Origin of the sequence: Arthrobacter alkaliphilus, from assembly GCF_021483235.1 — a bacterium.
In the GTDB taxonomy this organism is placed as follows: domain Bacteria; phylum Actinomycetota; class Actinomycetes; order Actinomycetales; family Micrococcaceae; genus Arthrobacter; species Arthrobacter alkaliphilus.
In genome coordinates this window covers 1-50,850 of record NZ_JAKEEC010000030.1, presented here as the reverse complement: position 1 = coordinate 50,850, position 50,850 = coordinate 1, and the positions used below count along the sequence as shown (strand labels likewise).

Sequence of the window (50,850 nt, the reverse complement as noted above, 5' to 3'; positions counted from 1 at the left end):
CTAAATGCCAATCCCGAAACCACCGTTAAACGGACAGTCCCATGGCGGGGACTATCTCGTTAACGGTGTATCCGGCGGTTTGTTTTAGAAGTTTTCAGCTGCCGGGAATCGGTCGCTGAAAGTGATGGCGAAGGCGTTCAAAGCGGGCTTCCAGCGCATTGTCCATCGGGTCCTGCCGGCACCGGTCGGATCGAGGGATCGGGTGACCAGATACAGGCACTTTAGCGCAGCCTGCTCGGTCGGGAAGTGACCACGCGCCTTCACTGCGCGCCGGTACCTGGCGTTCAATGATTCGATGGCGTTAGTCGAGCAGATCACGCGCCGGATTTCCACGTCGTAGTCCAGGAAGGGGATGAACTCCTCCCAGGCGTTCTCCCACAGGCGCACGATCGCCCCGTATTTCCTACCCCAGCGCTCCGTGAGCTCCTCGAACGCCGCTCGCGCGGCCGCAGCGTTGACAGCGGTGTAGATCGGCTTCACGTCGCGTTTGAGGGCGTCCCAGTCCTGCTTCGAGGCCAGCCGGAAGGTGTTCCGAATCAAGTGAATAATGCACGTCTGCACCGTGGTCAGTGGCCACACGTTCCCCACGACCTCGGGCAGGCCCTTGAGCCCGTCGCAGACCAGGAAGAAGCTGTCCCTCACGCCGCGGTTCTTGATGTCGGTGAGCACGCTCATCCAGAACTTGGCGCCTTCCCCGCCAGTCCCGGCCCAGAGGCCCAGGATGTCCTTCTCGCCCGCGAGGGTGACCCCGACGGCGGCGTAGACGGGCCGGTTGGCGACCTGCCCGTCCCTGACCTTGACCACGATCGCGTCGATGAAGATCGCGGCGTAGACCTCGTCCAGCGGCCGGTTCTGCCACGCCGCCATCTCCTCAAGCACCCTGTCGGTAATCCTCGAGACCGTCTCCTTTGAGACCGAGGCACCGTAGATCTCCGCGAAATGCGCGCTGATCTCACCGGTCGTCAGGCCCTTCGCGTAGAGCGAGAGAACCATCTCGTCCACGCCAGTCAGCCGCCGCTGGCGCTTGGCGACGATCTTCGGTTCGAACGTGCCGTCCCGGTCACGCGGAACGTCAATCTCCACCGGGCCTGTCGTCTCCGTCAGCACTGTCTTGGGCCGCGTGCCGTTGCGCGAGTTGGCGGTGTCCTTGGCCGCCGTGTCATGCCTTTCGTAGCCCAGATGCTCGGTCAACTCCTCGTCCAGGGCCGTCTCAATGACGGTCTTGGTCAGCATCTTCAGCAGCCCGTCAGGCCCGGTCAGGGACAGGCCCTGCTCTTTGGCCATCCTCACCAGTTCGCGGGCGGCCTCGACCTCGGATTTTTCTGTCAGTTTTTCAACGGTCTTGGTACTCGGCACAGCCTCAAGTGTCGCGGCCATATCGGGCTCCTCCCCGCCAGGCTCACCGCCCGGCGTGTCGAGCCAGATACACCCTTAATTCCACAGTCCCCGCAGACCTTGGAATGTAGAACGGATTTAATTCGTCAGAGGGACGGTGCGTGGCCTGAGCCGACCGATGCTGGTTATGCGTTGGATTCTGAGCTTCAGGAGATCCTTGCAGTGAACCGTGAGTTGATCTGCGGGGTGAGTTCGGCGGCAAGAACGTGCCGGGAGTTTCAGTCAGAAGTCGGTCCTGCTGACATTGGCGTTGTTGACGTTACAGGGGATGTGACTCTTGCTGAGTGCAAGCGTGCCTCTAATCGTCAGATCCGTCGCGAGGTGGTGGCACTGATGGTCGACTACGCGGCCCGGCTCTGGGGCATGGATGCTGAGGATTTCGATGCCCGCTGGCGTGCTCGGACGTCTGAGGTGTTGTTCGATCAGGGCGATGACGGCTTTTAGCTGAACACGATGCCAGGTCCGGGTACGTCCGTGATCGCTGTGGAGTAAGCGCAGCTGAGGGGGAGTGCTCGCTATTCAAGTCCCACCAGAGCGAACCGGGTGGTACCAATTATTTAGTAATCATGCTTACTATTGACCGTCGCTAGGCACGTTTAAGGGGACACCGCTCACTGGGGGCAGTGGAACCGTGCCGGAAACTGGAGCCAATCGTGAGTATTGAATCTGCCGACAACGGGCTGTCCAACGAGGAACTGATGGCGGAAGGGGCAACCCCGCTGCCGGACAAGGAAGTCGCTTCCGTCCTGGACCTGAACGCCGACCTCAACCTCGGCATTAGTGCCGCTGCCCCGATTGACCTCGGCGTCGCAGCCAACGCCAACGTCGCGGCCCCAATCAACGCCGCCGCTTCTGCCAACGTGCTGTCCTTCGGATCCGGATCCGAAGCGCTTGCCAACCAGGGCACTCTGATCCACCAGGGCATCACCGGAGACGCCACCGCCCACACCGTGCAGGACAGCGGCATCGACCAGGGCAGCGCTGCGCCCGCAGGCGGCAGTGGCACCGCTCCCGCCGCCGGCCCGACGACAACGGACCCGGCCACCGCGGGAGCAACGGCGGGCGCGACCCTTCCCGCGGGTACCACCAGCGGGGCCCTCCCCGGCGGGGTGCTCCCGGCAGGAAGCACCCCGGATCTGGGCACGACAACGGCAGGGGCTGCAGGTGCCCTGAACGGCAACCTGCTCAACGTTGACGTCAACCTCGATGCAAATGCCGGCATTGCCGCCCCCATTAACGGCGCAGTCGCCGCCAACGCCAACGTTGCCGCCCCGATCGACGCCGCAGTCGGCGCCAACATCGGCTCGATCGATAGCAATGCGATCGCGGGCGCCCATCAGGATGCCATCATCAACCAGGACATCAACGGCAACGCCACAGCCGGGGCCCAACAGCAGTCCACCATGAAGCAGTAGCCAGTCAATGACCAGCATTCAAGGCGGGCCGTCCCTCCCGGACGGCCCGTCCGCCCCTGCCCCGGAATCCGCAACATCAGCCACCCTGCCGGCGCCCGCGCTGGCCGACGGCGTCCAGCTGATCGGCGAGACCAAGGGTTCCGGCTACAGGCAAGCCCCGTCACTGGTTCGGCGCGCCGACGGCCAGACCATCCAGCTGACCCGGCTGCTGTACCTGATCCTTGAGGCCGTGGACGGCAACCGCGGTCTGGAAGAGATCGCGCAGCAGGCCGGGAGCGCCTTCGGCAAGCAGGTCAGTGCCGCCAACGTGCGGACCCTGATCGACACCCAGCTGCTCCCTTTGGGACTGCTCCGGCTGGCCGATGGCTCTCAGCCCCAGGTCCGCAAGGCCAACCCGCTGCTGGGCATGCGGTTCCGCTACTCCGTCACGGACCCCGAACGCACCCGAAAGATCACGGCACCGTTCGCCGCACTGTTCAACCCGCTGATCGTCATCGCTGTGACCGCCGCGTTCCTCGTCATCTGCTGGTGGGTGCTGATGGTCAAGGGGCTTGCGTCCGCCACGCACGAGGCCTTCGCCAACCCGGGCTTGGTCCTGCTGATCTTCCTGGTCACCATACTCTCTGCGGGTTTCCACGAATTCGGCCACGCGGCGGCCGCCCGACGCGGCGGTGCGACCCCCGGTGCAATGGGCACCGGCCTGTACCTGATGTGGCCGGCGTTCTACACAGACGTCACCGACTCCTACCGGCTGGGCCGGGCCGGCCGGATCCGCACGGATTTGGGCGGCCTGTACTTCAACGCGATCGTCGCAGTGGCCATCATGGGACTGTGGTGGGCTACCGGTTTTGACGCACTTCTGTTGGTAGTGGTGACACAGATTCTGCAAATGGTCCGGCAGCTGATGCCGATGGTCCGCTTCGACGGCTACCACATCCTCGCCGACGCCACCGGCGTGCCCGACCTTTTCCAACGGATCAAGCCGACGCTGTTGTCACTGATCCCTTGGCGCAAACCGGACCCACAGGCACAACTGCTCAAGCCCTGGGCCCGCGCCGTCGTCACTGTCTGGGTCCTGGTCACAGTGCCCTTGCTGGTCTTCAGCCTGGCCACCATGGTCCTCACCCTGCCCCGCGTCGTCGGAACGGCCTGGGACAACGGCGGGAAACAACAGGCCGCGCTGGCTCACAGCCTGACCTCCGGGGACCTGGCGGACGCCGCTGTGCGCGTGCTCTCGCTGGTCTGCATCGCCCTGCCGGTGGCGGGCATCTTCTACATCCTGGTTCGACTGGGCCGCCAAGTCATTACCGGCCTGTGGCAAAAGACCCGGGGCAAGGCCTGGCAGCGCGCCGCTGCCATGGTCGCCACCGCAGCCGTCACGGCCTGCCTGGCATGGGCTTGGTGGCCCGGCGCCGAAACCTACCGCCCGGTCCAGCCCTACGAGCGCGGCACACTTGCCGACGCCACCACCACGATTTTCCCGATGACTGCCGGCCATGACCTAAGGCAGGGCCAGGCCGGACGGACCGTGGCCCTCTGGCCGCAAGGTGCCCGCAAACCCACCCGGGACGAGCCGCAGCTGAGCATGGTTCTGGTCCCGCATACCTCTTCGGCGACACCCACGGCCTCCGGCGCAACCACCGCGGCCCCGTCCTGGGTGTTTCCCTTCGACAAGCCCGCGGCGCCCGAAGACGGCGGCAACCAGGCCCTCGCCGTCAACACCAAAGACGGATCCGTCGTCTACGACGTCGCCTTCGCCCTGGTCTGGGCCGAAGACGGTGAGGACGTGCGCAACACCAACGAGGCCTACGCTTTCGCCAACTGCAAAGACTGCGCTGCCGTGGCGGTGGGTTTCCAAGTGGTCCTGATCGTAGGACAGGCCAACGTAGTGGTTCCCGAGAATCTATCCGCCGCCGCCAACTACAACTGTGTCCGGTGCCTCACCTACGCCCTCGCTAACCAGCTGGTCCTGACCCTTGACGGGCCACTGAGTGCCGAGGGCATGGCCAAGCTGAATGCGCTCTGGCAGCAGATCGCCGAGTACGGCAGGAACCTGCAGAACGTGCCGCTGTCTGAAATCCAGGGGAAGCTGGAGGGCTTCAAGAAACAGATCATGGAGATCATCCAAGCCGATCCCAGCGCCAACCCACGCGGGGCCGGGACCACTGCACCAACATCGCCGGCCTCCCCGGGGCCAACGCAATCCGCGGGCCAGTTCTCGACCCCAACTCCAGGGACAACGGCACCTGCGTCCGGGGGCGAAACGGCGCCGCCCGCACCTGCGGCTCCGGCGCCGGCTCCAAATCCAACGGCAGCCACCGGCTCAGGTCAGACGACCGGCGTTCCCACTGCCCCGGCACCCGGGCCGGCCTCGCCCGGCCCGGGCCTGCAAACGGGAGCACCGGCACCCACTGGAACCACGGCACCCACACCGTAGCCACAACCTTCGGTTCCCAACAGACCCCAAAAGCAAGCCGTTTAGGACCTTGGCGGAGATCATCTTCGACCTCGGTCGGGCGAACGGCCGGAAGCCGGGAGCCTCGTGCCTCTCGCCTTGGATGGCGTCGTTAGGTTCGGGCTTGGTCGATATCCGGAAAGGCTCCGGCCGGAGTGCGATCGTGAATCAGTAAACCTGCATGTAGTCCCAGCGATCCCGGCATTCATTGGAGCAGAAACGGGACTTTGATCTGCCCGGAAGGGGCTCCTGGCAGAATCTGCAGACACGGGCGGGCATGGGGAACCATAACAGGCGTGCAAGCGCTTTGCCCTCGACGTCAGAAGGGACGGGAGCACCGCCACCCGGGCATGATGGGGGTCCCAAGTGGCGATGCACTCCAAAGCTACCAAGCACTCTCGGCTTTTTCGCCGGATATTTACGAAATCTTTATGATCAATACCCAGCTTTCATGCCACCGACGGAAGTCCCAGTGTTCGCTGGTCCATCGCTATCGCCACGGAACGTAGTGCGGCCCAGCGATCCTCTTCCCTGGTTTGAAAGGCTTGGGGCCAGCTCTTCTCGGGAAGGCGGCGGCTCCTCGAACACGGACGTAATGCACCCTCGAAGTACTCAACGGCTGCCAGTGCCACCGCCGAGGTAACGCCGCTGGGACCGTTCGGCCAGATCGCCTGAGCTTCTCCCGATACATGAAGCCCACCGGCTCTAATCCCGATGTCGCAGGCTTGTTCAGCATTCAGGGTCAGCGCTAATACTGCGAGGTCTGGTTCACCCAGACGCCACAACTCCCGGGCTATGGACACCGAAGGAATGGTGATCACGAATGTTCCCATGGGCCTTTCACCCTTGACCGAGGACCATGGGCGTGCGTGGCGCCGACGATTACGACGGCATCATTGAAACGGTAGCGGTATTGTCCGACGCGAAACTCGTCAAGGATTTTGGCAAGGGGCTGTGGAAACTGCGCTCTCTCGTCATGGACGATTTCGTCCAGCTCCTGGAGGGCTGCTCGTGGGCCGGTATCGGGACTGCCTATTCTCAGACAACTCTTCGTCGGGGCCATTTCGCTAAGGAGCGTGCCCGCGTCTATGGTGAGCTCGTGCGGCTGATAGATGCACGGTTGTCCGCGGCGGGGGAGCTGGGCATTTTGGTCATGGACGGGGACGGCAGCGATGATTCCTATGTCTCGGCGCACCGGAGTCAGTCCTTGGCCACTCGGTCCTTGATCGAAGACCCGGTCTTCCAGCATTCCCATCGCAGCCAGTGGGTGCAACTTGCCGACATCACGGCCTATGCCGGTTACCAGCATCTCTTGCAGCATGAAGGCAAGGAGTTCTCTTGGCCTTGGTATCCGCGGCTGATGGGACGCGACGTTCTTGGTGGTCCGCGGGCGGTCTGATATCAGCGCTAAAGAAGCTAGACCCGTTGACGTGTGTTCACAGGGCGGCTCTGCAGCTAAAAGTATTCAGACGATGTCATCTTGCCCACCCTCCGTATCAAGGGTGCTGGTCACTCCGGCGGGCGTCATGGTGCAAATCCCTTCCATGGAGGCGGGGCTGCGGAGCAAAGATTGCCGGCTCCCGTGATTCATAGTCCGTCTGATTCCTTGGTCGGGAAATCTTTTTCGGCGCCGGTCATGGGGTGTTTCGAGGCCGTGTCGATGAATGCTCGAAGAAGGAGATCCTTTGATGACGCTGTTTTCAGACCGTCAAGTCGGCCGGTTATGCGCATGGTCCATGAAATTGAACGAAGGTGACCGGCCTGCGCATGGAGTGGCGTTTGAGCGTCGTCCGCGGCGGCGAAAAGGGGGTGTGCACAATGTGCACACCCTTGCCGTCGGACTGGGCCGTACCGGTGCCGGACTGGGCCGTACTCGGCATGTTTTCTGGAGTTCCCAGTGTTTCCGGGGCGTGGAAGCCGGTTCGAGTCCCACCTCGGGCACAGTGTTACCTGTTCAGAGGCTTGTTTGCCTCTGAGTGTGCACAAATGTTCACGGATGGGCCCCTTCGGGGGCCTCTTTCATTGGTGGCCGGTGGTGTGGCCGGTTGCCTCCTTACTTGGTTTGCTGATCGACTGGCTGGCGTTCTCCACCTGTTCATGGTTGCTGTCGGCGTTGACGGCATGACGCTGTTGATTTTCATCGGACTGTCCTGCGCTGGGGCAACTGCCGCCTGGGCCGTCTTTCATGCCTGTTCATTGCACGGCTGATGCGTAACGACATGACCGAACGATGAGACGCCAAAGCACCCGTGGCGGATAAGGGCCCATACGCGAGGACCGTAGAGAATTTGCTACGGCCGCCACGGAGTCTTTTGGTGAACAGGGCTAGCTCTTCCGTGCCCGCAGCTTCCGGCTCAGGTGAGCGGCGGATGAGCGTTGCGTCCATCTCCCGCGTAAACGGTGCCGGTTCGTCTTCGGCGACGGAACCTGATCGAAGGCCAAAAGTTCACCGGCTGGATCCTGACAGGGCGGCCCGATTACCTCCTCCCGGACCTCGCACTCAAGGACGGGTGACATGTCACCTTCCTGGACGCGTTGCCCCTGTACTCGGATGAGGCCAGGTTCGCGACCAAAACCGGCCGAGGAGCTTCTACGAATGTGGAAGGAATGGGAGGTGCAATCCTGCGATCTGGATCGAGAGCTGCATCCCAGCCTGCGCAGAAACAAAAGATGATCCTGGCTGCGGTCAGCCCTGACGGGCCGACGAAGGCTCCGATCCGTTTCGGACTGTCCGCCCTACCTGCTTCGTTCCGGTGACACCGCGGTTTCGCCGGCCAACACGAAATCATTCCTTTACCGCTGACGGACGACCCGGACCAAAATTCCAGTAGTCACCCTGTTTGAGGAGTCTGCCATGGTTGCTCTGAGAGGATTTTCTGCACCTCACAGGGGCGGGTGAGGAGCGCGGCGAGGCCCATGAATTTGTATAGCCAGGCCAAATCCACCTCGTCGCCATCTACGGGCCGAGGCCGCTGCAGAGACCGCAGGAAGTTGTCTCGGGCAGCTGGTGACAGCCCGCCCAGATATTCGTCGGCCGCAAAGCCCGCCATCTCCAAAAGCGCATCGTAGGCCTCTATTGGTTCAATGGGCGGCGACCCGCCTGGCAGTTCGGAAGTCCGCAAACGCAGTGTTTCCAGGAAGCTCGGCGGTTTACTGACTTGGGCGGCTCGAATGTCGAGCACTCGCTTCCTGAAGGCGCGTACTTGATCCACGACACGACTCCTTAACTGGTCGATGAGTTCAGGAATGGGCACGGAGATTCTCTGGGTCGACTCGATGGCTTCGCGGATCACGGCAAGCGAGAGGCTGCCGATCGCCTCGTGTGCGTTCAGATACCGGACGCCATCTATGTAGTCGTTCGTCAGGTCGAACTTGGTGATCTTGGCGGCTATGGCGCTGTTCTCGTTGCGCCACCCACTTTCAATCTTGACGTCGGGACGCAGCCGGACCCTGTGCAGGTAGAAGGACTTCTGGTGTTCATTTTCGTCTCGGATCCGTCGGAGCATCGAATCGATGGCGGCCTCATAGGTACCCAAATGGATCGCCTGGTTCTCGTGACGCCGACGGTATCTCTCGATCTGTTCCTCCGGCCAATGGGCTCGTTCGCGAAGGTGCCAGATCAGACTGTCTTCCAGCGGCCTTGACGTCCGAGGCCATTCAGGATCCGTGGTCGTATGGTACCAAGCGAGGTCTGGCAGGGCAGCGTCACTCAATGCAGGGTCCTCGGGGTCCGTCAGATCGACAACCGCTGGACCGAAGTTGAAGTCTTTCCTGCAGCCGTCGCAGGTCATTATGGCGTCAGGGATTCGGAAATAGTCCTCGCTGGAGAGCCAGTTGCTTGCGTTGCACTTCTCACACCGCATGCGGAACTCATTGGCGAATTCGACCGGACGCTCAATCAGCATTAGCCACCTCACCAACGAATGGCGCGGAAATGTCCTTTGGAGTCAGTTGCCGGTGCTTGATCTCGCCCTGAAGAAACCTGGCGCCCAGCATTCTCGCGCCGCCGGGGACCCTATTGAGCAGGAGGTCGGACGGGAAGGTGCTGACCAGTCGCGGCTCCAGGTCATCGCCTCGGGTGGTCTTTGCCGCGAATATCCTGGTGGTGTCCAAGGCACGGAACGAATCTATCGGCAGGATGGAGGTCGCGTTGTCCGGGAATATCAGCCGATCGAACTGCTGGGTGCCGCTCCAGTGCCGTTTGATCCGCTTCCGGATGTCCCATGCCTGGCCGATATATGCCTGCCTGTACCCGTCGAGCACCATGACGTAAACACCTATCTGCCCGTCAACAACGGTTAGGTTCTCGACCGGCCGCAGGCCTTTGTGTTTGCGCAGCATCTCGTTGAGCGCCTCTTCGAAGCTCATCATGGACAGCTGTGCGAAGAACGTCATGTTCAGGTCGAAGTTCTCCAGCGCAGCCTCGCGCTGGCGCGTGCAGTAGTCGTCGGCGAGCCGGGTGTGCTCCTGATCTTCGTAGGCCCACGCGAGGGATTCCCACTGCTCGTCTGTGTACCACTCCCGTGGGAGCTGGGTTGACGACGTCTTGTTTACCAGGGCGTACATCTCGCGGGTCAGCCGGTGTCCGTACCTTCCTGGCCGCGCTAGCTCACCAAAGTGCTCGACCGGAGGTGCAGACTTCGAACCTGTTCTTGCCATGCCGTCCCCCAGTCTTTGTCCTGCACGTAATCGTAGGGCCAGATTGCCCACCGGAATGCTCAGTGCGTGGGATGGCTGACCAGGTTCGCCTTCTGAGTGCTGTGCTTGACGGTGCAGTGCTGGCGAGGAGGGCAACCTTCTTTCATCCCGGGGCAGACGGCAGCGCCCGGCCTGACGATTCTTCAGAACGGGGTACAGCATGGATAACGGCTCCGCCGTGTTTCCCGGTTTTGTAGGTCTCCTGACTGAGATGCTTATGGTGTGACTTCTCTGTACAAGCTTTCGGACCTGGATGATTACTATTCATCCCTTTTCCAGGTCGGCGCAGGTCCTGCGTTGCCGACCGCCGCGAATCTGAAATCCCTAAGGACCGCCATGTGGATACGGAGTTTGGGGCGTAAATCGTGACTAGGCTTCTGAAGGCGATTGACGACCGCAAAACCTCGTGGGTTTACCTTGTGCCCGTCGGACTAATACTTGCTGTGTTCTTCGGCGTACTCCAGGGACCAAACGGCGACGCCAAGCTGCAAGCTGCGCTCTTGTTGGGGCTTGCAGCCCTAGCTATGGGTATCTGCTGGATGTGGGCCAGCACGTTGTCCAAGTCGGCGTTATCCCGGGTCGACTACATCAAAGGGACCACGACGTCCAGGACAATGCTTTGGTACTGGATGGTTTTTGGCACTGCTTCCTTGGTTGCCGAAGTTCTTGACATCGGATCCCGAATGTTTGCACCCCTGTGGGAGTCCTCGCTTCTGACGTTTGGGGGAGTTGGATCAATCCTGCTAACGGCAGGGCCCGCATATAAGGAATTTCGGGAGGCTCAAGCTGCAGTGATAGCTCCAAGCGAAGGGTGAAATCTTCTCGTCCGGGTTTTGGTTACGTCTACCGCGCTGATACAACCTGGCCGCGCTGCCAAGAGCAGCTTCGACTCACAGATCCGGTTTGCTTTCACTCCATGGATGTACGCGACACAGCCTCGCGCGGGGATGTCCCCAAGTTGGAAAATATGTTCGCAACGACAACCGGAGGGGAGTCCCGGTGCGTAGTACGCATGCGCGTGGCGTGGCTCCGCGGCGCGTAAACCGAGACTCACTCACTTCGGCGGTCGGTGTCCGGCCGAGACGTGGGGGCAATCATGCGAACGTTCTTCACCCCGCAGACAGACTGTTTCGATGTCGCCTCGGTGTTGTTCGAACCGCTCCCGGACAATTTCGGGACTCGAGGCGGTCGGCGTCGGAGGGGAACATCGTTTCGAATAGGGGGGTCGGCGAGTTCGGGCTCGTCGGGAATCAGTATGGCTGGTCGCGGGCACCGGGCACCGGGCGGTAAGCGCGGAGTGCTGTTTCTCTCGATGCGGGGCATGGTGACTTCGGCCGGACCGTGCCTCCGCGTTCAAACAGACCACAGTGAATTCTATTGCTTTGAAATAAGAACCACTGATCTGGCCACTAAACAGGGAAGAGGCTGGGGGAAGGGGGGGTGCAAGGGGCTCGACCTGGCCGATTTAGCGGTCTCAGCGGTCCGCTTACTGCGGCTGGCGGCACGCCCAACTTTACAGGGGAAGTTGGTGCCGTCTAGGAGCGTCGAACTGTTAGTCTGTGAAAAAATTCATGGGGGATTTATGGGAACCAGGCGACTAACAATTTATCTACTGCGGAACGTCTCGCAACCAGACGACGCGATCGCGCCAGATAAGAGCCCGCAGTCTCAAACGCTTGACGCTTCCTCCGGCCTTGAGGGGAAGTTCTATTTTTCGTCCCGCCGGGCCGACCCGCCAGCGTGGGTTTCGTTCGTTGAGCCGATTCTTTCCTCACCGCTGCAATCAGTGAAGACGTCATCTGCCTCTGGTCTCCTGATCATCACGGCCAATGACAGGCATTTCGCTCTTACCTTCGGGTACGGACGTGGCTTCATAGATCCTTCCAAGGTAGAGCACCAGTTTGGGCTTCGAGTCGCTCTCAATCGTATTGATCCGCGTCATATCCGTAGCCTCGACACCAAAACGTTTGAAGACATGGTGGTAACCAAGAACACACAATCGAGCAAAAGCTCCGACTTGCCCACATTCGGTGTTGACGTATCTCGAGACATGCTTCGCGCTGTTACTGGCGAGCCCCGAGATAAAACCTTAGCGAAGCGTCTTTCCGGTTCAGATGCCTTGGTCCTCAACGTAGAAATCCTCCCCTCTGATTTACCAAAGCTCTGCGAGGAGCTTTATGAAGCCTTCCAAGATGATGCATACAAAGCGAACTTCGAGTGGATCGATCACCTAGCGCTAGTCACTGATGCAGAGTCTGTATCTAAACTCAACAGTCTTCTTGAAAAGCAACTTGTTGCTGGCGATACCTCCAACACGCACATGGCGATGCCTGAAGCAATCGACTGGGAGGATGTCGACGCGTTCAGGATTGGGGGAACTCGAAAGGAGGAGTACGAGGACCTGGACTTGGATGATTATCTCGGCCGCTTGGGCGAAGAAAAATCTGAAATCACGATTGAGCGACTGCGCTCCCGCCATGTGTCTGTACGCTTCAGCCGTTCCAGTGAGTTTGACTCTCGGTGGAACGTTTATCAGTGCCTAGTGACAGAGCAGCGACTTGGAGCTCAACTGCACGTATTGATTGAAGGTCGCTGGTTCGTCGTGAGTGATTCATTAGTGGCAAAGGTCGATGAATTCGCCTCCTCCTTGCCGGGACCTACAACGGCGCTGATCGAATCCAAGGCTGGAGAGATAGAGGCAAAATACAACGCACGTTTAGCCGATTCAGCGCCGTCGCACCTCCTCCTGCTTGACGCGCGCATCAAGAGGCCAGGAGGAGCATCCAGCGGGATCGAGCTCTGCGATGTCCTTTCGGCCAGCGGAGAATTCATACATGTCAAAAGGAAGACGCGGTCTGCCACCCTGAGTCATCTTTTTGCCCAAGGCGCAGTGTCGGCAACGACATTTGTTGCTGATGGCACCTTCCGTGATGAGCTCCGGAAAGTTGTTGAAGCTGAAACAGAAGAACCTCAGAGGACGATCTGGCTCGAGATGATTCCGGACGGAAAATCCTTCGTGGATCGGTCTAAGTACTCCGTTTCCTACGCTGTGATTGCCAATTCCAGCCGCTCAGGAACCGACTGGTTGCCCTTCTTCAGCAAGCTAAATCTGATGCAGAATGGCCAGCAATTGCTGAATCTCGGCTTCCGGGTCTCAGTTTCTAGAGTCGCAATCACCGCATGATCGCTCACAGGGACGAGAACGTGCCGATCACGGCCTTACCGAGCCGTCCGAATACGCCAGCGCAGATGCACTTTCAGCTCTCCCTTTACCATGCAACTGAGAGCGGAAAGTGAGTAAACGCTCAGCCCGGAAGGAACCCGTCGTTGCGGACTTGGCATAGAGAGCGCGGAGCTGCTCATGTTGTGTAGCTGTCGACCGACCGGCGAGTCCGACGGAGCGCATACCGAAGGGACGCTGTCCGCCAGCGAGAATGGTCTCCATGAAGAATGGGGACACCGTACACGCGAAGTCGCTGCCTAGGAATAGCGCCGGCGGCGGGGTTGCAGACAGGCTGGGCAACACGTATGAGTTGTCCTGGGCCGTTCACTGCGCTTTGCGGTGCATCCAGGACGAGCGGCGCCATCACCCTAGAGGATCTTGATCCCGACCTGGCCGACGGTTCTGAGTTCACCTTCGTTGATGAATCGGGCACCGTTGCCGTCACTCAGGTAAAGCGTCAGCACAGCATCAACGATCATTGGACTGTCGCAGCCCTGCGGAGGCGCGGTATTTTCGCGTCTGAGTATCCAAATATGCCCGAAGGCGGAGCGCGAGGATTTGCGATAGAAATGGGTAATGATCACGCACCTGTCCGACTGGCGTCAGACCTTCCGCGAAGCGGATGCCCTTCCTTCAACTGCCCCGCCAAAGGCGAAGGCGGACCGCGGCCGTATGCTGGAGCGCATCCTTTCTGCCATGTTCGACGAGGCGGGGCTTGCGCCACGGCTCAACTATAGACCGAAGGGCGAGGAGATCGATGGATCGATCTGGTTCCATGGCCGAACCATTCTCGTTGAGGCCAAATGGACGGGCGATCCGCATCCTGCGTCGAGCCTGTATCAGTTCAAGGGGAAGGTCGACGGCAAACTGGTCGGCACGCTTGGGCTCTTCACCAGTGTCGGTGGATTCAGCACGGATGCCGTCGACGCGCTCGTGGCGGGAAAGGAACTGAACCTGATCCTTGCCGATGGCGACGACATGAGGTCGATCGTTCAGAACGAGATCTCCGTCGCGGAGGCACTTGAGCGGAAACTCAGAGCCGCAGGCGACGCAGGGACACCGTTCCTGCCGTTGGCTGCTCCGGTCGATGCACCTTCAACAGTAGAAGGCCACTACTTGGTAGTTGTCGAGGGAAGGTCCGATGTCCAGCTTTTCGAATCTGTACGTCGGGTATGCGGCGCAACTGCCCCGGTGGTGTTCGTTCCTGCTTCTGGCCCAATGAACATGGTCCCGGTAATCCGTCTCATGCTCGAAGTCTCCAGTTCTGTTGCAGGTCTAGCCGTCATAGTGGACGGAGACCTAGAGGGGCGGATGCTGGAGAAGCTGCGCGATGACATCGAGATAGTGGCATCTGACTTCGGGCTAGAGCCGAACAGCGTCAACGTAATTGCGCTCCATCCGGACGCCGAGGCGGCCTTGGGGCTGGCCGATCCTGACATACCGTGGGCCAAGCGACATCAAATAGGCAAGCTGTCAGACAGTGCGCGGGACGAACGCGTTACTGCGGCTGACGTTCTTGGCCGCGCGGCCAAGAACCCAAGTCTTGCCAAGGTGTTGGATGTAATTGGAGTCGGACCGTCGATCTGACTTGGGGGGGGAGACCTGTATCACCTGGACGAACAACATGCCGGACAACTTTCTCGGCGGCGTCCAGGGTGGCTGCTCAAGGGGTACGCCATGTGCCGCGAGTGTCCTATTTCCTATCCGGCATGACGGCGGACTGATAGAACTGCCAAGGTCATCTTGTAGACGAAGTAGTCGCGTTCGGTAAGCGGAGAGACGAAGATCTCGACGGAGATTCCGATCCGGCTGGCTTCGCCAAGTATCAATACTGGTTGCGTGCAGTTTCGAAGAAGTCCGAGTGAGTCTGCGAACGACGGAACGGTGAGAAGGAATTCAATACCGCCAAGGCTCTTCTTCTGCTTCCTGGATCGTGAGATGGTGCGGGGCATTTCTGGCCAGACAGGCAGCGCGAGGGGCATCGAAAGCCCCATGATGTGTGGTGGGCTCTCGCGATGTCATCCGAGGTCACTCCTCCACGCGAATTTGCGGATTGACTTCGGTTGCCTCCTCGCTTTCGCTTGCTGATCATTCCGTGGAACAGGGTCTAGTGACGGCTCATGGGTACCTGGGCGCGGACATTCAGCTGGACGTTTCCGATACCATCCAAACGTGACCCGTCGAAACTCTGATCGTTCAAATGCTGAAGCGCGCCGACGGCGCGAGGCCCAACAGCGCTTCGGCGACCAAGTTCGATCGCGGTCTGCGGAGTCCGCGTTGCCAGACTCTCCGACCGAACCGCAGGCCGATTTGTGGGCGGCTTCAAGGTCTGGCGCCCGTGCCGGGCGCGGGTTCCGTTATCAGGATCTCGTCACGGCCCTTATTGTGCTGAGTCTGTGGAGCGAGGGCGAGGCGACCGCGCTGGTGACCCCGGAGGGGTACGACGACATTTCCGTGCAGTCCCGCGGCGGGTCGCATTTCATTCAGGTCAAGTCGCGCCGCGAGACCGCGGGCGAGTTCCCGGCGACGGAGCTGCGCAAACATCTTCGCTCCGTCGCCACCGCTTGGGTGAAGCGCCAGGATGCGGGGCTTCCACCCGCGACGATCCTGCTGCTTGAGCGTCCCGTCGTCGGCATCCAGATACCAAGGTGGGACAGCGCTCGGCGGGCAGGCTCAACCGCCGGGCCGGAGTTGTCCTGCGAGTTGGATGCGGTCTTCCTTGGAGACGACCAAGCGAGGGCAGCATTTGCGGCCTCGATTTCTGTCGCGTTGTGTCCGGACCCCCAGGCTCGAGCGATCGATATTGTCGCCACGGCCCGTGGCATTCCAGAGTCGCTCGCCGAGATCATCGTGGCTGCGGTTTGTACGCAGATCGGAGAGACCAGCAACGCAAACGCAGATCGCCTTGCGGCAAACCGTGCAGTCGTTGACATCGCCGGAATCGATGCCCTCGTCGACCACGTCCTCGCGACTGTCGATCTGGAACTGCTTGACGAAGCAAGGTCGCTCGGGGTCTGTGAGGCCATTGATTGGGGGAGGCCAGGCGACGGTTCGGACCTACGGCAGGGTGCGCACGTGGGAGCTTCGCATGTCGCTGCCGGAATGCTCGTGGGCCGCCCCGACCTCATACGGCAGGTGATCGAAGTGGCCGAGGCGCGCCGCCTAGTGGTCATCAGCGGGCCGAGCGGCAGCGGCAAGAGCGCGCTCGCCTACACCGCCGTTCACGAGACTCGCACCTTGTATCGCTGGCAGCAAATTCACTCGCTGACACCCTCGGGGCGCACCGGTCGTGATGCTGTTGCTCTGCTCGTTGCGCGCATTGAGTCCCTGCGACCCAGCGTCTATGCCCCAGTTGGGGTTGTGATTGACGACGCTGGGCGCCATGAGCCTAACTTACTCGACCGGCTGCTGCGGCGGCTCGCGGATCTGCCGAACGTGGTCACCCTTGTTTCGATCCGCGAGGAAGACCGCTTCCCGGTCCCGCTGCTGTCGTCTATCGCCACGATAACGCCCATGCTGGACGACGCCTTCGCAGAGGAGCTCTGGCGTGACTACCGGGCCCACGATCTCACCGCTTGGCCCGGCTGGAGGGAGCCAGCCGAACGCGCAGGCGGGCTCCTTCTGGAATACGTCACTCTGCTCACCGAAGGCGAGAACCTCGATGCCGTAGTCGGTGCGCAAATCCGGGCGCGCGAAGCCGACGAGAGTCGGTACCTCGAGCTTGAGATTCTCCGCCTTGCATCTTGCGCTAACCAATATGGGGTCGCCGTCCCCGCATATGCGATCCAATTGGCCTTAGATGCCGATCCTGGCGCATTCACCGCCGCCAGCCGTCGCCTAATCGACGAGCACTTAGTCATCGAGGACTCGAGCAATCTTTTACGACCCCTGCACGAAATTCGCTCTTCAGCGCTCGCCCGGGCAGCCCACCCGTTCGGACAGCGGGAGAGCCTTCGACGCGCCGTCGCACTTGTACCCACCTCCGAACTCGCACGATTCCTCCGACGCGCGCTCGAATCCGGAACCGACCCCGTAGTTGTGATCCAAGCCGCAACCGAGCGCGTCACACGCGATCACGAACTGCAAACGCTCATAGCGGTCGCGTCGGCCTTCCGCGCCGACGGGTTGCGACGGCGGGCCGACGATTGGAGGCGCATCCTCGACGAATGTGGCGTTGATGCAGGTGACGCTGTTACTGCGTTCAGGTTGTCCCGCACGCAGCCGCGCCCCGACACTGACCAGCTCTTCAAGCCTGAGATTGTCGCTGCCGTCGAGCGGCTCCGGCGCGTCCCGACCGATCCGGATGTCCAATCCCTGTGGAGAACGATCGACGCGAAGCTTGTCGAAGAACTCGTGACCACTGCGGTCTCCGATGACGATACAATTCATCTCCTATTGCAGGCCATCACCGTACTTCGTGGTTTTGACCCCACAGCCCTAGAGGCCGCCGCGGACGCAATCGGCACCCGACTAACGGTATGGGCGCTGCACGACGCGGCCGACATCACGGAAGCGTTACGCCGCGCCGCACCCGAACTCGCGGAACGCGCTGTCACGGCCGCTGGCGGCGAACAACTTCTTTTGCGGAGGATCGCAACAGAAACGCCGTGGCTAGACGCGCTGGACCGCGCGGATGACGGCGTTGCCGGCAGCTGGATCTTCATCGACGAGGAGCTACAGCCGGATCCGAACGAGTCGGTCGTCAAAGTTTGCCGGCTCGCCCTCGCCCTGGCCCCCACGGCGATGATTGCGAAAGTTAGTGCAGTCGATGCCCTCGGACGTTTGGTCAAGCTCGGCGACTACCCTCTCGTCGACAAAACAATCCCACGGGAGAATCTGCCACACAGCCTCGAAGTCTCCGAGAATAGAGCCCAGGCTCGAGCCTTAGCCCGAAAATACGGCGCGGGCACCGTGACATCCAAGCTCGCGGCTGAGGCCACAGCGCTAGGGGACATAACCGATCTGCTCCCAGAGATCACGATCGCCCACCTGGGCGATCGAGCCATGCCACAAGCAACTGTTCGCAGGTTCCAGGCGGCAACGGCACTGCTTCCGGAGATGAATGCTCCGGCAGACGAAGGTTACACGGACGAGGTTCCTGGTACTCTCGGCGACTATCCCGTTGAAAGTACCGCCGTCACCGTCGTACGGTCGCTGCTCCAGCATGTCATTCCCAACCTTGCACGGGCAGTCGTCGCCGAGCGACGCCCCATCCTGGCAGCCGGAATACTTGACGACCTCATCCGCAAGGTCGGCACATTGATCGAACTCGACAGATACCGCTACCTCCCCGATCCGCCCGACTGCGCTCGGCTGCTCGACTCTCTCCGCGGCTTGCGCATGATCGCGTCCGCCAGCGCACGAGCGGACACCTCGGTCCGCGCATCCATGCGAGCCGCGGCTGGCCGGCACACAGGAAGTGCAAGGATTCTGGCTGCGGCCGCCGTTGCGACCGAACGCTCTTCCGTCGCTCTCCAGAAAGAGGCCGCGCGAATGCGAATCGCGCTCGCCGGCTCGGGGTACGCCGTAGCCGTCGTCCCGAGCTGGTCCGACCACACGATGTTGAGTTGGCCTCCCGGAGACCTAGCGATCGTCGTGGAAGGGGAAAGTGTCCTCGCTCATTTGCATTCCGTTGCGACCCTCGCGGATGCTGCGCGGAATGCTCGTGACCAGCCGGACCGCTGTCTATGGATTGGGCTTAGCTCGCCCGAGGGGTTCCCGCGTGCCTCGATCTTCCAGGTCGCACATGAAGGGGTTCTCCCACTTGGCAATCGCGAAGCGCCCTCCGCGTTCGCAAGTTCACTAGGCGCGACACCGATTTCCGGTCCGTATGGGAATTATCTGCGGCTGGCTCGTCGTCTCTCGTCGATCGCGGCGATTATTGCGATCCGCGGAAGTTCTATGATCCCCGACGACGAAGGCCGGGTTCTCGAAGAATCGTCGGAGGGTCTCGTCAGCGTCAAAGCGCAGCTCGATGAGCTCACGTCCGCTCACGTTGGAACCGAATACGCTTCGGCACTCCACGAGATGTTGACGATCATCGGCACGGCGGTCATGGAGGACCTGTCAACCGCCAAGGACTTAGCGGAAGAAGGCCGATCGGGCTGGGACGAGATCGCGAGCTTGCAAAGCCTGCTGCTCCTTGACGCGGACAAAGCGGCAATAGCGGGCACCGATGCCTCGGTCGTCTACGGCACGGCAGCCGTCATCGCGGACATCGAGGACGATTTTGAGGGCGCAGATGACCGCATTGCTCATATGCATGAGCACGCTTCAAATGCCTAGACGAGCGCTCCATTCGCAATAACCTGGTGGCGATTCGGCAGATGACGGGGTCGGGCTCGAGGATTGGCGTCGAGGTTCGGAGTCTGGGTCGTACGCTAAACAGCGTGCTCGCGTTCTTCGGCTGGCCCCGAGAAACGATCAACCCACGCGGGATCGTTGCTCGAACCGGAGGATTCAGACCCCTCATGCAACCTCGATTTCGAGGAGCCAGATAGTATCTCGATGTGACATCAGTAGTGGCCGGGGAACGTCAGGTGGGACAGCTTTCGGAAATGGTTGTCGCTAGCGACAGCCGTCTTGGCGGAGGTAAGCGCCGGGACGCCTGCGCGAAGATAAGCTGACGTGAATGCCCCTGTGCCAAGCGCGACGCAGTTTGCTTTGCCGCCAAGGCTGAAAAGCCCCTTGGTTTGTCTCCGAGGATGGCTCCTACGGGGGCACGGTTGGCGCAGACGGGGCGGGCTCCCTCCTGCTGAACAGCAACGACGATACGAACAACAGTGATGGCCGTCGCTGGACCATCGTGCGGAATTGAATCGTGTGAACGCTGGCATCTAAATTCAGAGTGCTGGGTCGAGGGTATAGCTCTTGAGTTGTAGAACCTGTGGGTTGTAGCATGGGTCGGTGTGGAATGTTGACGCAGAGTTGGTGGAGTCGTGGCTGCTCGCGCTCGATCAGGACTCGTACGAGCAGGTGATCGCCGCGTTGGAGCTACTTGCTGAGCGTGGGCCGCAGCTTGGCCGTCCGCTGGTCGATACGGTGGTTCGTTCGCGGCATAGGAACATGAAGGAACTTCGTCCGGGGTCGAGTGGCCGGTCGGAGTTGCGGATCTTGTTCGCCTTTGACCCTGAACGGCATGCGATCCTGCTTGTCGCAGGTGACAAGGCCGGCAACTGGAGCAAGTGGTACAAGACGAACATCCCGATTGCGGATGACCTGTTCGATGATCATCTGAGAATTCTGAAAGGAGGATCGTGATGGCAAAGACTATCGAAGAGATGCTGGCCAAGCGGCCTGTTGACCGGGTTGCTGTGGACGCCCGCAAGAAGCATCTGCTCGATGAGGTCCGGGCTTACCGGCTTCGGGAGCTCCGCGAGGCCTCGGAGTTGACGCAGGTCGAGTTGGCTGCACGGCTGCACGTCAGCCAGAACCGGGTGTCTCGCATTGAGCACGGCGACATCGACCGCGCGCAGGTCGACACGCTGCGGAAATACGTCGAAGCGGTCGGTGGCCGGCTTCGTGTCGAGGTTGAACTCGGCGACGAACGGATCCAGATCGCCTGACCCGGCAACGCGTTCCTGGACGTTTGAACAACTTGGTCATGGCTGGGAAGCGGGTTCAAAAGCCGAAAAATGGGGTGTGCACAATGTGCACACCCTGGCTGTCGGACTCGGCCGTACCGGTGCCGGATCGGGCCGTAATCGGCATGTTTTCGGAACTTCCCTGTGTTTCCGGGGTCTGGAACCCGGTTCGAGTCCCACCTCGGGCACGTATTTTAACTGTTCAGAGGCTTATTTGCCTCTGAGTGTGCACAAATGTTCACGGATGGCCCCTTCGGGGGCCTTTCTTGTGCCCGGGTGCCTCGCCTTCCTTCTTCGTTGAGTGGCAGATTCTGTGGTCTTGCTTCTTCATGGTATTCCCGAGGCGGAACGACATGACCGGGCTACATCCAAGTCACGCCTCCAATGTGGCTGGTTGAGGCCGCCGCTACAGAAGCCTTTGGCGTCCGTAGGGTCACAAGAGGACTACCAACAGACAGTTGCCAGAAACCGAATCACGGCCTCGTCGTGACCACTTGGACCACGGAAGAGGACTACAAGAACTGGCCCAACGGCCAAACCGGCGAACACCACAGCGGTGACCGTAAACCCGTGGTCAGCGTCGCAGACCTCCTGGAATTCGAAACCATCGAATTCTGACCATGCGCTCCACTCACCGCTGCCCCCTCCGGTACAAATGGCCGCCATCCTGGCTGGTGACACTGTCTTGTATGGCTAGTGAATCGAGGCATTTGGGTTGTGAGACACTCGCCTCGGTTCGGAGAAGGGGTCAACTGTCCGTAAGCGTGGTCCTTCGCCGGTTGTTTTTTCGTCTCGAAAGCCATTTTGGCGGTATCCATGAGGAAAGAAATTTCCCTACCGATGTCCGGCGAGGCAGGAACCATTGCTGCCAAGGGCCATCATCCTCACAGCCCGTATCCACCTGACGACGTCCTGGGCCCGGGTCTTCACGGAAGACCCACCACTCCGGGGCGCTGGGGCCATCAGGCGAGGCCGTGGCATAGTTTTTGATAACTCCATCTCAAGGACGTGGGTGGACTCAGTCGCGGGGCCCGCCTCCCGGAGAGGAATCGAGCCCGAAAGGAAACGGCATGGACATCACAGAGGTCATCCTGAACGATCATCACGAGCAGCGACGCATGTTCGCTCTCCTGGACGAAATGCACGAGGCCTCCCCGGCTGACCTGAATGCGGTGTGGTCTCGGCTGCGTGTCCTCCTTGAGGTCCATGCGAAGGCCGAGGAGTTGCTGTTCTATCCGGAACTACTCACCTTGGGCAAAGGCGGTGATGACGCCGCCTCACCGGAGGAGGAGACAAGCGACGCGATCCACGACCATAACGAAATCCGTGACGCGATCGCCGCCGTCAGTAAGCATGCCACCGGATCCGACGCCTGGTGGGACACCGTGGGGCAAGTGAACGAAGTCAACGGAGACCACATGGCTGAGGAAGAACGCGAAGGACTCAGCGACTTCCGCCGGCACGCCAGCTTGGAACTACGACACTCCATCGCGCTGGCGTTCAGCGTTTTCGAAGCAGCCCACGCCAACGGCATCACCGGCCAGGACGTAGATCCCGACACCTACGTCCAACAGCACCAATAACGGCCAAACGATCGACAACCTGCGGTCACAGCAAGATGAGGCCAGCGACGAAGCGGGCCGAGGGAAGAAAGACGCTGCCGCGCCAACCCAAGCTAGGCGCTGTCCCGAGGAACATACAGAACCTCCTGCCCAGAGTGCGCAAAACCCGTCCAACGCGGCGTGCGGGGATACGGCCCGGCACCTCTTTGCACTCCACGAACACCCTTGGGTGGGTTGTGGTAGGTAGACGCCATGGAGGTCTCTGTAGAGTTCCCGCTTGACTCGGACGGGTTCATCTGGCGCGAGTGTCCCAATTGTCAAGAAGAGTTCAAGTGGCATCATGGTCCAACGGCCGATGCGCCGTTCTCACCATTCGCCGTCCTGGCGTCGTCTTTAGCGAAGGTATCTTCGGGTCGAAACATCCCTGCAAGCCAGGTTCCAATAAGGGCCGGTTCATACGCCACAGTGAAAAAATGACTAGGGCCTTCCAAGAGCTCTACGACAAAAAATATGGCAATAAGCGCGGTCAGCACGGACAAGGTAACGAGGAGCCAACCGACTGGTGCGAATATCAGCTGAGAGCCTTTGACGTGCCCCCGCAGAAGAAACACCGCACAACAGCCGGCCCCAGCAACAACCAAGAGCAAACCGACCCACCCCAAAACATCCCGGGTTCCGTCTTGATCTCCGACACCCCCCAGCGTCAAGGAAGTCAGTGCCAGAAGAATCACGGCGCATACACCCGTTGTGCGCTGCCGTGGTCAAGTCCCGTGGAGTGGTGTAACGGTTGATCCTTCGCTTAGGCGCTGAGGGCCATGATCGTGTCGGTGTCTGCCTCGTTTCCGGTGTCAGCGATGGGGCGCATGCGGGAGCGGGCGAGGATGTCGAGGCCGAGATAGCGGCGTCCCTCGGCCCATTCTTCGGTTTGCTCGGCGAGGACGCCACCAACGAGGCGGATGATCGCGTCCCGGTTGGGGAAGATGCCGACACTGTCGGTTCGGCGGCGGATCTCTCTGTTCAGCCGCTCGTTGGGGTTGTTTGACCAGATCTGTTGCCAGAGGTCCTTGGGGAACGAGGTGAACGCGAGGATGTCTGCCCGGGCCGCGTCCAGGTGCGAGGCGACGGCGGGAAGTTTCTCGCTCACGTAGTCCAGGGTCCGGTCGAACTGCGCGGTCACCGCGGCGGCGTCGGGTTGGTCATAGACACTGTGCAGCATCGCTTTCACGGCCGGCCACATGCTCTTGGGTGTCACGGACATCAGGTTCGCTGCGTAATGGGTGCGGCAGCGTTGCCAGGCTGACCCGGGCAGGTTCGCGGCAATCGCGTCTTTGAGCCCAGCGTGCGCGTCGGAGGTGACCAGCTGCACCCCGGCAAGGCCGCGGGCGCAGAGATCGGCAAAGAACGCGTTCCATGCCGGACCGGTCTCCGCCGTGGCGACCTGGAGGCCGAGGACCTCACGCCGGCCGTCGCCGTTGACCCCCGTCGCGATCAGGACCACGGTGTTCACGACCCGGCCGCCCTCCCGGACCTTCATCGTCAAACGCGTCCGCGGCAACGAAGGTGAACGGGCCGGCCTCGGAGAGATTGCGGTGCCGGAACTCGTCCACGTGCTCGTCGAGATCGGCCGCCATTCTGGACACCTGCGATTTCGACAGGGAGTGGATACCGAGCTGCTTCACCAATTTGTCCATCCGGCGGGTCGAGACGCCGGCGAGGTAGCAGTCCGCGATCACGGTGATGAGTGCGGCCTCGGACCGTTTCCGGCGTTCGAGGAGCCATTCCGGGAAGTAACTGCCCTGCCGCAGCTTCGGGACGGCGACATCGATCGTCCCGGCACGGGTATCGAGGTTCCGATGCCGGTAGCCGTTGCGGTGGGTGGTGCGCTCGGGGCTGCGTTCGCCCCATTCCGCCCCGACAACGGCATCGGCGTCAGCCGAGAGCAAAGCGTTAATCATGGTCTGCAGCAGGTGCCGCATCAAATCCGGGGACGCGTCGGTCAGGGCTTCGCCGAGCACGGTCGCGGGTCGACAATATGAGGAGCGGTCATCGTGTTGATGCCTTTCGAGAGGGATGTGAGAGTTTCCTCGAAGGATCACACGGTGACCGCCTTCACGTCAGCAACGACGCAGACAACCACCGTGGCATTACACCACTATGCGGGACTCCACTGCTGCGCAGGTGCCGTGACTAGAAGACTGCGCAGTTGGACGATCGTTCTCGTGCGGGAACGAACCGCGGATTCCCGGGCCAAGCGCAGCACACGGATCGACTCGACAACACCCGTGGTGACCTTCGGGATCGCGGTGGCCTGCCCCGAGAGCGCTTTGCGCGCTGCTGCTTCAGCGTCGATCGAATCGTCTTTGCCGCGGCGCGCTCTCAGGTGCGGGTGCGGCTGGTTGACTTCCACGACATCGACACCTGATTCGAGGAGGAACCGTGTGATGCCGGCCGCATACGAACCGGTGGATTCGACGCCGATCTTGTCAATTAACCCGAACTTTGCCAACCAGTCCAGTGCGTCACGATATCCGCGTGATGAAGCGGGAAAAGGGTGGTCGCCGAGTATCTTCCCGGTCGTATCGAGCGCGACGACATGATGAGTGTCGGCGTGCGCGTCGATGCCTCCGATGACGATCACTGCTTGCGTCGTCTGAGCGTTGTTGCTCATGCTGGTGGGGTCTCCCTTCGATGAGGGATGCCCTCGCCAGGCCGGGCGGACATAACAATGACGAGTCATTGATCGAGCAAGGTCCTATGAAGTCACGTCCCGCCCGGTCCGGCCACCCGAAACGAGCGCGACCCCGGTACGCGCCGACCCGTCGGTGTCAGGACAATGCCCGAGAGCACGTCAGTTAATCAGCAAGTCAGACCCGCCCGTAGCCGCAACTCCATCTACATTGTTTATCGGACAGTCCGGACAGGCCTGGTGGCGTCTTGTAAAGCTGTTGTATTCCAAGACGCGTCAGGACTTTTTGGCTGTAGTGGGTTTCGGTCGGGTTTCCGGTTCGCGGTTCAAGATTTGTCGTTGCCAGTGGGAGCGGTGTGGGGTGATGATGCCTTTATGAGTCTTGTTCTGGATGGTTTTCAGGGTGCGGTTCTAGCGCCGGAGGATCCCGATTATGGGGAAGCGCGGCGGATTTGGAACGGTGCGATTGACCGGCGCCCTGCCCTGATCACGCGCTGCCGCGGTGTGGAGGACGCGGCCGTGGCATTGGCATACGCGCGCCGGGAGAGCCTGCCGCTGGCTGTCAGGGGAGGCGGCCACAATGTCTCGGGTTCGGCTTTGTGTGAGGGCGGGGTGGTAATCGATTTCTCCGTGCTGCGCGGTGTCCAGGTCGATCCGGGTGCCCGTGTAGCGCGGGTCCAGCCCGGAGCGCTGTGGGGTGATGTTGACGCTGGGACGCAGGCGCATGGTCTGGTTACGCCTGGCGGGATCGTGACGCATACGGGAGTTGCCGGGCTGACCGTCGGTGGAGGGTTCGGCTGGCTCAGCCGCCGGTGGGGCCTGACCTCGGATAATCTGCTCTCTGCCCGTATGCTGCTGGCAGACGGGGATCGGGTCCGGGCGGCTGCGGACGAGAACGCGGATCTTTTCTGGGCGGTCCGGGGCGGGGGCGGGAACTTCGGGATCGTGACCGAGTTCGAGTTCGGACTCCACAAGCTGGGCCCGACTGTGCTGGCCGGTCCAATCCTGTTCAGGCCGAACAGGCGCGAGGTGCTTTCCTTTTATCGTGAGTTTATTGCCGGTGCCCCGGACGAGCTCGCGGTGTACCTGAACCTGCGGACCGCGCCGGCGCTGGAGTGGGTCCCGGAGGACCTCCGCGGAACAGATGTGCTTTTGGTGATTCCTTGTTATTCCGGTGACCTTGATGATGGGGAAGCGTTGCTGCGGCCGCTCCGGGAATTCGGGCCTCCCGCGGCGGACCTGGTCAGGCGTAAACCGTATGTCGAGCATCAGTCGATGTTCGATGCAAGTGTGCCGCACCACTGGGGTTATTACTGGAAGTCCCACTACCTTCCGCCGCTGACCGAGGACGCCATTGACGTTCTGGTGGAGCGCTCATGGGCCAAGAACTCGCCCGCGTCCTACACGCTGCTCTTTCATATGGGCGGTGCCATGATCGACGGACCTGTGGGCGGCTCTGCAGCGTCGGGCAGGGACGCGGCGCACGCAATGAACATCAACGCCGCGTGGCCGGCAGGGGGCCAGGATCATGTCGACATAGGCTGGTGCAGGGAGTACTTCGCCGCGATGGAACCGCACGCCACCGGCGGAGAGTATGTGAACTTCCTCCACAACGACGAGGGGGAGGCCCGGATCCGGGCTTCCTACGGCAACGGCTACCAGCGATTGGCGCAGATCAAGGCCATATACGACCCTGAAAACATTTTCAGCTCCAATCAGAACATCAAACCCTCCGCCGGTCAGCCAGCTCCGTCCTGACCGGTCCCGGGTCTAGCTTGTTGCACGCGTCTGAGCGGTGCGGAAATCGATGATCGCCCTCTTGACGCGTGCGTGGTTTTCCTCGTGCATGAGGTGGGAGGCATGGGGTATGCGGACTGTCCACGTGTTCGGCGGCAGGTCGTTGAGCCGACCGGTCAGACGGTGCAGGAAAGCCGGACTTTGATTCCCGGTGAGCTCCTCGGACGAGCCCTAGGACGCTAGTAACTATGGGGCGGCCATGCGTGCTTTGTAGTTCAGGGCCAAGCCATTGTGCTGGACGTTTCCAACCGGGCGGCCGTGCTCCGTTAATTCCCCGCAACCTTGCGTCCATGCGGTGGGCGGAGGATGGTCGCGATGGGGAATCGACCTATGACACTGAGGAATTGGGCCATGGACATCAGACTTTCCCGCAAGCCCTTCCTGCTCGGCGCTGCGCTCTCCGCAGCAGCCCTCCTGAGCTGCACGGCCGTCCCGGCCGTCGCCGCCCCGGTGTAGCCCTATACGGTCAAGACGTTCGCTGCCGTGGGCGGCGAGCGTAAGCCGGATGACATCACACGCCTTGGCAACAACATTTACGTGGCGTTCCAGAACGAGCACGATCGAGCAATACTCCCTGGACGGAATGCCGGGCGCGTCCCTTGACGATCAAGGGCAAGATCGACGGGCTGCACGCTGACGACGCCGGCCAGCGGCTGCTGGTGACGACGAACGAGGACGGGAACTCCTCCTTCCACACCGTGACACCGGCCGCCGGCAGCACCGCGGTGAAGAACTTCGCCTACACCGGGATGACGCAGGGCGGCGGGATGGCCACCGCCGCGATCTACCATGGCAAAATCTTCATCACCGCCTCGAATCCGGCCGACACCACCGGGCCTGCCGTGTACGAGGCGGCCTTGAGCGGTTCGACAGCCGCACTGGCCCCGGTCTTCGCGGACAACGCCACAGCATCCGTCGCGAACACCGGCGCGACCGGGACCACGGCCCTGGCTCTGACCGATCCTGACTGCGCGAAGGTGGTTCCCGCCGACAGCATCCGCTTCAGAAACGAGTTCGTACTCGCCTCGCAGGGCCACACTTCGCTGCTGTACTTCAAGCAGTACCAGGACGCGAAAACCGGGAAGCCCGTTGTATGAGAAGGCACGGACCGGCACGAACGCGAAGGCCGGTGATGATCTGTTCCGGATCCTCAGGGAGGAAGTTGCTGGGGGCAAGCTTCCGCACGTGTCCTACATAGTGGCCCCGGAGGCCTACACGGAGCACTCGAACTGGCCGCCGAAGTTCGGCGCCTGGTACGCGGCGAGCGTCCTGGACATCCTTACCTCCAACGCTGAGGTGTGGAGCAAGACAGCGGTGCTCTTCACGTATGACGAGAATGACGGGTTCTTCGACCACATCGTCTCGCCGCAGCCGAACACCCCGCAGATCCCGGGTGCGTCCACGGTCTCGACCGCGGGGGAGTGATACGACGGCAGCCCGACCTATTACGGGAACAAGGATGTCCCGGGGCACTTCGGCCTTGGTGTGCGCGTAACGATGATTGTGGCCTCGCCGTGGAGCATGGGTGGCTGGCCACCGGTGTCATCTTTAATGAGCACGGTTCATACATGGCACCCGAAACGGCGAGGCGACCGGAGGTTCGAAGACTTACACCCATGCGTTGATTTCTTGGAATGAATAGAATTTCGATGGGATATATGAGCTGAAAAATCAGTGCCGGATTACTGCAATTCAGGGCAAGTCGGTGGGCAAGATGTTCGGGTTCTCGACCAGCAACGGGCCTTGTGAAACCGCCGGAAATGCTGACACTGGAAGCATCAAGGGAAGGAGTGGGCATGCCGAGGGTGGAAATGGACGTGGATACCCGTGTGGGGCCGGAACGAGTACGGGCAGCATTGCTGGACTTCAGCCCTCGCCGGCCTGAGATCTGGCCCGGGATTTACCCGCCGATGTACGAGGTCTACCAGGTGGGAGAGACTTCCGCGGATATCAGGGAGGGCAGCAAAGCCCCCGGTGGGCCGATCTGGGCAAAGGAACACTACGACTGGTCAACTCCCGATGCCGTCACCTGGACGGTGCAAGACAGCAACTTCTGCGCACCGGGCAGTTACGTCACCGCACGGATCAAACCAAGCGATGGCGGCGGGTCACGGATCCACGTTATATGGAACCGGCAGCCCACAAGTATTGCCGGGCGCATTGCCACGTTCATGATCGTAGTAACCCGGGGCGCGCCCGTGGCAGCCTCTCTGCGCAAAGGCCTCAAGCGGCTCGAAGACCGGCCTGCCGCCTAGTCAGGCGGCAAGGAGCCAGGCTCAAGCTCAGGTCCAGAACTCGTCTACCATGGCACTGTCGTCGAAGTACTCCCGCACTGCCGGCGCCATACCGAATCTCATCCTCGGCAAAATATCGGAAAGCGTGGCCATAGCCAATGCGTGAAAGCCTCGTATCCGCGACGCATAAGTCCCCCCGTTCTCCTGCCCACCATGTCAGACACCTTCCCGTCATCCTCGTCTTTCGACGGCCCGCCACACCACTCTGCGGGACGCTATCACGGTCCTGCCGTGGTGGTTCTTCGGCGGACTAACAGTTATAGCGAATAGGCGGGGAGGCTGACCATCAGTGAGGGTTCAGCCGCTCGTGGTGGGCGTTGACCTATGTGCTGCACGGGCTAGACAGCGCAGCTCGTCCGGGAGCCTCCCCAGCTCGGCAAAGGTCGCCGCAGCTTCATGAAACAGGGCGTTGGCCTGATCATCGTGGCCCTCTGCGAGACGAAGCAGTCCACGTGTTTCCCAGACGGCTGCGTGCCATGGTCCGCCTGGCCACATGCCGGCCAGTTGCTCGGCTTTGGCGAGCCTGCAGCTGGCGGCGTCTTCTCGTCCTGCCGTTGCGTAGCTCATTGCTGCGGCGACCTGGAAGCCTATGGAACATGGCGGGCAGGCGCCACTTTCGGTCATCGCCGAATCGGCTCGCTCGATGATCCGGACCGCGTGGCCTGGGGAGACGGCTGCGTCTACGAGCAGACCGTACAAGCGCGGTACGAGGTGGGGCTCGAGCCATGTGGAGGAGGCGGCAATCAGGGCGCGGGTCGCTTCCCGTGCGCCGATCCAGCCGATGAGTATCCCCATGACCTGTTCCAGCGGACGCAGGGTCCCGGCCGGGCGCAGGCCCAAGGGTGTGGACAGCGGTCCGGTTACCAGCAGGGGCACGGCGTTGGGGTGCCGCAGGCAAACCCGGCGCAGCGCGTGGGCAATCCGGCGCAGCTGCTCCTGCCAGTTCGTATCGTCGGGAAACACTTCCAGCTCGTCGAGCATCAGTTCGGCGACGCCGGCCAAAAGTTCGTTCCGGTTGGCGGCGTGCCGGTAGATGGACATCGGGTCGCGGCCCAGGGCTTGCCCGAGGCGCCGCATGCTCAGGGCGTCCAGACCGTGCTCATCACAGTTCCAACGCCGCGGCCCTGTCCGGTTGTGCCTGCACGTTTCACCATTTGTTGATACCTTCCGGGCGCCGTTTGGGGGAGTGTCCGGCGAAATCCATTGCGTTCTGTCGCCTGTAGGGCTGGACTCCACGTTCCGGCGACTGGGAAGCTTCTTGCTGCCCTGCATGCGTGGTGCACGCGGGTGTGGAACGTCTAGAAGCGTCCGTGCGTCGAGGCTACGGGGCAGTCGAAGCCGCGGCCGGCTGCCAGGCCCACGTCATTGAGGTATCGGACCACGATGCTGTAGGACTCCACCAGGGTTGTTTCGGTGTAGGGGATGGAGTGCTTGGCGCAGAATTCGCGGACGATCGCTGCTGCTTTGTGGAGCTGGGGCCGCGCCATGTCCGGGAACAGGTGGTGCTCCACCTGACGGTTGAGTCCGCCGAGAAGGAAGTCCATGAAGCGGCCGCCGGTAATGTTGCGCGAGGTCAGGATTTGCCGGTTGAGGAAGTCTGCCCGGCTGTCTTTCGGAAGGACGGGCATGCCCTTGTGGTTCGGCGCGAAGGAGGCCCCCATGTAGAAGCCGTAGACCATGATCTGGACGCCGAGGAAGGCAAAGGCCAATCCGATGGGCAGGAAAGTGAAGGCCAGGACGGGAAGGGCGCTAAGCCTCGCTACGAGGATAGGCGCCTCTACCGAGCGGTGGCGAACGTTCGGATTGCCGAAGACAAAGCGCAAGGAGTCGAACTGGAGGCTCAGTCCAAGCAGTGTGAGGAGGGGGAAGAAGAACCAGCCCTGTTTCTTCGTCAGGAACGCCAGACGGCCCTTTCGTTCGGCTGCGGCATCTTCGTGGAAGACCAGGGCGTTGTTTTGGAGGTCAGGGTCTTTGGAGATGACATTGGGGTGGTTGTGGTGTGCGCCGTGCTTCTGTTCCCACCACGAGTAGCTGATGCCGGCCACTCCAGTGGCGAGGATTCGGGCTGACCAGTCGTTTGCGCGGCGTGAGGCGAAGATCTGCTTGTGTCCGGCCTCATGGGCCAGGAAACTCAGTTGCGTGCAGAGGATGCCGACGGCGGCCGCGATTAGGAGCTGGTACCAGGACTCGCCGATCAAGGCGAACCCGAGCCATGTTCCGGCCATGAGAAGGATCAGGGCCACAAAAACCCAGATGTAGAAGCCGCTGCGACGCTCGAGGAGGCCTGCGGATTTCACGCTTTTCAAAAGCTCTGAGTAGCTCTGGACAACGCGGTTTGGCTGAATTACGCGTGCTTTGGAGCGCTCAGCGGTGGACGTGGGTGCCATGATTGTGCCCCGTATCGCTAACGGGCAACGCTGCAGCCGACGTTCGGACTGCACGGTCTGGATCACCCTCCACCCAGCATACGCGCAAGGCCCTACAAATGCGTCCTCGGAATGCCGGCAGTTGGCCCGCCGGCCGTGTGAAGCAATCGTGGACGGAACTGCAGCCCCAGGACTCTCCGGCCCCGAACGCTAGGGCGAAGAATCCAGCTTTGACCGCATAGCTGTCAAAGCAAGTCATGCAGTCAAGAACCGCACCAAGAAGCAACGGGATGCCTGTATGTGTGGGCCGGGACGCTGACCCCTGCGAACAGCTGCGCGCCGAACTCGAGGCCGATCTGGTTTATGGTCTTTGTCGACGAGTACCGCGGCACACACTCGGTTCGATGCCGTGCCTGTCTGAGAGCCTGCGGCACGAGACCGGCGCGCCTCCGGACAAGAAAGTCCCGCCGGATTGGGGGCGAACCAGGGGACAGGCCCACTGTACCAACCTGCCGTGGATAATTCAGCACAGCTGTGTATCCGCTTCGTTTCAAACAGGTGTTCGGGCGTCCCGTCTTGGCAGGGGATAGTGTCCACGGCGCGCCGTCTCATTGCTCCGGAAACCTGGCCCTTCTTTGACCTCGTCCACTAGGCTCCTACAGGCGTAAGTTCAGGGTTTCAGGTCTTCACAGTCTTCGCGCCCAGATCGGGGAGCGGTGTAATTTTGCGGTTTCTGATGCCCCAGTTAGGCTCTGAGGTCGTGAGCCAGCGTCGCCGTGTGAGCCTCGTCCTTCTGCTGAATGCCGCTATGATCGGCGCCCTTGTGATCGCCGGCTTCGCGTCGAACTCCCTTGGGTTGCTGTCAGAGGGCGGGGACTTCTTCGCCGATTCGGTTGCACTCGCTCTTGGGTTGCTGGCGATCTACCTCCGGGATCACCACCGCAACGAGAAAGCCACGACGTGGGTCGCGCTGGTGAATGGACTGTGGCTGTTGGCCCTATCCGTGTGGGTCGGAACCGAAGCCGTCTATCGCCTGATTTCGGGCACCCCGAGGTCCATGGCTGGCCGGTCCTGATCGCCTCCGCAATCGCGGCCGTCGTCATGCTCGTCGCTGCACTGATCCTGGGGGCAGACGCTGGCCGCGAAGACCTGCACATGCGCTCGATTCTCCTCGACACGGTCGCGGACGGCGCTGCCGCAGCTGTTGTGGCCGTCGTCGGAGCCGTCATCGCCATCACACAAGGTCTCTATTGGCTCGACTCTGCTGCAGCTTGTCTCGTCGCTGCACTCATCGCCGTCGCGGCAGTCCGGCTGTTGGTCGACGTCGTCCACGTCATTCGGACTGGGGTTGCCTACGTCCCCGCCAACGACGACGACTGACGTCGCGGAAATCTGTGTCGACAGGTGCCGAATGCCGTGAAGGCTAACCGAATGGAATGTTCGTAAGGGCTCACCCATATGGGCGTCCGCTTCGTGGCCGGCTGTTGGTTCAGGGCGTGCCGTCAAAGGGCTCCAGACCGCGTGGCCTTCTTTGACGTCTTTACCAATGCTCCTATAGGCGTCTAACTTGGCGTGGCTTTGCGCTAGTAGTGACAGGTTTGTCCTCCGTTGCAGCCCGGACGGGGTCGCTGGATTTTGCTTATAGGGCTAGCCTGTCAGTGTGTCGGCAAGTTCGTTCGCTTTTCGATAGATACCTGTTGGGTTAGGTAGCTGGTCTCCTTTTCACGGTGGGGCCAGAGTGGCTGCAGGAACTAGGAAGCGCCTTTAGGGTCTCGAAGGGCGAATGAACGGAATGAATATGGGGACTGGCCGTCACCCTGGTTCGACGTCGCCTTCCTTCGGGAGCGTGTACGTCGTGACTGGTGAAGATCTCGTCGGGCGGGGTTTGCGGGGGCTATTGGAGGCTAACGGGTTCGGAGTTTCTGGGGAGTCGCAGTCTGTTCGCCATGCGGAGCGGAGGAACCCTGCGCTGAGTCCGGATCTAGTAGTCATCGACGATGATCTGCCCGATGGCTCGGGGACCGAGCTTTGTCGAACTATCGCAGCTACTGATGCCACCATTCGATGTGTGCTGATGACGGGTGAAACTGATCAAGCGGCGCTTATTGGGGCTATCTTGGCCGGTGCGTGGGGTTGTTTTTCGCAACAGGATGACAATGAGGAGCAGCTCACGCTGGTCCGGCGGGCCATCCAGGGATACACCGCCTACAGCCGTCGCTTCGAAACCGGCATCCTGGCCCCGACCCAGGCCGACGGCACGAACGGGCCCGACGGCCACCGAGGTGGCGGTGCTCGTCTCCGGCGACCTTGAGCGCACAGGGGACCTTGCGCAGGAGGACCGTCGTAGTCGTGACCAAGACTAGGTCGCGAAAGTGACCGCGGCGCTGGTTATCTGCACCAGCGAGGCCGGCAGTGTGGCCGCCCCGTCCAAAGGAGTGCTGGTATTGGACGCCATGCGGCTTGCTGATGCCTGGTAGTTACCTGTTCCGGGCCTCACGTGTTAGACACTCGCCGGAGCGGCGGATGAAGTTTCAAAGCCCCGAAGCCCTGAGCCCCGGACCTGACGGCCGGTGAATCCCGGGGCGCAGACGGTGCGACCGGTGCCACACAACCAGCCGTTTGCTGGGACTTAGTGCCCGCGATGGTGAAGCTGGCGCAGATGACGGCGTCGTTAGTTCCCGTGGCACGGCGTCAGCGGTCTTTCCTCTGGAGCTGGGCGGCGAGACCTGAGAGCAGGATGGTGAGTCCCTGGTCGAGCTCAACGTCGCCCTCGTAGTTGGCCAGTACTGGGCCCAGGGCGCGGAGGTGCGGGAAGTCCTTTGCGGGGAGGCGGTGCAGTCCGAGGCGCAGGAGCGCTTCGTTTTCCTCCGGGTCAACGATGCATTCGCGGAGTTCGTTGAGGATGTGGCCGTAGAGGAAGCCGTAGTAGGCCCTATAGGCATGAAGGGCCTCGGTGGGCGAGAAGCCGGCACCTATCAACAGTCCCAGAATTTGTTCGAGGGGGCGCAGCGTGCCAAGTGGGCGCAGACCCAGCGGAGTGGACAGGGGCCTGGTGACCAGCAAGGCTACGACGTTGGGGTGCCGGAGGGCCAGGAGCCGGAGGTCGTGCGCCATCCCGCGCAGCTGGGCTTGCCAGTCCGGCTCTTCGGCAAACATCGTCAGTTCGTCCAGGACGACTTCGGTCACCCCGTCCAGCAGGGCTGCCCGGTTGGCCGCGTAGCGGTAGAGGCTCATCGGGTCCCGCCTGAGTTCCTGGCCAAGCCGGCGCATGGTGAGGCCGTCCAAACCTTCAGCGTCCACGATTTCGAGAGCCGTGGAAAGCACGGCGTCCTTGTTCAGGGGCACTTTCCTGGAGCTTCGGCTGTTGAAGGGGTCTGGGGAAGTGGCCATGTAAGAGTCGTCCTGTTCATTGCGTCAGGGAGGCAGCCCGTATGGAAGCTTACTGACGTTCTTACCTACCCGTAAAGTCTACGTCGTAGAGAAGTTGTCAACATGGTTTCAGCCGAGGGATCAGAGTTGCGTGGCCGTTCAGGCTGCTCACGCAAGCCTTTAGGAGAATCCGATGGCTACTCATACCGTGAACGACGACACCGGCCCCCGCGTCCATGGCCTATACACCAGCTGGTGCCCGGTGTCCGGCCAGGAACGGGTCTGCTGCACGGATAGGTGAGAGTGGTTAGTCACGCGGCCTGTGTGGCCTGCGTGTTCATGATGGACTCGTATTCGATGGGGGTCAAACGGCCGAGTGTGANAGTGGTTAGTCACGCGGCCTGTGTGGCCTGCGTGTTCATGATGGACTCGTATTCGATGGGGGTCAAACGGCCGAGTGTGACTTGGCGTCTGCGGCGGTGGTAGGTGCGTTCGATCCAGGCCACGATCGCGATCCTTAAATCCTCCCGGGTAACCCAGGAACGCCGGTCCAGGACGTTCTTTTGCAGGAGGGCAAAGAATGATTCCATCGCCGCATTGTCCCCGCATGCCCGGACCCTGCCCATCGACCCGGTCATGCCATGACGATTCAGGGCATGGACGAGTTTCCTGCTCCGAAATTGGGCGTATTCAACCGGTCGAAGCAACACCCGATTACGGAGGTGTTGGATGTCGGTTCGCAATCGGCAGAAGCAAGTACGGGCGTATCGAGGGCAGATCCCTTCACCGGGTCGGCCGTCGGTGGCCTGGAGCGAGGACCGAGTACGGTTCTGGGTCGCGATCGCCTCCGGTGCGAAGACCCGGGACTCCGGCGTCGCGGCCGGCGTGTCAGAGCCCGTCGCGCATCGCTGGTTCCTGCACGCTGGCGGTGTGAATCCTCAGCTGGCCCCGACACTGTCCGGACGGTATCTGTCCTCGAGCGACCGTGAGGACATCGCGTTGTGGCGTGCGCAAGACTGTGGGGTGCGAGAGATCGCTCGCCGACTGGGCCGAAGCCCGTCTACGATCTCGCGCGAGCTGCGTCGGAACGCGTCGACGAGAACGTATCGCTTGGACTACAAGGCGTCTACAGCGCAGTGGCATGCCGAACGACGAGCCCGCCGTCCCAAGACCGCGAAGCTGATCACGAACGATGGCCTCCGCGACTACGTCAATGACAAGCTCAGCGGACACGTCAGATCGGGCGGAGGAGAACGTTTGGGCCCGGTCGGCCCGATCTGGGACGGGAAGAACAAACCGCATAAGGAGGACCGCGAATGGGTGAGGGCGTGGAGCCCTCAGCAGATCGCGAAACGCCTGCCGGTCGAGTTCCCGGATGATCCAACGATGCGGATCTCGCACGAAGCGATCTACCAAGCCCTTTACGTTCCGAGCCGAGGCGGACTCGCAAGGCAGCAGGCGTGGCATCTGCGCCGAGGGCGCACGAAACGTATGCCACGCGCGCGAACACGTCAGCAAGCCTGGGCGCATGTCACCGACGCCACAACCTTGAAGAAGAGACCCTCCGAAGCCGACGAGCGGAAAGTCGCAGGCCACTGGGAAGGAGATCTCATCATTGGTCTCAACCGGTCAGCGATCGCGACTCTGATCGACCGCACGACGCGTTTCGCCATGCTCGTTCATCTGCCCCGGCAGAAGGGTTACGGACTGGTCAAGCCGACAAAGAATGGGCCAGCATTAGCTGGCTACGGCGCGGTCACGATGAAGAACGCACTCGTCCGGACCTTCGAGCCGCTCCCAGCGGACCTGCGACGCTCCCTGACGTGGGACCGGGGAAAGGAGATGTCCGCGCACGCCCTTCTGACGCAGGAAATCGGGCTGCCGGTCTATTTTGCCGACGCGAAGAGCCCGTGGCAGCGCGGGAGCAACGAACATCTCAACGGGCTACTTCGGCAATACTTCCCGAAAGGCACCGACATCTCTCGCTGGAGCACCCCAGAGATCCAAGCTGTCGCCGACATCATCAACAACCGGCCGCGCGGCATCCTAGGATGGCGCATTCCAGCGGAAGCCTTCGCGGACCAGCTAAGCTCAGTCCCAATAGCAACTGTTGCTTCGACCGGTTGAATACGCCTTGAGATCCGCGATCGGTATGCAGAATGCAGCCGGCCACCTCACCGCGTCGGGCGACCGCACTGTTCAGTGCTGCCAGGGCCAGGCGGGATTTCATCCGTGAGTCGATCGAGTAGCCGACGATCCTGTTGGAGTAATCATCCTTGACCGCGCACAGGTAGAGCTTGCCTTCGGCGGTGGCGTGCTCGGTGATGTCCCAGAGCCACAACCGGTTCGGAGCATCGGCGGTGAACTCGTGCCGGGTCCGGCCATTGCTGTCGATCACGGCACAGGTCATCGTGGACCGGTGGGCCGGCCTTCTTGGTCTTGCCACGCTTCTTCCCGAAGACTGACCACCAGCCGTTGTCCGTGCAGATCCGCCAGGCGGTCCGATCAGACATTGCCCCGCCCGAGGTGCGGGCTCCATCGACCAGGAACCGGTACCCAAACTCGGGGTCCGCAGGCACAGCACGTCGCGTGGAGCGCTATGCGCGAGCGGCTCAGCACAGGGAAATTCCTCCATATGAAGAAGTCTCCGGCAGCGGCCGATTCCATCCCTTGCCAGCTACCCGGCTCTGGTCTGAGACATCGGCCCCTGCCAGCTACCCGGGGCCCCATGCTGCCCGCCGGACGGATCGTCCGGAAGATAGTGCTGGCTGTGGCGGAATCAGTGGGGGTAAATATCCAGCAGATAGCCCCCTTGTTAGCGGAAGGTGCGGCAGGTGAAGGGTCTTGTGCTCGTCGTGCCTGCTGATTACGACTTGCGCGCAGACTTGATGAATGAAGGGGTCCATAATGCTCTTACCATGTGCGTACCTCTCCCCCTCATCCGCGAGACGACGGTCTGCACGGTGTCCTCATCGCTGACCCAGCAGACCGGTCCGGCAACGTCAGCTTCTGAACCACCCAGGCTTTTTAGGTACAGCATGAACTGTTCGGAGCTGGACTGGTTGGAGTTCATGCACCCCCTGAGGGTGGTTGCGCGGCGTGTGCCGACACAGCCAACACTAGGCCTCGCCGACCTGGTTGCACTTGGAATACCCCAAAAATCATTCCTGCGGCTTTTTGTTCGTCCCGCCGATGGGCTGAAGCAGTCGTAGAGCGGCGCGGGGGCGCATAGTTGGACTAATGGGACCTTTTGATAACCGCAGTTTTTGCACGCGTGGTGACTCGTTCAGCATTGGGGACTCACGGGAACATGCCGAACGGGCGCTACTGGCCTTCGATGCAACCGACGTCCGTTCCAGCCAACGAGGCAACCTCAGCGCCATCGCCTTCAAGGCCTGCGGAAAGCAGTTTCGCATCGTCATCTCTTTACCGGATCCGCACGGCGGGGCCGCTGGTGTCGGCGGTGACGCCGGGGAGGTCCACGGCCCGGAGATTGAAATAAGAGTCAGGGAGCTCAGCGCCCGCAGGTTTTGGCATTCTTTCGCTTTGTCGATAGACGCAAACTATCGACTTGGCTGAGGTGGCCTTGTCTCCTGAGCTGGGGGTGCTGCGAGGGCCTTCTTGTCGGCGCGTTTTTCCTTGATGGCCTTGGTGGATTTCTTGGATGCTGTTTGGCGGGGGATTTGCCAGTCATGATTGCTCCTGTCGCGGAACCGAAGGGTTCCTGACGTTGACCGATACAGGTCGCGGCCTACCTCAGCCTCGGAGCCCTCGAGCGTCCTCGAAGGCGTGCAGACCGTGGGCGGCCGCTGCGGCACGCTGGGCAGAGGCTACGTCCTGGCATCCGGAAATTTCCGGGGTGCTGGCTGGCTCGTTGAGTAGATGTCAAGGGCGCGAGGATCAGAGAACCGCCAAGGCACTTTTCACGCTTTCCACCAGAACGTGGGTGTCGGCGGGAAGATGTCTAACCTCGCCGTCAATCTGGCAAGGAACAGCGTCACGCGTGCTGAATGCGTAGCTGCTGACGCTTGGCTGATTCCCGAGTCCCAACGTCACGGCCCGAAGAGTCATCAGGGCCATCTTCCAGCGCCCGGAGTGGGGGAGCGTCACAACCTCGAAACGGCCGTCATCGGGGGCCGCCGACTCGCTGACCGTCCCATACTTGGCCATCCGCGAAATATTGGCCAGGATCAGGCTGTCGAAGCGGGCGATGGCCCCGTCTGCCCGGACGATCTCGAACGGGCTCAAGTGGGAGAGCGTGCGGGCGACGGACAGGAGTTCGAGGATTTTGCCCTTCCCTCCGTTCTCGATTCCGATCGCCATCAGGGGCGTAAGTCCGAAACCGATGTAGGAGTGGGCGTAGTGAACCTGTACCTGCTGCTCCTCTCCAAACGTTATGCGCAAAAGGTCGATGTGCCGGACCGGCTGGTCCCGGACAGCATCGGGCAACGGTCTTGCGGGCTTGCTGCGGTGGTGGTCGTTGGCGTTACCTGCCGCGACGACGGTGCACACCGCTTTGCTGCCCGGGACGTCCATTACCCCGTTGATAACCTCGTTGTACCCGCCGTCGCCGCTGACGGAAACGATGAGCGGGGATCCTGTGGCCGCGACGGTCCGTGCAAGGTCCCGTGCGTGCCCGGCGAATTCGGTCGGCTGTAAATCAACCTGCAGCTCGAGTGTGTCGGCGGAGAGTTCCCGTCGCAGTTCGTTAATCTTGGCGGTCATACCAGGCTTGCAGGGATTGAAGACCAGCACAATCCGGTCAAAACGTGCTTCAGGCGCCCCGTTAGGGCCATTCGCTGTCATGGGCGTTTCGGCCCTGTCATTCCCTCAGGTCGTCCGCTACGCGGCGAAGGTCCTGAACCCAGCCGGTTGAATGGCGCGGTGCTCCTGAACTGGCTTCGAAGTTGCCAAGAGCTTCCGCTATGCGCTCCAGTGCTTCCGAGATATTGAGCTTGACCGCCGCGTAGCCTTCCTCTGAGCGGGGGTCAGAAGACGCCGCCGACAGCTGCTCAGCTCCGGACCTAATGATCAATGAAGCCTCATACTCGTTCACACCTGCACCTCGCAGCTTCGTTGGATGGGCCGTGCGGCAACTCTACGAGCACAACAATACATCCGTGGTATCCCGACTCGGTCGCGTGAAGGTAGAAGCAGCTGATAGTTGCTACGGGGAAATCGAAAACATGACTAGCGGCAAAAGGTTCGAAGCCAGGCGCAGCAGCTGCCATCAGGAAGATGAGGATGTTTCGGGCTTCCTATCTGGGCTTCCCGAAGAGCAGGGGCGGTGGGGGCCATGCCCTTATGAGTGACCAACACAGCAAGGACCAGCAGGGCCAAACCCCGCATCACCACGGGCAGTCGACGACAAGTACGGAGCCGATGCGTACCATCGGGCAACGTCGGCGGAAATCGGAAGAGAAGCTGGGCGCTCACCTTCGTGAAGCGCGTCAGAAGAATAAACAGCATCAAGCCGCTGAATCAGAAGGAGCCGTCAGCAATGTCCGGGCTGAGGAATAGACGCCGATAAGCTTGCCGCCATCCAAAATGATGACCAGACCCGGCGGTCGGCGATAAGGAACAGGCTCCAATGGGCCCGAAATCGCTAAGATCCTCCGCAGCGAAAGTCCGACGAAGTTGGAGGTCAACCACCGAACCGCGGTGCGCCGGCTCAGAGACAAATTCCTTTCCCTTGGTCGCTTTGCACAGATGCCCGACCGGTAATGGACTGTCAACACGCCGAAGCCATTGACGAACTCTACGATCTTGCGGTAACCGGCTCCTTGAGCGACGAGTTCCTTGTTTACGAGGGGTAGGTGTGGTTGTTGATTCAGTTGTCGAAACGCGAGCAGTTGAGGATCATGGGAGACTGTCACAACGGCAGCAGGCTGCTGTGAGATCAAGGTGGGTATTGGTGATGTAGTCAGTCAGACAGTGCGCGGGATAGTCTCAGCGAATGTCAATGTCAGGCGCCGGAAGCGGCAGCCAACCCGAACCTCCGGAAACTCCGAAGACTGACGAGGCCAGCGGGGCGGAAGCCGCCTCGGACGTGGCGAACGAATACGGGCCCCGGTCTGGACCGACTTATGGGATGCAATGAGCGCACACGGACGAAAATCGTGAACGGCTATGAGGGGTTCAGATCCGGAAACCCTGGAGGCAGACATGATGGTCTTGTTCATCCTGTGCTGTAACCTTCGGGACTGGATCATGACCGATGACACGGTTCCCTTCGACAATGACCTGAAGGCCATCGAGACTAGCGTGCCCTGCATGCGCCGGTGCCGGGCGGTGGCGACTACCGGCAACCAACGCACCTCGGCAAGGGTTCAGGTCGCGGTGATCCATGACAACTCCAGGGCCAAGTATCCGCTTAAGCGAGGACCCGACCGATAGGGTCGATGCGTTGGAACTGGCGGACGAGTGCCTGCAGTGGTGGCGCACTTACCTCACAGCACATGGACTTGCAACACGCTGAGGGCATTGCGGGAACTGTGGGCAAGGCGTAACTGAGCGGTCTCGATCCGATTCAGATCGATCCTGCCCCCGTAACTGGTTATCTCCTTGGCTCATCTATCTCGCATTTCCTTTGGCAACAGAGCACGGTTTAGTCAAGGGCGGCCGCCGATAAGGAATAGCCTTCATAGACCCCGGGGGCACAGCAAGCCCCTGATCGGCTGCGTAGCCCTCTTGAACGGGCGTAGCCAGGGTCTGGCCGGAGCTTGACAGGGGCAAAATTGATTTTTGGGTTTTCACCTTTCGTGGCCGACGAGGGCGTACAGTTAGAAGATCGGGACGCTGTGACTGGACATCCGGCCTCCCGAGCAACGAAACCAACTCCGAGTCAGCCACCGGCACACCGGCGACTGGGGGATCCCGTCACTGCAGTGAACACGTGGTGATGAGTTGGGACAACGAGGGCGGGCCTGACCGTTCTGTTCCGCAGGTCGGACCCTCCGGCTTATGCCCTCCTCTTATATGGGGCCCGGTTTCGGGTTCCTTGAACCCCAGTCACAGTCGATCCGCCCGTCTCTGCGGTTCTCACAGTGCATCTTCAAGAAATGTTGGCGCAATGCCATGACCACCACCCAAGAACAGCCTGTCCATGTTGAGGGGCGCCTTGCGCTCAGCGGCGTTCTCGCCTCGGCCCTGCCTCACGACCTCGGCACGGCCAGAGGCGCCTCCCGGTACACCGTCCCTGCGGTTTTCTCCCGCAGGCCCCAGCCCCGGGAACTCGATTTGTTGCATGACAAGAGCGTCACCCGGCGCTTGGCGGAGGAAGGATACAGCGGCGTCGAACTGCGAGTCTCTGACCGCCGCCTCCTGATCACCAACACCAATTTGCAGGAACTTAAGTCAGGACTTGCCCACCTTGTCGGTACGATCCTGAGCGACATTTCCGTGCAGGCCGAAGCCGAGCGCGTCCACAGGTCTGAAGAACTGGCGGCCTTGGGGCTGCTTGAGGAACAACGACTCGAAGCTATCCGTCAATCGGCGGCCGAAGTCCATTTCGACTAACACCCGTACCAAGGACCGGGGAGACGACAGTAGGAACCCTTGTGTTGTCTTCCGGGCCGGAGTGGACCAGCGGGGCCGCTGACGATAGTGATCAGCGTGCTTCCTCGGCACATACTTGGAGGGACGAGGAGGCACCATCGCCACAGGGCAACCATCAGGCCCGTTACGCGGCCAAATTCTGGAAGCTCCGGACGCATGCGCGCGCCTACTTGCAGTCCCACACGAACCCAAAACCGCAAAGGAAACAATGACTTCCATGCACCTTGAGAAGCACTGGCACCGGCTGTCCCCGGCCAGCAAGCAGTGGCTTATCGACCATCCTGGTTGTGTGATTCTGCCCCGGACCATCTCGGCAGAAATAAATGCCGAATCCGGCGAAGGCGCTGATTCAGATAGTCACGGCGAAACTGTCCTGTCACAGGAAAACATCGATTTCATCCGATCCAAAACACGCCAGAAGGAGCCGTCTCCGGCACAGCCGACCTACCGGTTCTTCGACTCTGTACAGCCCTAAACCCCAGGCCCCGCGCAACCGGCCGCCAAACCCCGGGCCGGTGTGTTGACGACGCTTTAGAAGTGCACCAGTTTCGACGGTGAAGAAGTGTACCACTTCCTACGCTTTGGGAGTGATGACTGTGCATGATTGGCTGAGATCCGGAGACTTGCCCTCGTCGAGAAACCATCGTCGCGGCAGATTGCTTTGCGGCTTGGTTGTACCCGAAGAACGGTCCAACGGGCCCTGGCTGCGGCCGTTCCGCCGCAATTCCGTTCGCCCCGGCGTGCATCGGTCTTTGATGACTTCGAGCCGCGGGTCAGGGAGCTGTTGGCTCCGTATCCGCGGATGCTGGCGTCCGTGATCGCGGAGCGGGTCCATTGGGATGGTGGTGAGTCTTGGTTCGGGGAAGGGCCGCCGCGATCCGGCCGGAATACAAACCCGTGGATCCGGTGGACCGGACCTCGTATGCGCCCGGTGAGATCATCCAGTGTGACCTGTGGTTCCCGCCGAAGATCCCCCCGGTCGGGCCGGAGGTTCTATCGGCGCCGCCGGTGCTGACGATGGTTTGCGGGTACTCGCGCTGGATCATGGCCATGGCGATACCGACCCGCACCACGGAGGACCTGACCGCTGGCATGTTGAGGCTGCTGAAGGGTCTGGGCGGGGCGCCGAAGACCCTTGTCTGGGACAACGAGGCCGGCATCGGACGGCGCAACGCCTTGACTCGCCCGACCCACACGCTGGCAGGGACTTTGGGGACCAGGATCTGGCAGACCAAGCCCTATGATCCGGAGACCAAGGGAATGGTCGAACGGGCCAAGCGGTACCTGAAGGAATCCTTCCTGCCCGGGCGTGCGTTTAGCTCAGGGCAGGACTTCAACGCCCAGCTGGCGGACTGGCTGCCGATCGCCAACGAGCGGGTCGTCCGTGCCACCGGTGCCAGGCCGTGCGAGCTGCTGGACAAAGATCTGGCACGGATGCGCCCGATCCCAGCGCTGCACCCGCATTTCGGGTTCCAGACCCGGATCCGTCTGGGCCGGGACTACTACGTCAGGGTGCTGAGCAACGACTATTCCGTGGATCCGTCCGCGATCGGCCGCCTCATCGATATTCGGGCCGACCTGGCCACAGTGACCGCGCATCTGGGCCCGAGGCTGCTGGCCTCGCATGAGCGTTCCTGGGGCCAGCGCGGCACCATCACCGATCCGGAACACCTTCACATCGCCGGGACTCTGCGCGCACAACTGGGCGAACGTCCCAGATCACGGAACACCGCCTCCGAGGTCATCGTGCCGATGAGAAACCTGGCCGACTACGACACGCTCTTCAATATCGATCTGGCCCAACCCACCGAGCAAGGACACCGGTACTGACAAATGACACCACCACAAGAAACGGTCATGACCCCCACGGGACCTGAAATCACCCATCTGGCCATTCCCCTGGGCGTCAAGGCTGCCCAGGCCGGGCATTCGGTGCTCTTTGACTCAGCTACAAACTGGGTCCGCCGGCTCGCCGCTGCCCACGAGAGCGGAACACCTCCGCAGGAACTGAAACGGCTCCGCCGTTACAGGCTCCTCATACTGGACGAGCTCGGGTACCTGCCTTTCGACCCTGACTCGGCAAACTTGTTCTTCCAGCTCATCAGCGCCCGCTACGAACAGCGAGCCCTGATCCTGGCCAGCAACCTGCCCTTCGCACGCTGGGGCGAAGCCCTCTCGGACGACGTCGTCGCAGCCGCGACCATCGACAGGATCGTTCATCACGCCGACGTCATCGCCCTTGACGGCAAGTCCTTCCGAACCCGGAACATCAATCAGAACCGCTAAACTAACGACCACCCACTGGTGCACTTCTTCACCGTCGAAACTGGTGCACTTCTGGACCGTCGTCAACATGGGGTTTGATGGGATTCGCCCACGTCCCGAGCTATGCCTGGGTGTATCCGGGACGAGGCATGAAGAACGAGTGGCTATCCGGTCCAACTTTTGCGTGTTTCGCCTTGTCAGGGCGTTTCCACATCAGGTTTGGCGCGGGAGTATGCCGATGCATTTGAAAGCGTAGACATGCTGATCGAGGTTGCTGCAATATCTTCGGCCTGATCGCCTCTTACGGCGAACCGAAACGACTTCGGCGCACCCGTGACATCAGTCGTCAAGATGCGATCCGCTATGGGCAACCTATCAGGCGAATTATTGCGAGCGGGCTTGCTGTGACGACGACGGCTCGTATTTGGGCGTACGACGCCGGTGATCGCCTTCAAGCCCGGGTCACCGTCGCCCTGCCTGAGCCGGGGCTGATCGCGCCGCTGAACGATGCCCCGACGGGAGTCACCACTCTTGTACCGTGGGGATCGCGATTCAGGTCTGAAGGAAGAGGACCATTTCGACGTCCTTTTCAACCATGTGCCTCCGGACGGGGTCGGTCTCCTGCTAGTCAGCCTCCGCAAGGCGATCCACACTCTCAAGAACGGTACGGAGCGTCCCTTTGTCGAAGTCCGGCTCAATGGCGCACCCATCGGTGAGCTTAGCAACGTCACCTCCGCACATCTGTTGCCGCTTCTGGAACACGCCGAGACCGTCGGGGAAACCGCCCTCGCGTACGCTAGAGTCACCGGTTCCGCCCTCGCCGCCCAGCTCGTTCTGCACGCCGCGAAGGCCACCGAGATCAGCAACGACTGGCTATCCGCCGGGCCGCACCCCGCACCAACGCTTCTCCCATGGACCACCGCATATGACGTTCCGCCCGCTTACAACCCATAGGAGACACTCCGGGCAGGGATGCCCCGGGCTTGCAGTGGCGTGTCGTTGTCGTGAAATCAGCGAGCCGGGGCGATCCGGTCGCCCGAATATCCCCTCTGAGGGTAAGGAATGGATCATGCAGACATGCAGATCCGGCCGGGGCACCGTGATCCCTGAACCGGGCGCCATATTCTCGGTCAAGATCAGGGTGTCCTGTTTCCAGGCGGTGCGAAAGCCGAATGCCGGCAGGATCCTGCCGGGGATCTGGTCCCTGTCCTCATGAAGCAGATGAGGCTCCGATACGCCGGGGTATGGCGATTGTGCGGCGCCTCTCTTGCGCCCGGCACCGAGGCGGTCTACGAAACCGAAACGAAGACGGTCCGTTGCTTGACTTGTGTCTCCGAGGTGATGTCACCGGCTCCCGAACCACTAGGCGAGGATTCATCGCCGGCGGAGTCCGGAATTGCCGGGGCGTCGGCGCGACGTGAGTACGAGCGCCGCAAGGCCAAGGATGAGGAGAAACTCCGCGGGAAATGGGGTCGGTTGGGCGGCCTTGCCGTTGCGCTCAGTGACGAGCGGCAAAGCACCAAAGCGTGGGAGCGGGGTGCGGTCGGAGAGGAACGTCTCGGGGCCAGGCTTGACTCCGCGGCCCACGGTCGTCTCGCGGTTCTTCATGACCGCCGGATCCCTGGTTCGAAGGCGAATATCGACCATATCGCCATAACCCGCAAGGGGATCTGGGTGATCGACACGAAGCGGTACCCGGGCCGACCCGAGCTGAAGATCGAGGGCAGTATCTTGCGGCCACGCGTCGAGAAGCTCCTCGTGGGCGGGCGCGACTGTACGAAGCTGGTCGATGGCGTGCTCAAACAGGTCGGGCTCGTACGCGACGTCGTCGGGGATTGGCCGGTCACCGGGGCGCTGTGCTTCGTCGAAGCTGACTGGCCCCTGACCGGGGGCTCGTTCGCGACTCGGAGTATTCACGTCCTTTGGCCGAAACGACTAGCCAAAATACTTGCAGAGGAAACAGAGGGCGACGTTGATGTCGCCGCTATCCGCGAAAAGGTAGCCGCACGGTTCAGATCGTCGTGAAGTAACGGGATCACGGTCGTCGCCTGACTGGGGAAACCCACGCTGACATTCTGGTGTGGAGTGCGGCTGGCGCCGCGTTCAGAACCACGGTCCTGCTCGGTTCTTCGTGGCTCCAGCGTCTCCTTTCGCTTATTGCGCCTGTTCTGTTTATTTCGTTTGAAGAGTAGGGTAAATATATACAGACAAGGAGAGGATGCGACGATGGCGACTCAAACACCAACCCCGGCCTACCCTCACGGGAATGATTCTGAACTGGCGCGGGAGGCGTTGAAGACGCTGCGTCGTGCGGTTGAGGCGCACTCGGATCCGCAACAGCCGGTGGAAATGAAGGTGACCGACGGGGGAGAGCTGGAGATGCCGCGGGCTGCGGCGGATCTGATGATAAGAATTCTTGGGAAGATGGCAGCGGGCCAAGGGGTCACGGTGGTTCCGATGAATGCCGAACTGACCACGCAGCAGGCAGCGGACATTCTGAATGTATCGCGCCCGCACCTGGTGGGGCTCCTTGAGGCCCGTGAAATCCAGTATCGAAGAGTCGGTACCCACCGGCGGGTCCTCGCCGAATCGCTCTACGCTTACAAGCGCCGCACGTCCGTGGCTCAGAAGGACGCCGCTGATGAGCTCTCGGCACTGGGTCAGGACATGGGGCTTATCTAGGGTGGTTTTTACTGTCATTTACGATGCCAACGTCTTGTATCCAAGCATGCTCCGTGACCTGCTGATCCGGGTTGCTCAGGCCGGGTTGGTTCGGGCCCGGTGGACCGAAGCCATCCTCGATGAGACCTTCCGGAATCTCAAGCAGAACCGGCCGGACCTGGACCCGGCGAAGCTTGCCCGGACCCGGGAGCTGATGTGCGCTGCGGTGCCGGATTGCATCGTCGATGACTACCAGCCTCTGGAACAGGTCTTCATGGGCCTCCCGGACCCGGGGGATGCCCATGTGATGGCTGCGGCGTTGAAGGTGCAAGCGCAAGTAATCGTGACGAACAATCTGAAGCATTTTCCGGCGGAAGTGCTTGGTCGTTGGGGTGTTGAGGCCAAACATCCCGATGATTTCCTCATGGACCAGTTCTACTTGGACGCGGTGGAACTCCACGTTGTCGTGCGCAACATGTCCGAGGCCTACCGGAATCCACCGCTGGGCGTTGACGATGTCCTGGATCGTCTCGAGTCCGAGGGAATGCCTCAAATCGCGTCAGCCCTTCGCAGGTAAGACGCACACCATTCTCGTCCAGCGCCCCGACCAGCGTTTCCTCGTGGAGGTGACTCGGTCATGGACGGCCGCAGTCGTTTCCGGACCGGGCCAAGGTAAGGGCCACCAACTGCATGGACGTTGCGTGACTCTCTCCGCTAGTGGGCTGTGACCAGGCTGGCCACCGGACATGCAGTGGTTCGTTCATGGAACCATGAATGCTCGAAGGAGGTGACCACTGATGAGATGTGAGCGGGCCGTTGCACCTGCCGGGCTACGTGGGATTCGCGCGGGACTGAATGCTGGGACCTGCGTGATGGACTGCTTGGGGCTCACCGGCTGGATGCGTGGGGGTGAAAAAGAGTGTGTGCACAATGTGCACACCCTTGCCGTCGGACTCGGCCGTACCGGTGCCGGATCGGGCCGTACTCGGCATGTTTTCAGGAGTTCCCTGTGTTTCCGGGGTCTGGAACCCGGTTCGAGTCCCACCTTGGGCACGTTTTCCCATGTCAGAGGCCCTTTTTGGGTCTCTGGCTCGGGATAAATTGTATTTTTTCTAGCTCCCGCTGGGGGCGTTCTACCTGTCTCCGGCTCCCTCCTTGCTCTGTTGGGGATCTGGTTGTGTTGGCTCCTGGTCTTTCATGGCGGCAGACAGCTCGGGCGACATGACTTGTGAGCCCCGTCGGCTGCATCAGTCGTTCACGGTTCATGGCTGGCGGGTGCCCGCTGATGGATTGGCTCTGGCAACCGGGCCGTGGGTTTTGTCAGCCTGGCCTCCTCCAGTGCAGGACCCGCCTGGCAGCGCTCGTAAGCATCGATCCTTTACCCCACTGGGCTCGTTCTGTCCTAGTACGAGTGTCTGGGCGTCTCTCCGGACCCCTGTCTCATGGAGTTAGGCATTTGAACCGGCCAGACGTGCGCCGGGCTAGGCCTGCCTTGGCAGCACGTGATGGCCTAGAGTGCCCACATGCAACTGAGGGACATATCGGCTGGATTAGGAATAAGTAATGCTTTCGATAGGAGTCGTGGCCCGCGAGCAATGGTCCCAACAGCCCATTCGACCGACCGCCGGATCCTACTGGCTTCGATGCAACCGGATCATCCTTACCGTGCAGAACGCCGGCTCGGGTACACCACCTGGCCGTCAGGTCAGGAAATTGAAATCTCTAAGGGCAAACGCTCCAGATAAATGGCCGTGGTTCTTCAGGTGTCTCGCTCTCACCCGGGAGGGCTGCCCGTTAGCCGGTCGGCTACCGGACTTTTTGTAGCTCACGATCGACCAGTCCTTTGTGGTCAGCCTTGACTGCAAGTTTCGGCTGAGGGGTGGCCAGCGGATCGTGTCCGTAGCGGACTTTCTGCCGCGGAGCCAGTCAATAAGGAACCCAATGCCCAGCACCAAATAGGTGGTGCCTGCGGTTACAAGATGGGCGAACCCGTGACCGGCGTAGGCATAGCGAACGATTCCTGTGGCGGGATCGCGGTGGATGGTCACGGCTGGAGGATCCGGAATGAAAGTTCTGGGAGGGCACTGGGTCCGCCCAGTCTCGTCGATGTACGGTTAGCCTTGAGCCCCGATAGGGATGAGCTTGTAGCGGTCCACGGTTGTCCCGTCTCCCAGTTGCCCTGCGTAGTTGTATCCCCAGGCCCATGCGGTTCCGTCTTGTTTGATCAGGTAGCTGCTGGCGTAGCCGCCCGCGCTGATCGACACAGCGCCGGTCAGGCTTGGGATTGGGCCCGGCAGCAGGCGGGTCGGTGAGGTGGGGGGGTCGAACAGCGCCCCGTAGGCGTTTGCGCCCCAACCCCAAACTGACCTGTCACTCCTTATGGCGAAGACGTCTCCATAGCTTCCTGGGGCGATTGACGTGACCTGGGAGAGGCCCGGGAGTTGGACGGGCAGGGCCCGGTTAGTGGTTGTCCCGTCTCCTAGTCGTCCGACACTGTTATCCCCCCAGGCCCACACGGTGCCGTCCTGCCTGATAGCGAACGCTGACCCGGTGCCGGCGGCGATCGATGTTACTCCGGTCAGTCCTTGGACCTGGGCGGGGGTTCCGTTATAAGAGCCGCCTGAGGCGGTGCCGTTGCCCAGTTGGCCTGCGTAATTGGTGCCCCAGGCCCACACGGTTCCGTCGTTCTTGAGGGCGTAGCCGTTCATGTAGGCTCCGACCGCCAAGGCTTTGACGTTAGTAAGGGACAGTGTAACGGGCTGGTGCCGGTCAACGGTGGTGCCGTCGCCGAGTTCCCCAAACCCGTTTTTGCCCCAGGCCCACACAGAGCCGTCTGCTCCCTGTGCCAAGGCGTTTGCGGAGCCCGCGTAGATCGCTTTGATACGGGGAAGTCCTAGGACTTTGACCGGGGTGAGCCTCGGGGTCGTGGTCCCATCGCCGATTTCCCCGAAAGTGTTGGATCCCCAGGCCCAAAGCGATCCATCCGATTCCAACGCATAAGTGTCGGATCCCGTTGCAGCTACTTGCGTCACGTTGGCCAACCCGGGGACCGGTGCCGGCAGCGTGTGACTGGTTGTCGTCCCATCGCCGAGGGCGCCGCCGTTATTGTTTCCCCAGGACCAGACGGTCCCGTCGTTCTTGAGGGCATAAGCGTTGCCATACCCGCCGACAACAGCGGCAATGTTGGTAAGCGCGTTCGCATTCGGCGGGGGGGCCACGGTGACGGCGAGTCCTGTAGCCGCGGCCGTTCTTGCGTTGTCCGTTGTTGTGATGGTGAGGTTGCTGGTGCCTGCGTTTGTAGGCACTCCGGTGATGGTTCCGTTGGTTGGTTCGAGGGTGAGGCCTGGGGGGAGTGTGCCTGTGGTGATGGCCCAGGTGTAGGGGCCGGTGCCGCCTGTTGCGGTGAGGGTTGCCCGGTATGCGATGCCCGTGGTCGCGGTGGGGAGGCTGGTTGTGGTGATGGTGAGTGGGCCGGTGGTGGTGGGAGGCGGTGGGGGCGGGGTGTCGTAGGTGGCGATGCGTTT

The 50,850-nt window shown here is 61.4% G+C and carries 36 protein-coding genes and 6 pseudogenes; 27 read left to right on the top strand and 15 right to left on the bottom strand.

All coding sequences use genetic code 11. From position 1 onward, the window contains the following. Positions 1-84: 84 nt before the first annotated feature. Positions 85-1,377 (bottom strand): IS256 family transposase, encoded by a 1,293-nt coding sequence (locus tag L0B83_RS17175; RefSeq protein ID WP_234759767.1) that lies wholly within the window; start codon positions 1,375-1,377, stop codon positions 85-87. A 150-nt stretch (positions 1,378-1,527) separates the two neighbouring features. Between L0B83_RS17175 and L0B83_RS17170 the strand changes: the two genes are divergently transcribed. The 4 genes from L0B83_RS17170 (at position 1,528) to L0B83_RS17155 (ending at position 6,664) form a co-directional block, all read left to right on the top strand. After that, on the top strand, positions 1,528-1,839 hold the full coding sequence (locus L0B83_RS17170) for a hypothetical protein (protein ID WP_234759766.1): 312 nt from the start codon (positions 1,528-1,530) through the stop codon (positions 1,837-1,839). Between the two features lie 209 nt (positions 1,840-2,048). Continuing rightward, positions 2,049-2,810, top strand: coding sequence for a peptidoglycan-binding protein (locus L0B83_RS17165; RefSeq protein ID WP_308194015.1), 762 nt, complete (start codon positions 2,049-2,051; stop codon positions 2,808-2,810). 7 nt (positions 2,811-2,817) lie between these two features. Further along, positions 2,818-5,247: a hypothetical protein gene (locus L0B83_RS17160; protein WP_234759765.1), complete on the top strand. Its 2,430-nt coding sequence runs from the start codon at positions 2,818-2,820 to the stop codon at positions 5,245-5,247. 883 nt (positions 5,248-6,130) lie between these two features. Then, positions 6,131-6,664: a DUF3800 domain-containing protein gene (locus tag L0B83_RS17155; RefSeq protein WP_234759764.1), complete on the top strand. Its 534-nt coding sequence runs from the start codon at positions 6,131-6,133 to the stop codon at positions 6,662-6,664. Between the two features lie 620 nt (positions 6,665-7,284). Here L0B83_RS17155 and L0B83_RS17150 read toward each other — a convergent pair. The 3 genes from L0B83_RS17150 to L0B83_RS17140 all read right to left on the bottom strand — a co-directional run bounded on the left by L0B83_RS17150 (position 7,285) and on the right by L0B83_RS17140 (position 9,924). Beyond that, a complete protein-coding gene (locus tag L0B83_RS17150) occupies positions 7,285-7,452 on the bottom strand; it encodes a hypothetical protein (protein ID WP_234759763.1) in 168 nt (55 codons plus the stop codon). 644 nt (positions 7,453-8,096) lie between these two features. Beyond that, on the bottom strand, positions 8,097-9,170 hold the full coding sequence (locus L0B83_RS17145; protein WP_234759762.1) for a hypothetical protein: 1,074 nt from the start codon (positions 9,168-9,170) through the stop codon (positions 8,097-8,099). After that, positions 9,160-9,924, bottom strand: coding sequence for a GIY-YIG nuclease family protein (locus L0B83_RS17140; protein ID WP_234759761.1), 765 nt, complete (start codon positions 9,922-9,924; stop codon positions 9,160-9,162). The genes L0B83_RS17145 and L0B83_RS17140 overlap by 11 nt, the downstream gene beginning before the upstream one ends. Positions 9,925-11,545: 1,621 nt before the next feature. Between L0B83_RS17140 and L0B83_RS17135 the strand changes: the two genes are divergently transcribed. Next, positions 11,546-13,147 carry a DUF6119 family protein gene (locus tag L0B83_RS17135; protein ID WP_234759760.1) on the top strand — a complete coding sequence of 534 codons (1,602 nt, stop codon included), beginning with the start codon at positions 11,546-11,548 and terminating at the stop codon, positions 13,145-13,147. Positions 13,148-13,762: 615 nt separating this feature from the next. Next, positions 13,763-14,773 (top strand): restriction endonuclease, encoded by a 1,011-nt coding sequence (locus L0B83_RS17130; protein WP_234759759.1) that lies wholly within the window; start codon positions 13,763-13,765, stop codon positions 14,771-14,773. A gap of 113 nt (positions 14,774-14,886) precedes the next feature. On the opposite strand, the gene L0B83_RS17125 is transcribed toward L0B83_RS17130, so the two are convergent. After that, positions 14,887-15,138, bottom strand: a complete 252-nt coding sequence (locus L0B83_RS17125; protein WP_234759758.1) for a hypothetical protein — start codon at positions 15,136-15,138, stop codon at positions 14,887-14,889. 325 nt (positions 15,139-15,463) lie between these two features. On the opposite strand from L0B83_RS17125, the gene L0B83_RS17120 reads away from it, so the two are divergent. From L0B83_RS17120 to L0B83_RS17105, 5 genes are all read left to right on the top strand, one after another. Further along, positions 15,464-19,471 carry a dsDNA nuclease domain-containing protein gene (locus L0B83_RS17120; protein ID WP_234759757.1) on the top strand — a complete coding sequence of 1,336 codons (4,008 nt, stop codon included), beginning with the start codon at positions 15,464-15,466 and terminating at the stop codon, positions 19,469-19,471. 621 nt (positions 19,472-20,092) lie between these two features. Next, the gene (locus tag L0B83_RS17115; RefSeq protein ID WP_234759756.1) at positions 20,093-20,446 is read left to right on the top strand and encodes a type II toxin-antitoxin system RelE/ParE family toxin; all 354 of its coding nucleotides are present in this window, start codon (positions 20,093-20,095) and stop codon (positions 20,444-20,446) included. Then, entirely contained in the window at positions 20,446-20,751 is a 306-nt protein-coding gene (locus L0B83_RS17110) for a helix-turn-helix domain-containing protein (protein ID WP_234759755.1), read from the top strand. Before L0B83_RS17115 ends, L0B83_RS17110 begins: the two co-directional genes overlap by 1 nt. A gap of 504 nt (positions 20,752-21,255) precedes the next feature. Next, positions 21,256-21,387, top strand: a complete 132-nt coding sequence (locus tag L0B83_RS19790) for a hypothetical protein (protein WP_268821053.1) — start codon at positions 21,256-21,258, stop codon at positions 21,385-21,387. A gap of 452 nt (positions 21,388-21,839) precedes the next feature. Continuing rightward, the gene (locus L0B83_RS17105; RefSeq protein ID WP_234759754.1) at positions 21,840-22,352 is read left to right on the top strand and encodes a hemerythrin domain-containing protein; all 513 of its coding nucleotides are present in this window, start codon (positions 21,840-21,842) and stop codon (positions 22,350-22,352) included. Positions 22,353-23,130: 778 nt separating this feature from the next. Here the strand turns inward: L0B83_RS17105 and L0B83_RS17100 are convergent. Both L0B83_RS17100 and L0B83_RS17095 read right to left on the bottom strand, forming a co-directional pair. Then, positions 23,131-24,378 (bottom strand): annotated as a pseudogene (locus L0B83_RS17100) (IS256 family transposase). Between the two features lie 105 nt (positions 24,379-24,483). Continuing rightward, complete coding sequence (locus tag L0B83_RS17095; RefSeq protein WP_234759753.1) at positions 24,484-24,999, bottom strand: IS110 family transposase; 516 nt, start codon at positions 24,997-24,999, stop codon at positions 24,484-24,486. Between the two features lie 165 nt (positions 25,000-25,164). Here L0B83_RS17095 and L0B83_RS17090 point away from each other — a divergent pair, with 165 nt between their 5' ends. The 4 genes from L0B83_RS17090 to L0B83_RS17075 all read left to right on the top strand — a co-directional run bounded on the left by L0B83_RS17090 (position 25,165) and on the right by L0B83_RS17075 (position 29,069). Next, positions 25,165-26,775 (top strand): FAD-binding oxidoreductase, encoded by a 1,611-nt coding sequence (locus tag L0B83_RS17090; protein ID WP_308194013.1) that lies wholly within the window; start codon positions 25,165-25,167, stop codon positions 26,773-26,775. A gap of 638 nt (positions 26,776-27,413) precedes the next feature. Next, entirely contained in the window at positions 27,414-27,911 is a 498-nt protein-coding gene (locus tag L0B83_RS17085; RefSeq protein ID WP_234759751.1) for a hypothetical protein, read from the top strand. Next, complete coding sequence (locus L0B83_RS17080) at positions 27,904-28,239, top strand: alkaline phosphatase family protein (RefSeq protein ID WP_234759750.1); 336 nt, start codon at positions 27,904-27,906, stop codon at positions 28,237-28,239. The genes L0B83_RS17085 and L0B83_RS17080 overlap by 8 nt, the downstream gene beginning before the upstream one ends. Positions 28,240-28,610: 371 nt before the next feature. Then, positions 28,611-29,069: a hypothetical protein gene (locus L0B83_RS17075; RefSeq protein WP_234759749.1), complete on the top strand. Its 459-nt coding sequence runs from the start codon at positions 28,611-28,613 to the stop codon at positions 29,067-29,069. A 336-nt stretch (positions 29,070-29,405) separates the two neighbouring features. Here L0B83_RS17075 and L0B83_RS19925 read toward each other — a convergent pair whose 3' ends face one another. Continuing rightward, positions 29,406-30,185: a TetR/AcrR family transcriptional regulator gene (locus tag L0B83_RS19925; protein WP_308194012.1), complete on the bottom strand. Its 780-nt coding sequence runs from the start codon at positions 30,183-30,185 to the stop codon at positions 29,406-29,408. A gap of 221 nt (positions 30,186-30,406) precedes the next feature. Continuing rightward, on the bottom strand, positions 30,407-31,495 hold the full coding sequence (locus L0B83_RS17065; RefSeq protein WP_234759748.1) for a fatty acid desaturase family protein: 1,089 nt from the start codon (positions 31,493-31,495) through the stop codon (positions 30,407-30,409). 715 nt (positions 31,496-32,210) lie between these two features. On the opposite strand from L0B83_RS17065, the pseudogene L0B83_RS20040 reads away from it, so the two are divergent. Together L0B83_RS20040 and L0B83_RS20035 are read left to right on the top strand one after the other, a co-directional pair. Beyond that, a pseudogene (locus L0B83_RS20040) lies at positions 32,211-32,854 on the top strand (cation diffusion facilitator family transporter). A gap of 403 nt (positions 32,855-33,257) precedes the next feature. Beyond that, complete coding sequence (locus L0B83_RS20035; protein ID WP_372461211.1) at positions 33,258-33,785, top strand: response regulator; 528 nt, start codon at positions 33,258-33,260, stop codon at positions 33,783-33,785. 380 nt (positions 33,786-34,165) lie between these two features. Here L0B83_RS20035 and L0B83_RS17050 read toward each other — a convergent pair whose 3' ends face one another. Together L0B83_RS17050 and L0B83_RS17045 are read right to left on the bottom strand one after the other, a co-directional pair. Beyond that, positions 34,166-34,864, bottom strand: a complete 699-nt coding sequence (locus L0B83_RS17050; protein WP_234759745.1) for a TetR/AcrR family transcriptional regulator C-terminal domain-containing protein — start codon at positions 34,862-34,864, stop codon at positions 34,166-34,168. A 371-nt stretch (positions 34,865-35,235) separates the two neighbouring features. Continuing rightward, a pseudogene (locus L0B83_RS17045) lies at positions 35,236-35,529 on the bottom strand (integrase core domain-containing protein); the annotation flags it as partial. Between the two features lie 43 nt (positions 35,530-35,572). Between L0B83_RS17045 and L0B83_RS17040 the strand changes: the two are divergent. Then, positions 35,573-36,970 (top strand): IS30 family transposase, encoded by a 1,398-nt coding sequence (locus L0B83_RS17040; protein ID WP_234759744.1) that lies wholly within the window; start codon positions 35,573-35,575, stop codon positions 36,968-36,970. Positions 36,971-36,977: 7 nt separating this feature from the next. Here L0B83_RS17040 and L0B83_RS17035 read toward each other — a convergent pair. Further along, a pseudogene (locus tag L0B83_RS17035) lies at positions 36,978-37,413 on the bottom strand (transposase); the annotation flags it as partial. 670 nt (positions 37,414-38,083) lie between these two features. Between L0B83_RS17035 and L0B83_RS17030 the strand changes: the two are divergent. Further along, complete coding sequence (locus tag L0B83_RS17030; protein ID WP_234759743.1) at positions 38,084-38,422, top strand: hypothetical protein; 339 nt, start codon at positions 38,084-38,086, stop codon at positions 38,420-38,422. Positions 38,423-38,743: 321 nt separating this feature from the next. On the opposite strand, the gene L0B83_RS17025 is transcribed toward L0B83_RS17030, so the two are convergent. Then, a complete protein-coding gene (locus tag L0B83_RS17025; protein ID WP_234759742.1) occupies positions 38,744-39,649 on the bottom strand; it encodes a diacylglycerol/lipid kinase family protein in 906 nt (301 codons plus the stop codon). 16 nt (positions 39,650-39,665) lie between these two features. Beyond that, positions 39,666-39,899: a hypothetical protein gene (locus L0B83_RS17020; protein WP_234759741.1), complete on the bottom strand. Its 234-nt coding sequence runs from the start codon at positions 39,897-39,899 to the stop codon at positions 39,666-39,668. 2,021 nt (positions 39,900-41,920) lie between these two features. On the opposite strand from L0B83_RS17020, the gene L0B83_RS17015 reads away from it, so the two are divergent. The 8 genes and pseudogenes from L0B83_RS17015 to L0B83_RS16980 all read left to right on the top strand — a co-directional run bounded on the left by L0B83_RS17015 (position 41,921) and on the right by L0B83_RS16980 (position 47,903). Further along, complete coding sequence (locus L0B83_RS17015; protein ID WP_234759740.1) at positions 41,921-42,361, top strand: hypothetical protein; 441 nt, start codon at positions 41,921-41,923, stop codon at positions 42,359-42,361. A 247-nt stretch (positions 42,362-42,608) separates the two neighbouring features. Further along, positions 42,609-42,875, top strand: coding sequence for a hypothetical protein (locus L0B83_RS17010; RefSeq protein ID WP_234759739.1), 267 nt, complete (start codon positions 42,609-42,611; stop codon positions 42,873-42,875). A gap of 129 nt (positions 42,876-43,004) precedes the next feature. Then, a pseudogene (gene istA, locus L0B83_RS17005) lies at positions 43,005-44,230 on the top strand (IS21 family transposase). A gap of 39 nt (positions 44,231-44,269) precedes the next feature. Further along, a pseudogene (locus L0B83_RS17000) lies at positions 44,270-44,686 on the top strand (ATP-binding protein); the annotation flags it as partial. 510 nt (positions 44,687-45,196) lie between these two features. Next, positions 45,197-45,619 carry a hypothetical protein gene (locus tag L0B83_RS16995; RefSeq protein ID WP_234759738.1) on the top strand — a complete coding sequence of 141 codons (423 nt, stop codon included), beginning with the start codon at positions 45,197-45,199 and terminating at the stop codon, positions 45,617-45,619. Between the two features lie 267 nt (positions 45,620-45,886). Next, on the top strand, positions 45,887-46,690 hold the full coding sequence (locus L0B83_RS16990) for a nuclease-related domain-containing protein (protein WP_372461212.1): 804 nt from the start codon (positions 45,887-45,889) through the stop codon (positions 46,688-46,690). Positions 46,691-46,891: 201 nt separating this feature from the next. Then, positions 46,892-47,347: a helix-turn-helix domain-containing protein gene (locus L0B83_RS16985; RefSeq protein WP_234759736.1), complete on the top strand. Its 456-nt coding sequence runs from the start codon at positions 46,892-46,894 to the stop codon at positions 47,345-47,347. Further along, positions 47,307-47,903: a PIN domain-containing protein gene (locus tag L0B83_RS16980; protein ID WP_268821049.1), complete on the top strand. Its 597-nt coding sequence runs from the start codon at positions 47,307-47,309 to the stop codon at positions 47,901-47,903. Before L0B83_RS16985 ends, L0B83_RS16980 begins: the two co-directional genes overlap by 41 nt. Before the next feature lie 1,537 nt (positions 47,904-49,440). Here L0B83_RS16980 and L0B83_RS16975 read toward each other — a convergent pair. Further along, the coding region (locus L0B83_RS16975; RefSeq protein ID WP_234759734.1) for an RCC1 domain-containing protein at positions 49,441-50,850 on the bottom strand (1,410 nt) is incomplete at its 5' end.

Excerpts from the sequence above, each read along its gene's own strand:
- L0B83_RS17175 (WP_234759767.1), bottom strand. The coding sequence starts at position 1,377 with ATGGCCGCGACACTTGAGGCTGTGCCGAGTACCAAGACCGTTGAAAAA.
- L0B83_RS17160 (WP_234759765.1), top strand. The coding sequence starts at position 2,818 with ATGACCAGCATTCAAGGCGGGCCGTCCCTCCCGGACGGCCCGTCCGCC.
- L0B83_RS17150 (WP_234759763.1), bottom strand. The coding sequence starts at position 7,452 with ATGAAAGACGGCCCAGGCGGCAGTTGCCCCAGCGCAGGACAGTCCGAT.
- L0B83_RS17145 (WP_234759762.1), bottom strand. The coding sequence starts at position 9,170 with ATGCTGATTGAGCGTCCGGTCGAATTCGCCAATGAGTTCCGCATGCGG.
- L0B83_RS17140 (WP_234759761.1), bottom strand. The coding sequence starts at position 9,924 with ATGGCAAGAACAGGTTCGAAGTCTGCACCTCCGGTCGAGCACTTTGGT.
- L0B83_RS17135 (WP_234759760.1), top strand. The coding sequence starts at position 11,546 with ATGGGAACCAGGCGACTAACAATTTATCTACTGCGGAACGTCTCGCAA.
- L0B83_RS17130 (WP_234759759.1), top strand. The coding sequence starts at position 13,763 with ATGATCACGCACCTGTCCGACTGGCGTCAGACCTTCCGCGAAGCGGAT.
- L0B83_RS17125 (WP_234759758.1), bottom strand. The coding sequence starts at position 15,138 with ATGCCCCGCACCATCTCACGATCCAGGAAGCAGAAGAAGAGCCTTGGC.
- L0B83_RS17110 (WP_234759755.1), top strand. The coding sequence starts at position 20,446 with ATGGCAAAGACTATCGAAGAGATGCTGGCCAAGCGGCCTGTTGACCGG.
- L0B83_RS17105 (WP_234759754.1), top strand. The coding sequence starts at position 21,840 with ATGGACATCACAGAGGTCATCCTGAACGATCATCACGAGCAGCGACGC.
- L0B83_RS17095 (WP_234759753.1), bottom strand. The coding sequence starts at position 24,999 with ATGAGCAACAACGCTCAGACGACGCAAGCAGTGATCGTCATCGGAGGC.
- L0B83_RS17090 (WP_308194013.1), top strand. The coding sequence starts at position 25,165 with ATGCCCGAGAGCACGTCAGTTAATCAGCAAGTCAGACCCGCCCGTAGC.
- L0B83_RS17075 (WP_234759749.1), top strand. The coding sequence starts at position 28,611 with ATGCCGAGGGTGGAAATGGACGTGGATACCCGTGTGGGGCCGGAACGA.
- L0B83_RS19925 (WP_308194012.1), bottom strand. The coding sequence starts at position 30,185 with ATGCGGCGCCTCGGGCAAGCCCTGGGCCGCGACCCGATGTCCATCTAC.
- L0B83_RS17065 (WP_234759748.1), bottom strand. The coding sequence starts at position 31,495 with ATGGCACCCACGTCCACCGCTGAGCGCTCCAAAGCACGCGTAATTCAG.
- L0B83_RS20035 (WP_372461211.1), top strand. The coding sequence starts at position 33,258 with ATGAACGGAATGAATATGGGGACTGGCCGTCACCCTGGTTCGACGTCG.
- L0B83_RS17050 (WP_234759745.1), bottom strand. The coding sequence starts at position 34,864 with ATGGCCACTTCCCCAGACCCCTTCAACAGCCGAAGCTCCAGGAAAGTG.
- L0B83_RS17040 (WP_234759744.1), top strand. The coding sequence starts at position 35,573 with ATGTCGGTTCGCAATCGGCAGAAGCAAGTACGGGCGTATCGAGGGCAG.
- L0B83_RS17030 (WP_234759743.1), top strand. The coding sequence starts at position 38,084 with ATGGGACCTTTTGATAACCGCAGTTTTTGCACGCGTGGTGACTCGTTC.
- L0B83_RS17025 (WP_234759742.1), bottom strand. The coding sequence starts at position 39,649 with ATGACAGCGAATGGCCCTAACGGGGCGCCTGAAGCACGTTTTGACCGG.
- L0B83_RS17015 (WP_234759740.1), top strand. The coding sequence starts at position 41,921 with ATGACCACCACCCAAGAACAGCCTGTCCATGTTGAGGGGCGCCTTGCG.
- L0B83_RS17010 (WP_234759739.1), top strand. The coding sequence starts at position 42,609 with ATGACTTCCATGCACCTTGAGAAGCACTGGCACCGGCTGTCCCCGGCC.
- L0B83_RS16990 (WP_372461212.1), top strand. The coding sequence starts at position 45,887 with ATGAGGCTCCGATACGCCGGGGTATGGCGATTGTGCGGCGCCTCTCTT.
- L0B83_RS16985 (WP_234759736.1), top strand. The coding sequence starts at position 46,892 with ATGGCGACTCAAACACCAACCCCGGCCTACCCTCACGGGAATGATTCT.
- L0B83_RS16980 (WP_268821049.1), top strand. The coding sequence starts at position 47,307 with ATGAGCTCTCGGCACTGGGTCAGGACATGGGGCTTATCTAGGGTGGTT.